Below are 57671 nucleotides of genomic sequence, written 5' to 3'. Positions count from 1 at the left end.
TTGTCCTTTAACTGGCATTTATGGTTTATTTTTTCATTGGAGTCATAAAACAACCACCAATTGGTTTTTTTACCATTTAAAAAATGACCTTCTTTTTCGATAGTGCCACCAATAGTATAAAACTTCCAGTATTTAATTTCTTTGTCTTCTGAAAAATGTCCTTCTTTTTTTAAAGTCCCGTTTTCAAAATAAAATCTCCAGAATGCTGTTTTATGATTATTTTCTATCCAACCTTCAGACTTAATCGTGCCATTTTCAAAATACGTACGTTGGTATTTTTTTTCCGCGAAAGCGTTAAAACTGATTAATACTATTAAAATGGTAATTGCCTTTTTCATTTCTAGTAATTAGCTCTACCATAAAGATTGGGTGAAGTTGCTCAGAAATATAAAGCGGGTTTTATGGATGTGCCCTAGTTTATTTTTTATTTACCAAATCCATTAAATCTACATCATTTCCTAATAATATTTCAGTCGGATTAATACGTCCGTCCATACTATCATTTTCAAGTTTTAAAACACCTCTTGGACAAACAGCAGAACAAATGCCACAACCTACACAACTAGAACGAACAATGTTTTCTCCTTTTTGCGCATAATGTCTAACATCAATTCCCATTTCGCAACTATTAGAGCAGTTACCACAAGAGATACATTGACCACCATTGGTAGTAATTCTAAATTTAGAAAATAAGCGCTGTTGGAAACCTAAAATGGCAGCCATAGGACATCCAAATCGGCACCAAGAACGATTACCTAAAATAGGGTAGAAGCCTGTACCAATTACCCCAGAAAAAATAGAGCCAATATAAAGTCCGTATGCCGACCTAAGTGTAGAGCCTTTTAAAAAGAACACATGCTCTGTTGTACCTGTAAAATGCATGATTAATAAGAGTGTAATAACACTAAAAAAGCCAATAGCACCATATTTTGCATCTTTACCAAGTTCTTTGCTTTTAAATAACATAACAGCAGCAAACACTAGTGTTAGAAAACCAATAACTAATGAGATGAAAAGCCCTCGTGTTAGCCAATAATCATTTTTGTCGTAACCTAAATAGGTGTAAACCATAGCAACCGTCATAACTACAGAAAATACTAAAACGGTATGGATTAGCCAGCGTTCTAATTTCCAAGCCGACATTTTTTTAGATGATAATTGTCTAAAAGAATCTCCAGCAGTTTCCGCTAATCCGCCACAACCACAAACCCACGAGCAATACCAACGTTTACCATATTTATAGGTTAATATGGGGGTAATTACAAAAGTTGAAAGTATGCCAAAAATTATTAATGCTAACCCGATATTACCGTTAGAAAGAAATCCGTTTACAGACCATTCATCAAAAATGTAATAGTTAAGTGGCCATATGCTTTTAAGATCGTAGTATGGTAAATCGTTATTCATAATATACATGAATTCCGGAATTAAAAAGGCAAAACCTAGTTGGAAAAACATAACAGATCCAGTACGTATTTGCTGATAGCGGTTATGGCGGTATTTAAGAATAAATTTGTAACCAAAGGCTAAAATAGCAATAGTATATAGGGTTCCATAAACAAACCATTGACTAGCAGGTCGGCCGCTTAATAGTTTACTTAAGGGGTCGAATAAGTGTATTAATCCGGTGTTTGCTGCACCATCTTTTCCTAAACCTAAATATTGAGGAAAAAAATAAAGAACGATGTAAAATGTCGTAAGGACAACACCTAAAACCCAACCCCAAGCACCATAGGATGAAATAGATTTAAACCAAACACCATCATTTTTAATGCCTTCTAGCTTTGTTAAATAAGCTTCTCTAGAGTAAATGATTACACCTAAAGTAATCATACCTAGTGAAAGTGTTAAGAATAAGCCTTCGTTTGGGAAATTAGTGTTTAAAAGAGCTAATGCCATTATAAATAAGCCAATAAAGCCAATAGCTAGCGCGATTTTTTGTTTTATAGAAATGTCTAAGGCATCTGGTTTTGCTAAAGACATGCTGTGATTTATTTTGTTACTCATGGTTAGGCTATTTGCAGTTGTTTGTTGTAGGTTGAAAGAATATTGGGTTCGTAATGACTATAAAATTCGGGGTCGAAATTAGCCTCGGAAAGATGATTGATAACATAATCGACATCTCTTTTTTCGGTTAGCCAGGTATCAAAAGTTTCATGGCGCATTCTAATCCCGAAGGTGTTAATCCCTAAAAATTCCTTTGTCGTTTTATGGTAGGCTACTGTAATACATTTGGTATCGTCCTCATGTTTCCAATGAAAATGTTTTTCATAATCTGGACAACTTCGTTCACTAAAAACCCAACCATAGGTTTGGTATTCAATATCTAAAAATTTAGCAGAGTTAAACCAATGTCCAGGATTGTATTTTATTTTGTTTCCACAAATGGTTTGTGCTAATGTTTCTCCCATCATACGGCCTGTATACCAAACGGCTTCAATTGCTCGACGACCATTTATACCTTCATGTTGTTCGGCACAATCGCCAATAGCGTAAACATCTTTAATGTTGGTTTCTAAATACGGGTTTACTTTTACACCTCTACCAAGTTCAATATTAGATTCTTTTAAAAAATCTATATTTGGTGTTACTCCGGCAGTTAAGCCTACCACATTACATGCTATTTCTTCACCAGTTTCTTGAATGATAATAGATCTTACTTTTCCGTTTTCATCCGCTTTAATTTCTTTTAAATTATGACCAAGACGTAAATCTATATGATGGTTTTTTATATGCCTGTTAATCATTTCGCTTTCTCCGCTAGGTAAAACACCATTCCAGAAACTATCCTCGCGAACTAAAAAGGTAACAGGAATATTTCTAGAATTAAGCATTTCGGCCAATTCAATACCAATTAAACCACCACCAACAATTACGGCTCTTTGGCATACATCATTATTAGGTGCGTATTTTTCAAGGTTTTCTAAATCTTGTTTATGGTACATGCCCATAACACCTTTTAAATCTTGACCTGGCCATCCAAATTTATTTGGTTTACTTCCTGTGGCAATAATAAGTTTATCGTATTCTAAAGGTTCGCCCTCCGCAAAATGAAGGGTTTTGTTGCTTGTATCTATATTTTTAACGTATCCTTTTTTTAATTCAATTCTGTTTTTCTCCCAAAACCAATTTTCATAAGGTTGCGTGTGTTCAAATTTCATGTGTCCCATGTATATGTACATTAGGGCAGTTCTGGAGAAAAAATATTCTGTTTCTGCAGATATTATGGTAATCCGTTTATCTGATAGTTTTCTAATATGTCGAGCGGCAGTTACTCCAGAAATTCCGTTTCCTATTATAACAATATGTTCTTCCATCTTTTAGTTATTGGGTTGATGTGTTATGATTACCTATGAGACTTTTAGAATAAAACTTGGTTTATTAAAATGTGAAATCAAGAGATAATGGTTGTTCTGTCGAAGTTAAAGGTAATAACTTAACTAAAAGGTTTAATTTAGAACAAGTTTAAATTGCTTGTGTTTTGTAAGGTTTAACCAAGCTACAAGACGCTACTTTTTTTAATTAGTCTTGTAATTATCTCGATTTTAGTGCGACCTAATGGCAGTTGCATAGCAAAATTTAAAATGTATAAAAATGAAAAAACAATTCATATTCGCCTTTCTTGTTTTAATAGCTTTTAAAGGGGTTTCTCAAGATTTAAATTCTTTTTTTAACAAAACGGATGCTTTTTTAAAAGAATATGTATCTGACGGAAGAGTAGCCTATTCAAAAATACAAGCTAACCAAAATGAACTTAACCTGATTTTGAAAATAGCCGAGGGGGTATCCGTTTCAAAAGCTGATGCTAATTACTATCAAGCATTTTGGATTAATGCTTATAATTTAGCTGTAATTAAAGGTATAATAGATAATTATCCAATAAATTCACCTCTAGATAACAAGGGTTTTTTTGACACTACAATTTATAGTTTAGGAGGAAAGCAAATTACATTAAATGCCATAGAAAACGAGCTTTTAAGAGCCCAGTTTCACGATGCCCGGTTCCATTTTGTACTGGTTTGCGGCGCTGTTGGTTGTCCGCCTTTAATTAGTAAAGCATACTTTCCAAATACTTTAAATTCCCAATTGGATAAGCAAACTAAAATAGCATTAAACGGTTCTTTTTTAAAGGTTAATGCTAAAAAGAATGAAGTTGAGGTATCTCAAATTATGGAGTGGTATAAAGAAGATTTTACTAGGAATGGTAAGAATGAAATAGATTTTATAAACACTTACCGAACAGATAAATTAGATAGTAAAATTAAATTGAGTTATTTTCCATATGATTGGAAAGTGAACAAGCAGTAAGCTAAATTTCCATTTAAGGAGTAATAAAAAACTAAAAACAAATTATGAAAAAAACATTAACAATATTAGTGTTTATGGTCATTACATTTAATGGGTATTCACAAGAAGATACAGAAGTAGTTCAAAAGAGTAATATTCAAACGTATACGCCTTCAAAATTGTTGCAGAAAGGTCAATGGGATATTAAATGGTTTAATAATTTATATACTGAAACTCAGAAGAGAGAAAATGGTATTAAAAGTGATAAACTACGTGAAAACTATTTTACAACAAGCTTTGATATTTTTACCGGTGTTTCCGATAGCAATAGATTAAATGTTGGATTATTATTCGATATACGTTCTAACACTATTGGAGGAAGAGATGCTTTTGATGTTTTTTCTTTTGATGGAGAACAAGGTACCGCGCGCTCAGGTTTAACTTCTATAGCGCCAGTAATTAAATTTAACCCACTTAAAAGTGTAAGTAATTTTACTGTGCAAACAGCCTTACATATTCCGCTTATTAGTGAAGAGTCGGATGCTAGTGGTGTTTATCTAGATCAAACAGCATACACATTTCAAAACAGGTTTTTTTATGATTATACATTACCTAGCGGAAATTGGCAGTTATTTACAGAGTTAAATACAGAATATAATTTTGGTGATGAAGATAGTTTTGCAAACAAAACGTATGTTTTAGCTCCAGGTGTATTTATGAGTTATTTCCCAAGCGACAAGTCTACAATTTTAGGTTTTGTACAACATCAGCAACGTTTTGGTGATTTTAATCAAGATTTTACGGCATTAGGTTTTGGTGGAAAGTATCAAATAACAAAAGAATTAAACCTAGAAGTGTTATATAGTAAGTTTGTAAGAGGAGAAAATACAGGACTCGGACAATCTTTTAATTTAGGTTTAAGAGTTTTGTTATAAGAATTACATTAAATTAGAAGTTTAATATTTTATATGAAGGCAATTAAACTCTTATTTCTTTTATCAATTTTAGCTATACAATCTTGTAAAACTCAGACCAATAAAATTAATGGTGTAAGTTTTGTGTCTTCACGACAGCCTATAGATCAAAAACATACGTATCCAGTAGCTAATTTAAATGCCAATTATGCGGCAGTAATGCCTTTTGGTTTTATTAGAGATTTAAGTTTGCCTGAGGTTAAATTTAATGGTGAAAGGCAGTGGTATGGAGAACGAAAAGAAGGCGCAGCACAGTATATTACCGAAATAAAAAAACAGCATATAAAAATTATGCTCAAACCTCAAATTTGGGTCGGGCATGGGAAATTTACTGGTTATATAAAAATGAGTAACGAGGCCGATTGGAAAACACTTGAGGATTCTTACTCAAAGTTTATTCTAGAATATGCAGATTTAGCGGCAAAAATGAATGTTGAAATATTTTGCATAGGTACCGAATTGGAAGGTTTTATAAACAGTAGGCCAGACTATTGGTTTAAACTTATAAAAGATGTTAAAGCTATTTATAAAGGTAAATTAACCTATGCAGCAAATTGGGATGAGTTTAAACGAACCCCGTTTTGGAGCAAACTCGATTTTATAGGTGTCGATGCCTATTTTCCTGTTAGTGATAGTAAAACACCAACTATAACAGAATGTTTATTAGGTTGGGAAAAGCATAAAGCGGATATTTTAAAAGTACAACAAGGGAACAAAAAGCCTATCTTATTTACTGAATATGGCTATAGAAGTGTCGATTTTACAGGAAAAGAACCTTGGTTAAGTGACAGAAGCATGAATCAAGTTAATTTCGAGGCACAAACAAATACAACGCAAGCATTATTTGATACCTTTTGGAAAGAAGATTGGTTTGCTGGAGGGTTTATTTGGAAATGGTTTCATAACCATGAAAAATCCGGTGGAGAAAATGATTCAAGGTTTACGCCACAAAACAAACCGGTAGAAGCTTTAATTCGTCAGCATTATAATGTATATAGATAAATTGAATTAGTATATAAGTCGTTTTTACTCAATATTTTGCATTGTAAAATGGATGTAAGTCTAGTAAATTGGCTAAATTGGGTTGTTCAAAAATTGTTTGTTGCTAAATGAAAAAACAATTAGTCTTATTAATTATTCTTGGTTTTGTTTCCTTTGGGGTATTTGCTCAAGAGTTTTTGGTTAAAGATTTAAAAGTTCAAGGTAATAAAAGATTGAAAACTTCATTTGTAAAAAGTATTTCTACCATAAGGACTGGTGCGATCTTAGATTCCGCTGTTATAAAACAAGATATTATTAGGTTAAAGCGATTGCCTTCTATATCGCATGTGTATTTTCAAGTTTTTCCTACAAAAGACAATCGGTATAATGTATTTTATATTATTGAGGAAAATTTTACACTAATTCCTTCAGCCAATATTTACACGACTAATGATGATGAATTTGCTTATAGACTTGGGTTACATGAATTTAATTTATTAGGTCGAGCCATAATATTTGGAGGGTTTTATCAAAACGATATTTATAGTAGCTATGCTCTAAATTTTAGAGCGCCTTTTTTGTTTTCTACTAAAGTAGGGCTTACTGTTAATCTTCAGGATTTAACAACCCAAGAACCTGTGTTTTTTCAGAATGAAACTGCTAATTATAAATATAGAAATAAATCCATTGAGGCTTTAGGGTTATTTCAATTCAACTTTACTAATAGGCTAGAATTGGGTTTTAGTTTTTTTGTTGAGGATTATAAGTTTAAAGGTGAAAATGAAAATGGAAGACCGGAATTAAATGTGGATAAATGGCTTTTAAAAGGTGTTTATGAATATAATAATTTAGATTATTGCTACCAGTACATCTCTGGTTTTAAGAGTCAGTTTAACTTTCAATATGTCACATCTACCAACGATATGCTAACCGATTTTTTTATAGGTTGGAATGATTTCTTTTTGTTTAAACGTGTGGGAGAAAAAGGGAATTGGGCTAATAGATTACGCATGGGATTAGCAACCAATAATGAGACCCCTTTTGCACCGTTTTCTGTGGATAATAATTTGAATGTTCGCGGTGTTGGAAACACTATCGATAGAGGTACAGGCGTCATTGTTTTAAATACAGAATATAGACAAACACTTATTGAAAAAGGGTGGTTTATTCTGCAGGCCAATGCTTTTGTTGATACTGGTTCATGGCGAAATCCAGGAGGTGATGTTAGCGATTTTGCAAATTCGGATAATGTAAAAGTGTACCCAGGCTTAGGACTTCGATTTATGCATAAAAAAATATATAATGCTATTATTAGGATCGATTATGGTTATGGTATTTCTAAAAATGCAACCCAAGGTTTTGTGTTTGGTATTGGGCAATATTTTTAGAGCTTGCTAAAAACTATTTTTGTTTTCAACAAGCTCTAATAATACTTATAAGATAATATTGTTTTATTTGTTTATTCTAGCACAATAACGAGGTCGTCAGAGTTTACTATATACCCGGTTTTTAAAACAATTTTCTTTACCGTTGCATCTGTTGCAGCTGTAATGGTGGTTTCCATTTTCATGGCTTCTATAATAAATAACGGTTGGTTTTTAACCACCTTTTCACCACGTTTTACTAAAATTGTAGATAGCATACCTTGTAATGGCGCTCCTATTTGGTTGTCGTCTGTTTTATCAGCTTTTACATTTTCAACCTTATCAATCTTAATTGAAGTATCTTTAATTTCTACACTTCTTCCTTGCCCGTTCACTTTAAAATAAACAGTAACCATACCGTCGCTATTCGGTTTTCCAATAGAATCTAAAGTCACTAAAAGGGTTTTACCTTTATCTAATTCCATGATGATTTCCTCGCCTACTTCCATGCCATAAAAGAAATTCTTAGTTGGCAAATTCATTAGGTTATCATACTTTAAATGCTTGTTAAAGGCATCGGTAAATACTTTAGGATATAATTGATAGGATAAGAAATCGGTAAAATCGATAGTTCGACTTAAATCGTGTTCAAATATTTTTTTAAACGCTTTGTATTCTGCATCAATATCCAATGGAGGAATATGTGCATTTGGTCTATCGGTGTAAGGAGCTTGGTCTTTTAAAATAAGTTTTTGTAGTGCTTTAGGGAACCCACCAACTGGTTGACCTAAATCACCTTTAAAGAAATCGACTACCGATTGTGGGAACGAAATACTATCGCCACGTTCAATAACATCTTCAACGGTTAAATTATTACTTACTAAATATTGAGCCATATCCCCAACAACTTTAGAGCTAGGTGTAACTTTAACTATGTCTCCAAAAAGCGCATTGACTTTGCTGTACATGGCAGTAATTTCATGAAAACGATCTTCAAGTCCTAAACCACGTGCTTGAGGTTTTAAGTTTGAATACTGCCCACCAGGGATTTCATGTTTAAAAACGTCACCAGAACCTGATTTTAAACCAGATTCAAAAGGATAATAGTATTCTCTAACGGCTTCCCAATAATTTGAATATTCGTTTAATGAATCGATGTTAATAGTGCTTGCTCGATCTTGAAATTTCATCATCTCTACAACCGAATTAAAATTAGGCTGCGATGTTAATCCAGATAGACCACCAAGCGCCACATCAACCACATCAACACCAGCTTCAATAGCTTTTAAATAGGTTGCCGATTGAATTGATGAGGTATCATGCGTATGTAAATGAATAGGGATTTTTAACTCCGATTTTAAAGCCGTAATAAGCTCGTAAGCGGCATAAGGTTTTAATAAACCTGCCATATCTTTTACACCTAAAATATGTGCACCTGCGCCTTCAATTTCTTTAGCTAGGTTTACGTAATATTTTAAATTATACTTTGTGTTTTCCGGATTTAAAATATCGTTAGTATAACAAATTGAACCCTCGGCTAAACCTCCTGTTCGTGTTCGTACATGCTCAATGCAAGGTCCTAAAGATTTCATCCAGTTTAATGAATCGAAAATTCTAAAAACATCAACGCCGTTTTCCCAAGATTGTTCAACAAACTGGCCAATTAAATTATCTGAATATGCCTTATAGCCCACACCGTTAGAACCACGAATAAGCATTTGTAAAAGCACATTAGGCATGGCTTTACGAAGTAAACGTAGTCTTTCCCACGGGTTTTCTTGTAAAAAACGTAAGCAAACATCAAAAGTAGCGCCTCCCCAAACTTCCATACTAAATATATCTGGGTGGTTTTTTGCATAACCTTCAGCAACTTTAAGCATATCATAAGTACGCATTCTAGTAGCCAATAAACTTTGGTGGGCATCTCGCATTGTGGTGTCGGTAAAATGAACTTTCTTTTCATTTAATAACCATTGCGAAAATTTTTCAGGTCCTAATTTTGTTAGTATATCTTTAGTGCCTTCGGCATATTTAGCGTCGGCATCAAATTTTGGTACTTTAGGCTTTACGAATGTTTTTGATGGATCTATTTTTTTTACATCGGCATTTCCATTTACAATAACATCTCCTAAATACGTAATTAATTTTGTAGCTCTGTTTCTAGGAGCCTTAAAAACGAATAAATCAGGATTAGATTTTATAAAGTTTACTGTAACCTTTCCTTCTCTAAAAGTATTGTGTTTTAAAATATTATCTAGAAAAGGCATATTGGTTTTTACACCTCTAATTCTAAACTCTGCTAATGCACGACGAATTTTTCTACTCGCCCCATCAAGGGTTCTGTCGTGTGCAGTTACCTTTACTAACATAGAATCGAAAAATGGCGAAATTGTAGCGCCTTGATAAATACTACCGGCATCTAATCTAATTCCAAATCCAGAGGCACTTCGGTAGGCTGAAACAGTTCCGTAATCTGGTTTAAAATCATTTTGAGGATCCTCAGTTGTAATACGACATTGTAAAGCAAAACCACTCATTGAAATGGATTGCTGGTTTGGTATTTTAACTTCGTCGTCTGCTAGTTTATAACCACCAGCAATATATAATTGTGTTTTTATTAAATCGATATTGGTAACAACCTCTGTAACCGTATGTTCAACTTGTACTCTTGGGTTTACTTCAATAAAGTAGATAGAATCATCGTCGTCCACTAAAAACTCAACGGTACCAATGTTGTTATAATTTACAGCTTTACATATTTTAATAGCGTAATCGTATAAGTTTTGCTTAGTTTCTTGGCTTAAACCAAAAGAGGGAGCAAACTCAATTACTTTTTGGTATCGTCTTTGCACCGAGCAATCGCGTTCAAATAAATGTACCATATTTCCATGGCTATCTGCAACTATTTGAATCTCTATATGCTTAGGGTTTTCAACAAATTTTTCTAAAAACACCGTATCGTCGCCAAAAGCATTTAAGGCCTCTCGCTTACTTTCATTAAATGCACCTTTTAACTCCTCTTCCTTTCTAATAACTCGCATACCACGACCACCGCCACCAGAAGCTGCCTTAAGCATAATAGGGTAACCAATTTTTTTAGCTTCAGAAATAGCAACCTCAATGTCTGTTAAAGGTTTATCATTGCTTTGTATAATTGGAATATTATTGTCTACAGCCACTTGCTTAGCGGTAATTTTATCGCCTAAAGATTTTAATACGGATACCTTTGGGCCAATAAAAATAATACCATTGTCCTCGCAAGCTTGAGCGAAATCTGCATTTTCCGATAAAAATCCATACCCTGGATGTATCGCATCTACATCATTAGCTAGAGCTACTTTTATGAGCGCGTCAATATTTAAATAGGGCTTTAAAGGTTCATTATCTTCACCTATTTGATATGATTCGTCAGCCTTATATCGATGTAATGAATAACGATCTTCAAAGGTGTAAACTCCTACTGTTTTTATGTTGATTTCTGTGCAAGCTCTAAAAATTCTAATCGCAATTTCCCCTCGATTAGCTACAAGTACTTTTTTAATTTTCAATGTTGTCGTGTTTTTTTAGTTTAAAATAATGGTTCTAAAGATACTTAAAGTCATTCTATATATTGTTGCTCTATTCGTGCAAATAATTGTAAAATAGCATTTTTATGCTAAAAATATAATAATAACACAGTGTTTATAATGGATTCTATTAAATTTGCTAAAAAAAGGTATGCGCACTTTTGCAATTGGAGATATTCATGGCGGATTAAAAGCTTTAATTCAAGTTTTAAATAAAATTGAAGTTAAGGATGAAGATACGTTAATCTTTGTTGGCGATTATGTTGATGGTTGGAGTGAATCGGCACAAGTTATTCAGTTATTATTAGAGCTTTCTCAAAAAATAAAATGCATTTTTATTAAAGGAAATCATGATGTTTGGTGTGAGGAATGGTTGCGAAGTGGCGAGGTTAATCAAACCTGGTATATTCATGGAGGAAAAGAAACTATGGATAGTTACGATGGGTTTTCTAAAGCAGATAAGCAAAAGCATTTAGAGTTATTTGAAGGTATGCCTTTGTATTACTTAGATGAGGAAAACAGGTTGTTTTTACATGCCGGTTTTACATCGATGCATGGCGTAACAAGAGAAGTTTTTAAAAACACCTTTTATTTTGATAGAACCTTATGGGAAATGGCTTTAACCTTGGATAAACGCATTAAGAAAGATTCAAGTATTTATCCAAATAGATTAAAACATTATAAAGAAATATTTATAGGGCACACACCTACCATTAATTTTAATTCTGATGTGCCTATGAATGCTGCTAATGTTTGGAATATAGATACAGGCGCAGCTTTTACTGGGAAAATTTCCGGTATTAATGTTAATACTAAAGAAGTGTTTCAGAGTGATAATTTGCCACAATTGTATCCAAATGAAAAGGGGAGGAATAAGTGAAAATTAACCAACGTTTTTCTTGTAATAGTTATAAATTTCATCGGCATTAGCACCAAGCCATTTTTTTAAATAAATGTTCCAATAGAAATATTGAAGTTTCCAAACTCCATGTTTGCCATACATTCTTGCCGAAGATTTAAGTTTTTTATTAATTACTACAAACTGTTTCCTAGCATACAATTCGTTTATTAAAATATTGTCTTCGTAAATAATATAGTTTTCATTAAAGTATCCAATAGCGTTAAATAAGGTTTTTGTAATAAACTGGCTTTGATCGCCACCTCTACAAACTCGCCAATTAAATTTTGTAAACCAACTCGCCAAGCGTAACCACCAATGTGAGCTATCGAATTGCATCCTGAAACAACCGGCTTCATTACCTTTTTTTACTTCGTTTATAATGTATCTATCAAAATGTTTAGGAGGAAAGGAATCGGCATGTAAAAAGTATAGTATATCTCCCGATGCCATTTTTGCACCTACATTCATCTGTTTTGAACGACCTCTTTCAGAATTTAAAAGCAGAATAGAAGTTCCTGTTTTTTCGCAAGTAATAGGTTTTTTATCTATAACCGAGTTATCAATATAATTAAAAGCCTTTTTGTTTGTAGTGGTTATGAAATTTGAAAAATCTTTAACAATACGTGTTGTATTATCTTGACTGCCACCATCAACAACAATAATTTCTAAGTTGTTTAAATCTGAAGAGTTTGCTAGTAAATGTTCTAACAATTTACCAATTTGGGCTTCTTCATTTAAAGTGGGGATAATAATGCTTATCATAGTAATGCTTACGAAAATAGACTAGAATTAGTTTTATTCATTTAAATCCCAATTATAATCTTTGTAACTTTTTTTCGCTTTCGCGGAAATGGTAATAGCAGAATGGATGTTTAAAAAATCTATTAAACTACCATGTTGTTTAAAATCCTTTGCAAACCACTGAAAAATCTTTGATAGTTTAATATTGTTTTTTGAAATCTCATTTCGGGTTGGGTCGCTTAAAAACGTTTTTGTTGCCGCATTTAATTGACTATTTATAGTTTGACTTGTAAAGGCCTTGTTTTGTAATTTTGGACAAGAGAAAGAGGCACACACAATGGCAAAATGAATTCTAGGGTCGTTCATTTTTCTTAAAATATCATGCTCAATTTCATTTAGATTGTACCATTTGTCGCCTAATTTCCAGTACCGTTGGTCCCAAGGATCTTTTATGTCTTTTATAGTGTTTATTGGATAATGGCGTAGAATTAAATCTACTGTTAATGCATTGTAGGTATTAATCCAATAGGCTAATTTATCTTCTTTCAACCAAGTGTTATCTGGTACATGGTTGCCTAGTTTTGTAATGTAACCTGTAAGTGCTTTTCTATCTGTTTTAAACCCCTTATAATTTACGTTTCCTTGTTGTGAAACATGTTTTTGTAAGAGAGTGTTCCAACTAGTATGATTAAATGTGTTTGAAACTTCATAGGGCGTTTCTGGTTTAACAGTTTCCGTTTGTTCAGGTATCTTGGTAGTTGCAGTAGATTTAGAGTTGGTTTTAGTTTGCGCAGTTTGTTTTGTAACCACCTGTTCTGATTTTTCGGCTACTTGGGGTTCTGTATTTGGTTTTTCGATGATTTCTTTTGTTCCTGAGCATGCTGATAAAAATAGAAAAAGTGTTATTACAAGTAGGTGTTTCATCTAAAATGGGTTAACCATCAGAATTTGATTCTGATTTTTTTGATAATATGGGGTAAAGTTCTTGTTTTATAAAGTCCTTAGGGAAATTTTCATCACCAGGAAATCCAAGCTCAATATCCTTTCCGTTATGCGGGATATAATTTGTTTTAAAAAAATAATCCCAAATACTTAAGGTTAGTCCGTAATTTACACCAAACCTAACATGGTCAGGTAATGATTTTACATGATGCCAAATATGCATTTTCGGATTGTTAAAAATGTATTTAAAAATACCATAGTCCCACCCTAAATTGGCATGGTTTAAATGGCCTATTGTAATGGTGAAAAAGTAAACAATAGCCACATCGTTAGCGTTGTAATTTCCAATAATAGCTAAGGGAATATAGAGTAGAGATTTATAAACAATAGGTTCCATCCAATGGTATCTAAGGTGAGCGGCAAACCCCATTTCTTTAACAGAATGGTGTACTTTATGAAAATTCCATAAAAACGGAAACCTATGTAATAGTCTGTGTGTATTCCATTGTACAAAATCTGAAACTATAAAGAACACGAATAGACCTAGCCATTTAGGTAAGTCATCCACATCAAAAAGCTGGAAATCTATTAGTGTTAAGCCTATGCTTTCTAACAAAGAATTAAAAAAATAAGCAGCAGTATTAGATAGCGCTATTAAAATAATGAGGTTTAAAAGAAAAAAGTTAAAGAACATGTAAAAGGTATCAAGCCAAAAATCTTTCCTAAAAATAGATTGATTTTTTCGCCAGGGAAAAATAATTTCTAATACCCAAACGGCAAGTGATATAATGATTAAGCCGTAAAAATAATTATCCCAATGGTTTAAGTCGACTAACTCGTGTTTGAGATAGTTCCAATACCCTGTATAGGAGTTTTTTATAATGTCAATATATTTATCCATGACTTAAATTAAGTAGACTCTATCGTACCTTTATACCGAGTTGTTCTTTATTAACAACAGCCTCCGCCATCATAATGAAATGTAGATTCTGAAACGTAAATATCGTCTCTATTTAGTGCCAATAAAGCTTCTGCGGTTTTATCGCAAATAGCTAAAGGTTGATTTTTTACTAAAACATGTCCTTTTTTGTCATCAAAATAAGCTTCAGAACCATAATAAATGGCTGCTTTTCCGGTAAAAACACAAGGGCCATCTTCTGGCATTGGGTCTTTTATAGCTGCAACTTCAATGGACTCAATATAAATTAACTCATCAGTAGGATAGTTTTTAGGATCCAAAATTCGGTAGGGTTTACGAGCACGAATTTCAATAGTTCCAAAACCAGCGTCTGTTAGAGCTTTTACATAGTCTTTTATTGGTAAACTCCCGCTTAAGCATAAAGCACGTAAACGTTCGTCGTTACGTAAAGTGTCATTCATTGGCTGTTCGCAAGTAGGGTCGCTCATTACTAATTTACCGTGTGGTTTTAATACGCGGTACATTTCCTCGATAGCTTTCTTTAAATCATCAGCTTTAAAAATATTGAATAAACAATTTTGAGCAGCAACATCAATACTATTATCTTCAACAGGTAAATTCATTGCATCTCCTTTTATTAGATCTACAAATTCGCTTTTAAACCAATCGTTTTCTGCCTCTGCTTTTTTAAAGTTTTTTCTTGAAGCTTCTAGCATTTCATCAACAACATCAATACCAACAACGCCACCTTTTTGACGATTGAAATATGAGAATTGTAAAAGTTCCATGCCTCCGCCAACACCAACATAAAGCATTTTTGGATTATTAGTTAAATCACGAGCATGCACCGTAGAACCACAACCATAATTCATTTCTTGCATAATTTTTGGAATATTTAATCCTGGTAATTCCCAAATAGGATTTGTGGTACAACATAAGCCAACATCTGGTGTTAGTGCTGCTTCCTTATAAAGGTTGTGGGTGGTTTCTAGGTATGTGCTCATTTTATTAGTAATTAGTTATTAGGAGTCAGCACATGTATAATTGGATACTGCTTACTGCCAGTTTTTTTAAATTGTTTTTATTAATTCTTTAAAAAGTGTAACCATATTAGGTTCCGCTTTCCCAGCCATTGCTATTATTTCTGCAATATCTACCGGAGCAAGGTTATCTGGGTCGCATTCGTCTGTTAAAACGGAAACCGCAGCTGCTTTTAAATTTAAATGATTGGCAACTATTATTTCTGGAACCGTACTCATTCCAACAGCATCTGCACCTATAATTTTCAACATGCGATATTCGGCTCTAGTTTCTAATTGTGGGCCAACAACGCTTGCATATACTCCTTCGTGTAATTTTATATTGTTTTGGGCTGCAATAGATTTAAATTTAGAATTTATAGAGGCATCATAAGGCGCACTCATATCCGCAAAACGCTCGCCTAAAAGACCAACACCTTTAAATGCTAAAGGAGAGCTGCCTTGGAGATTTATATGGTCTTCAATAAGCATTAATTCGCCTTTTTTAAAGTTGAGATTTATGGCACCAGAAGCATTTGAAACTAATAAGGTATGAATTCCTAATTTTTCCATAATACGAACCGGGTAGGTAACGTCTTGTAAAGAGTAGCCCTCGTAAAGATGAAAACGGCCTTGCATGACTATTACTTTTTTTCCGCCCATTATGCCGTATATAAGTTTTCCTTTATGAAACTCGACGGTGGCTGTTGGGAAATTAGGAATGTGGTTGTAGCTTACCTCTTTAATTATTTCGACGTCATTAATAAGTTGCCCTAAACCGGTGCCTAAAATAATACCTATTTCTGGTTTATCGAATCCTTTATCTTTTAAGTAGTCTACTGTTTCTTCTATTAGTTTTATCATGTTTAAATTCTTTTAATCATGTAGTTGTTTAATTTTTTCTTGTAATTCTGTATTGGACTGATAAAACTCTGAAGCAATTAAATCTTCAAAATTATCAATGTCATTTAAAGTATCTAAGGTAGTAAATGTAACTTGTTTTTCTTTTATTTCGTAAAGCGTTTCTTCTAGTAAATGGGTTTCGCTCCAAGGTTTATTTTTAAAAACAAATAGGTGTGGTTTGGATAAGCCTACTAAATAGTATCCGCCATCTTCGGCAGGTCCAAAAACAAGATCATGTTGTATTAAGGCCTCTAGACCTTTATTTATGTGTTTTGCTGTAATGTCAGGTAAATCGGAGCCTATTAAAACAATACGATGGTAACCATCTTTAAAGCCTTCTATAAAAGCATTTTTCATGCGTTCGCCTAAATCTGCACCTTCTTGCACAAATTTTTCTTGGGAATTCCATTGGTGTTCAACAATGGATTCGGAAAAATAAATACGCTTATCGGCCTTTAGTTGTTGTGTTGCTTTTTCGGTAACGCCAACCAATTCGGTATAAACATCAAAAGCGCCTTGGTTGCCAATGGTTTTTGCAAGCCTAGTTTTTACCTTGCCTAATTTTATGTTTTTTACAAAAACGATAACTAATTCTTTATTCATAAACTTTTATGCCTTTTTTTAACCATTTGCTCCAAACTTTATTAAAAGTATGAATGCTATCTGTTTCCTTTTCAATGGAATTATAAACCGGAAAGTCATTACTTTTCCATTCAAAAATGCCACCATAAAGATTTTGTACATGTGTGTATCCTGCTTTTTTAAGGCTATCTCCAATAGACTCAGACCGAATTCCGACGGAACAGTACACAACTATTTCTACATTTTTATCAGGTATTATTTCTTTAACTTTATTTATTTCAAAATGGTCGTACCCTACATGAATTGCATTTTTTAAATGGCTGGTTTCATATTCTTTTAATTCTCTAGAATCCAATAAAACAACATTTGTTTTTGGCATTGCTAATTCTTGAGGTGTGATGTAAGGAATGCTATTATCATTATATTTTGCTAATAATTTGTCAATTGATTTTTGAGCAAATACTTGACAACTACATAGTAATACCAAAATTAAAACCGTGATTTTCATGTGTTTTTTAGTCTTAATAGATTTAATAAAATTACAGATTTATTCCGAATCCTTGTAATCCGCTTTCCATGGCTGGTAAAATTTCGTTATTATCCCAAATGCCCGTAACAATGGTTCTAGCATATTCTTTAGGAAGCAAACCGTTTTGCAACAATTTATTTGTTAATCTGTAATTGTAGGTTAATGTATGGTGTTTATATTCAAGATTACCGGTTTTATCGTCTAAAATAGCGTACCAAACGGATTGGTTGCCATCGTTTGCAGGCATACCAATAACGCCAGGGTTTAACCATAGTTTGTTGTTTTTTTCATGGTTAAATGGTAGTCCGCAATGGCCAGCAATAATAACATCATGTTGGTCTATATTAAAATTTATTGCTTTTGTTTTCCATGGTGTCGATTTAAAAATAAATTCGGAAGTATTAAAGTACGAACCATGAACAACCATTACTTTTTTATCGGCGTAATTAAAGGTTAGGTGGTCTGGTAATTTTTTTAAAAAAGCTAAAGCGTCTTGAGATAATAAGCTTTGTGCATACGGATACCATTGTTGTGAAAACCCGTCGCACCTAGAACCTTTTATAAAATCGCATCCACAATCTTCGGCGCCTTCACTTAACTGTATTTCTACATTTCCAGCAATACTATTAGGATTCCAATTTTTGAATAATTGTACTGTTTCTTCTGGTTGTGCGCAATAGCCAACAATATCTCCCGTACAAATACAGTTTTCTGGATTTATATTTTCATATTCTGCAACTTGCTTTAAAGCTTCTAAGGCTTGAAGGTTACTGTAAACACCACCAAATAGTAATATTTTGCCTGAAAGTTGTCCTAGATGTTCTATCTTTTTATCCATTTTGGTGTTAAATATAAAATGATGCAACTTAAAATGCCCCAAGCATTTACCCATAGTAAATCGGCATATTTTCCTTTTGTGAAAATGAGGACTTCAGGGAATAGTTTAAAAACTAAAACAAACCCAAATAGTATGCCGCAAATAATACTTAAATAAAAACTGATTTTAGGCACCTTGATATTCCAAAAAACAAAAACAGGAGTTAAGCCAATAACCATGGTTCCTGAAATTGTAGTAGCCGATAATATTTCGGCATCAAGAAAAATAGGAAGTGTTCCCAATATAGCAATTACAACCATTGAGGCTCTGCCAAAAGTTAGATTTTTACCTAGGTTTAAATCGATAGCCAATAATTTTGAAAAGGATGAAAATGTGGAGTCTAAGGTTGAGGCCGCCGAGGTTATCATAATAAAATTAATAGCTAATAAAATAACTACTCCAAAAGCTTTTCCAACTTCTACGGCAGCTTGTCCTTTCATGCCTTGTGTTTGTGCATAAATACCAATAAAGGAAAAAAGGATAATGCAAATGGCTCCTAACATACTTGCAAGAAGAAAACTTTTTCGGGTGACTTTTGGAGAACTAATAAAAGCTCTATCTGTTAAAACGGGATCGTGAAAAGGATAACTGAAAGACTGAATTAAAGCTGCAAAAAATAAGTTTAGACCAAGGTCGAAATTCCATGTTCCAGAGGTTAAAACATCGTAAGTGCCGAAAGTGTTAACAGAAAAAACTGTGCTTAAAATAATAATTAGTAAGATTGTAAATAATCCCATTTGAATAATGTCGGTAAAAATAGAACTACTTAAACCGCCTTTTATGGCATAAGCTAAAGTTAAGGTTGTAAATAATATAATGGACCAATAATAGGGTTTGCTACCTGTTTCGCCAAAATAACTACCAATAACCATGGTGTTGCTCCAAACCTCGTTAAATAAACGAATAGCAATCAATATAGAGAACAAAGCCATGGCGCCTTTTCCAAATTTGGAAGTTAAAAATTCATGAATGCTTGTAAAGCCCCCTTTAGTGCGTAGTTTATATATTATAACACCTGCAACAGCAAAGGATAAATAGTAGCCCGCGTAGGCGACACCACCAACAATACCGTAATCTAATCCTAAGTTTGCTGCGTTGGTAATACTTTTGGCAAAAATCCAGGAAATTATTAGACTCCCAGTTAAAACTAAGGTGTTGGGAGACTTCTTAACTTTAGTAGCTCTAAAAAATTGATTGGTAGATTTAGCGAATGGCGATATAAAAAATAGTATCAAACTAGATACGATAATTAATAACCATTGAATTGTAATTGTTTCCATTACTATTTTATTAATTCTATCATAGCTAGTCTGTTTATGCTGTATTTGTTAACTAACAGACTCAATATAGTTTGGTGTTTAATGGGGCTTGCATTTTGGGAAAGGTGCCCTTGTCGAAATTCTATAATTTGCTTTGTTTTTAGGGAAAGCGTAATTGTATTGACTTTAATCCATAGAAGGATTAAAACTAAATGTGAAGCGGTAGGGGTGACCCTTTGTTAAATTGAAAATGAATACTGAAGTTTTTTAATGCTAAATATTGGTAAGAAGTAATAGAGTTTACAAAGGGAATTGATTGTAATAAAATAGATTTTATGGTTGTTGATATTGCTTTAAAACTATTTAAAACCATATTGATGTCTGATACTGAATCAATATCTGTTAAAACCTCTAAATAGTAAATATCAATATTTTTTAAAGCCGACAATTTTAAAATGCTTCTGTTTAAACTTGAAGTTTGCCACGGCAGTTTTGAATATGTGTTTTTGTTAAACACTGACTTTTTAATCCCCATTAAATAGAAACCACCATCGGTTGAAGGTCCTAAAACAATAGAGTTTGTTTCAAGCTTTTCTACTGTTTTTAAAAGATGCTTGGTTCTTAAATGTGGTGTGTCGTTGCCTACGGTTATAACTTGCTTGAAACCTTTGTTGAAAACAGATTGAATAGCGTTTGTAAAGCGCTCGCCAAATGAAAATCCAACTTGCTGATGTTCGGAATATACAAAATATGCTAAGCCTGATTTTTTTGCAATTTTTACTGTTTGAGAATTTAAAACCTCGTACAAGTGTTTTGATGAGAAAGGTTTTGAAACAATTTCTTTTTCGGCAGAATTAGCAAAAATTAATATGGCGGTTTTGTTATTCAATACTAAATATGGATTGCTTTTTAAATTATGCTACGACACCTTGGCAACTACTTCCAGCACCAGCGGTACACCCGTAGCAATGTTGAGAAATCACAATGTTTCGTCCTTCTAATAATGCTTCGTTGTATTCTGAAATGTGTTTAGCTTTACTATTTACAGGTAAACCCAACATTTGATTAAAATCACAATCAAATAAATAGCCATCCCAACTAATAGATAGTGTATTGGTACACATAACGTTTTTTACTGCTGAAGGATTATAGGCTTCAACTAACGAATACATATAATCTTCGTAGTTTTCTGAGGCTATTAAATAGTCTAAAAAACGTGCAATAGGTAAATTGGTAATGGCAAAAAGATGGTGAAACCTAATACCAAAATCTTCTAGTAATGCTTTTTTAAAATCTTTTTCCATGGCAGCTTGGTCGCCAGGTAAAAACGCACCTGATGGATTGTAAACTAAATCGAGTTTTAATTTGCTGTCTGGCATACCGTAACCAATGGCATTTAAATCTTGCAGTGCTTTTATAGATTTATCGAAAACACCATTGCCACGTTGTTTATCGGTTTTTCCACGAGTCCAGTGTGGCATAGAACTTACCACATGTACATTGTGTTTTTTAAAAAACTCTGGTAAATCGTAATATTTTTTATTGGCACGAATAATTGTTAGGTTAGAGCGAACAATAAAATCTTTAATACCTGCTTTGGCAGCCTCCTCGACAAACCAACGGAAATCTGGATTCATTTCTGGAGCTCCACCAGTTAAATCTAAAGTGTGTGCACCTGTATTTTTGATAACCTCTAAACATTCACGCATGGTGTCGCGGGTCATAATTTCTTTACGGTCTGGACCAGCATCGACATGGCAGTGGTCGCAGACTTGATTACACATGTAGCCTACGTTTATTTGCAGAATTTCAAGTTTCTTAGCTTTTAAGGGAAACTGATTAGTTTCGGAAATTTTATTTTTAAAGGTTGGTAATTCTCCGTTTTTAAATACACCGTTAGATAGAATATCTAACTGCCTATTGCTATTTGCTAAGTCGCTTTCGCGTTTTTTTAGGGACTTTGTTGTCATTAATACTTTTTATAAATTAAGATGCTGTTTGCTTTTTGAAAACAGCACTTGGCGGATAGTTGCGCTAGGGATTGAACGGTTTGTTTGAGCTCCCCGGCCAACGGAAGGGAGCGAGTAGTGAAAGCCCGACCCTTGTGGTAGCGCCAAAAAAAACTACCCGTCTAATTTGTTTACTTTATTCATCATTTGAACGCCATGTACTAGGGTTGCGCCACTTTTTATGGCTGCGCCTACGTGTATGGCTTCCATCATTTCTTCTTTGGTAACGCCGCGTTGTAAACCGTCTTTAGTATAGGCGTCTATGCAATACGGGCATTGCTCGGTATGGGCTACGGCTAATGCAATAAGCGATTTTTCGCGAGCGGTAAGTGCACCGTCTTCAAAAACTTTACCGTAATATTCGAAAAATTTATTTCCAAGTTCTTCATTCCATTCGGTTATTTTTCCAAATTTTCTGAGGTCTGCGGGGTCGTAGTATGTTTTGCTCATAGTTATTTTTGGCTAAAGATAGAAATCTAATTTATTAAGTCGGAAAGTTTAGGATTACTTAACAAAAATCGCCAAAAAATATGGTTTATATTTTTTGGCGATTTTTAAACGATTTCTGTTTTATGGATGAAATTACTCTTTTATTAGGCTACGAGAAATTACTATTTTTTGAATTTCTGAAGTGCCCTCGTATATCTGTGTGATTTTAGCATCGCGCATAAGGCGTTCTACATGGTACTCTTTTACAAAACCATTACCACCGTGTATTTGTACGGCTTCTACGGTGTGTTCCATAGCGACTTTTGATGCATATAATTTGGCCATGGCGCTAGATTTGTCGTAATTATTACCTTGGTCTTTGTCCCAAGCAGCTTTCATTACCATCATGCGTGCGGCTTCAATATCGGTGTACATATCTGCTAATTTAAAGGCTATGGCTTGGTGGTTACAAATTTCTGTTCCAAAGGCTTTACGCTCTTTTGAATATTTTAGAGCTAACTCGTAAGCACCAGAAGCGATACCTAAGGCTTGTGCTGCTATACCAATACGCCCTCCGGAAAGGGTTTTCATGGCGAATCGGAATCCGGAACCGTTTGCACCAATTCTGTTTTCTTTAGGGACTTTTACATCGTTAAATTGAAGGGTGTGCGTGTCGCTTCCGCGAATTCCTAATTTGTCTTCTTTTGGGCCAATATCGAAACCTTTTGTGCCTTTTTCGACAATAAAAGCATTGATGCCGTGTGAGCCTTTATCTCTATCGGTTTGAGCAATAACCAAGTAAACATCGGCACGACCACCGTTTGTTATCCAATTTTTTGTGCCGTTTAATATATAATGATCGCCTTTATTTATAGCTGTTGTGCGTTGCGAGGTGGCATCGCTTCCTGCTTCGGGTTCGCTTAAACAAAAAGCACCTAAAAACTCGCCGGTTGCTAATTTTGTTAAGTATTTTTCTTTTTGCTCTTCGTTTCCATAAGCTTCTAAGCCATAGCAAACTAAGGAGTTGTTTACCGAAACAATTACAGAGGCCGAGGCATCTACTTTAGATAATTCTTCCATTATAAGGACATAAGAAACAGCATCCATTCCGCTACCGCCGTATTTTGGATCTACCATAATACCTAGAAATCCTAAGTCGCCCATTTTTTTTACGAGTTCTTGAGGGAATTCCTGTTTATTATCGCGATCTATAACTCCAGGGAGTAATTCTGTTTTGGCAAAATCCCGAGCTGCATCGCGAATCATTATGTGTTCCTCTGAAAGACTAAAATCCATATTTCGTAATTAAAGTGTTGTTTTTGTAAGTATTATTTGTAAATATAGTTTTTTTAATATGAATACTTAAAATAATATTAGTTCAATTTCAACTCCTTATTCTTTTTTATATTTATTTAAGATGATTATTTTTACCTTCTATGATAAAGGATGAATATTGTGTTATTGGAGTGATGTCTGGCACATCATTAGATGGTATAGACTTGGTTTATGCTACCTTTAGTTTTACCGACCGTTGGGATTTTAAGATTTTAAACACTGAAACGATAGCATATTCCTCGCATTGGTACGCCATATTGAAAGATTTAATTACGAAGTCTTTAGATGAATTAAAAACCATTGATGTTGATTATACAAAGTATTTGGGTGGTGTAATACAAGAATTTATTAATAAACACCAAATTACAAATATTGATGCTATATGTTCGCATGGTCATACAGCCTTACATCAACCAGAAAATAAATTAACCTATCAAATAGGTAATTTGCCTTTTCTAGCAGATATGCTAAGTGAAACTGTAGTTTGCGATTTTAGAGTGCAAGATGTAGAACTTGGAGGTCAAGGTGCGCCTTTAGTGCCTATTGGAGATCAATTATTATTTTCTGATTATGATTATTGTTTAAATTTAGGTGGCTTTGCAAATATTTCGATGGATTTAAATGAGGCTCGTATTGCTTACGATATTTGTCCGGTTAATATTGTGCTTAATAAATATGCCAAACAATTAGGTTTCGATTATGATGATGGCGGCCAAATTGCAGCCTCAGGAACGCATTTATTAGCATTAGGAAGTCAATTGAATGCTTTGGGGTTTTATAAAGAAAAACCACCAAAATCATTAGGGTTAGAATGGGTCAATAAAAATATATTCCCTCTTTTAGAGGCTTTAAAACTTAAAGAAAAGGATGTTTTAAGAACATTTTCCGACCATATAGCGCAGCAAATAGCTCGAGTTTTACAAAAAGATTCTAAAGTTTTAGTTACCGGTGGTGGTGCTTATAATAGTTATATTATATCAAAAATAAAATCGAATAAACGAGTCGATATTATTATACCAACACCAGAATTAGTAGAATTTAAAGAGGCACTTATTTTTGCGTTTTTGGGTATATTAAAACTTAGAAACGAAGTGAATTGTTTAAGTAGTGTTACGGGAGCTATAAAAAACCATAGTTCGGGTAAAATATTTCTTCCTTAAAATTTATACAAATTTAATCTTAAAGGATTTTTAGTTTTTTATATTTGTTGTAATATTTTTTTAAATCATTTTTTTTTATGACTCAATTATAGCTACTCATAATACACCTTCTAATTTTAAAAACGAAACCTGTATTTATGAATAAGCTTAAGAAATAAATGAAAAAATTACTAAAAAAATACGAAAATAAATCTCCAGAAATAATCTTTAACTGGAAAGATTCTGAAACCGAAGCTGAAGGCTGGGTAGTTATTAATTCACTACGTGGTGGGGCTGCAGGTGGCGGAACACGAATGCGCAAAGGTCTTGATATGAACGAAGTTTTATCTTTAGCAAAAACAATGGAAATCAAATTTACGGTTTCTGGTCCTGCTATTGGTGGCGCAAAATCTGGAATTAATTTTGATCCTAACGACCCAAGAAAAAAGGGGGTTTTAGAGCGTTGGTATGCTGTTGTATCGCCTTTACTTAAAAGTTATTATGGTACAGGTGGCGATTTAAATGTTGATGAAATCCACGAGGTTATCCCAATTACCGAAGCAAGTGGTGTTTGGCATCCGCAAGAAGGTGTTTTTAATGGGCATTTTAAACCAACCGAAGCCGACAAAATAAATAGGATAGGGCAACTTCGCCAAGGCGTTATAAAAGTTATTGAAAATCCGGTGTACTCCCCAAGTGTAGCTAGAAAATATACCGTGGCAGATATGATTACGGGTTTTGGTGTAGCCGAAGCAGTAAAACAATACTATAATATTTACGGTGGATCGGTAAAAGGAAAAAGAGCTGTAATTCAGGGGTTTGGTAATGTAGGAGCAGCAGCCGCATTTTATTTGTCTCAAATGGGGGCTAAAATTGTAGGAATTATAGATATTGAAGGTGGATTAATAAATGAAGAAGGTTTTTCTTTTGAAGAAATAACAGAACTGTTTTTGGCGAAAAAAGGAAATGCTTTGGTTGCCAATAATTTAATTCCTTTTGAGGAGATTAATAAAAAAATATGGTCGTTAAAAACCGAAATATTTGCACCTTGTGCAGCTTCAAGACTTATCACAATTCATCAAATAGACGAAATGATAGATAGTGGATTAGAAGTTATATCTTGTGGCGCAAATGTTCCTTTCGCAGATAGGGAGATTTTCTTCGGACCCATTATGGAACACACCGATTATAAAGTAAGTTTAATTCCAGATTTTATTTCAAACTGTGGTATGGCCAGGGTTTTTGCTTATTTTATGGAGCGTAAAGTACAAATGACAGATGAAGCCATTTTTAATGATACATCAAATAGAATAAAAGAAGCTATACAGAAAGTATATAATAGTAATACATCAAAAACGGAAATTAGTGCTACCGCATTTCAAATTGCACTGAATCAACTAATCTAATTAATTAAAAGTAATATATGGAAGCAGCAATTATCTTAGTATTTGTTATGGGTTATTTAGCCATAACTTTAGAGCACAGTATAAAAATAGACAAACTCATTCCGGCATTAGTCATGATGGCGATTTGTTGGGCGTTAGTTGCTTTAGGAATAGATGGGTTTGCCCAATGGTTCGATTCCGGAAACCATTCCTTAATGGAGAATTTTGGAAGTTTAGCTGGTGAAGAAAAAATGCACCTAATGGAAGAAACATTATTGCATCACTTAGGCAAAACTTCAGAAATTTTGGTCTTTCTTTTAGGAGCCATGACCATTGTTGAAATTATCGATTACTTTGATGGTTTCTCTACAATTAAAGACTTTATAAAAACTAAGAAAAAAAGTAAAATACTTTGGATTTTTGCCATATTAGCCTTCATTTTATCAGCTATTATAGATAACCTTACGGCTACCATTGTATTAATTTCTATTCTTCAAAAAATAGTAAAAGACAGAAGCGTTCGTATTTGGTATGCAGGTTTAATCATTATTGCAGCTAATGCAGGTGGTGCTTGGTCTCCAATTGGAGATGTTACTACAACCATGCTTTGGATTGGTAAAAAAGTAACCACAGGACATTTAATTGGGTATTTATTATTACCATCATTTTTATGTATGGCAGTACCAACCTTTATCGCGTCATTTTTACCAGCGTTTAAAGGCGATTTAGATGTTGAAGAAGTTGTAGAAAAAAAGAAATCAAGATTCAGTGGTAGAATGCTATACTTAGGTTTAGGCGCTATTATTTTTGTTCCAATATTTAAGGTTGTTACACATTTACCTCCTTATGTTGGTATGATGTTATCTTTAGGAGTTGTAGCTATTTTTGCAGAAATTTATAGTAGCTCTAAATTTAGTTTAACCGAATTTGATTCAGAAGAAAGTGATGCACACGCACACCATAGCCCTGTACACTATTCATTATCTAAAATCGAATTACCTAGTATATTATTCTTCTTAGGTATTTTAATGGCTGTTGCTGCTTTAGAATCTTTAGGAATTCTATTCAATTTTGCAGGTTCTTTACAAGATTCTATGCCAATGTTAGGAACAGAGCTACATATGGAAGGTCATACAGGTGTTTCAGATTTAGTGGTTTTATTATTAGGTGTAGGTTCTGCAGTTATCGATAATGTGCCATTAGTAGCAGCAAGTTTAGGGATGTTCCATGAGCCAATAGATAATGAGTTATGGCACTTTATAGCCTATTCTGCAGGTACAGGAGGTAGTATGTTAATTATTGGTTCTGCAGCAGGTGTTGTTGCTATGGGAATGGAGAAAATTGACTTTTTCTGGTATTTAAAAAAGATAGCTTGGTTAGCATTAATAGGGTTCTTAGTAGGTGCAGTAGCATTTATGTTTACAAGAACTTTATTTTAAAATAATAATATTTGGGCGCCTGCCGGCAGGCAGGTTACCAAAAGTGTCGGGCCTGGAGTCCGTCTTGGGCGAATTCGAAAGGTTTAAAGTTCTCGTACCTCAAAAAAAATGAGGTGTTGTAGGCCTTTCATAGCAATTCGTAACGCAAAGCCAACAACAATCAAATCATTAACAAAGTATCATATTAAAAGTTTCTTTATACTTTAATAAGAATCCAAACGTTATACATTTGCAATAAATTAATATTATATGCTAAGTACATTATTACAAAATACTCAAGACGCTTCAGAAGTGGTTACCGATGCGGAGTCTGTTGAAAAAACACTTTCAATTATAGAATTAATAAGTAGCGGTGGTCTAGCAGGACAACTTATAATTGCTATTTTATTTCTATTACTTGTGGCGGCTATTTATATTTACTTCGAACGTATTTTTGCTATAAAAGCGGCAACTCAAGTGGATGCTAATTTTATGAATCAAATTAAAGACCATGTAAGTAATGGTAAAATAGATTCGGCACAAATGCTATGTGTGCAACAAAATACTCCAGTATCTAGATTAATTGGTAAAGGTATTACTAGAATAGGAAAACCATTAGCCGATATTAATACAGCCTTGGAGAATGCAGGTCGTTTAGAGATTTATGGTTTAGAAAAAAATGTAAGTATTCTAGCAACCATTTCAGGTGCAGCACCAATGATTGGTTTTCTTGGTACTGTAGTTGGTATGATATTGGCTATATTCGAATTAGCCAACGCAGGAGGAACCATTCAAATGGATGTTTTAGCAAGTGGTTTATATACGGCAATGACAACAACCGTTGCTGGTTTAATTGTAGGTATTGTAGCGTATATGGCTTACAATCACCTAGTAGTTAAAACAGATAAAGTGGTATACCAAATGGAGGCTAATTCATTAGAGTTTTTAGATCACCTAAACGAACCTACATAGTATGAACTTTAGAGGAAGAAATAAAGTTACTCCAGAATTCAATATGTCGTCTATGACGGATATTGTATTTCTATTACTTATCTTTTTTATGATTGCTTCAACTTTAGTAACTACAAATGCTATCGATATTTTATTACCAAAAGCAAGTGGTAAAACAGAAAATAAAAAGTCTGTTGCAGTTAGTATAAAAAAGGATTTAACCTATTATATAGACCAAAAACGTGTTGGTGAAAGCGTCTTAGAGAACGAGCTTTTAGCAGCTTTATCATCTCAAGACCAGCCAACAATTGTGCTTAGGGCAGAGGAGTCTGTTCCGGTAAAAAATGTGGTTAAAGTAATGGATATAGCTAATAGAAATAAGTTTAAAGTTGTGTTAGCTGTAAAACCATAAATTAAAAAACATGCTTAAAACCAAACATGAAAAGAATTCTGCCAAACTAACCGCTTTAATAGCGATTATAATTGTGTTGTTGCTTTTTGTGGTTGGAACAAAATATATGGATCCGCCAGAAGAGTATGGTGTAGCTGTTAATTTTGGTAATTCATATAGAGGTATGGGCAACGTTCAACCTTTAAAACCTGTAAAGTCTGAGCCTCTAGATATTCCGGAACCACCACAACCCGATGTTTCAAAAGCAGAACCAGAACCTGCAGCTCTAGCAAAAACCTCCGAAATTAAAGAAGAGGTACTTACTCAAGAAAATGCAGAGGATATAGCTATTAAAAAGCAAAAAGAAGCCGATGCAAAAGCTAAAGCCATTGAAGATGCCAAAGCAAAGGCAGAAGCTAAAGCGAAAGCTATTGCAGATGCCAAAGCAAAGGCCGAGGCCGATAGAATAGCAAAAGAAAAACGCGAACAAGAAGAAAAAAAGAAAAAACTTGATGCTTTAATTGGCGGTGTTAGTAAATCGGAAGGATCAGACACGGGAAGTGAAGGCAATGATAATTCACCAGGCGATAAAGGTCAGCTAGATGGAGATCCTTATGCGCCAAGTTACTTTGGCGGTCAAGGTACTGGAAGTGGAGGCGTAGGCTACGGTTTAAATGGTAGGGGTAAAGCATCTTTTCAAAGGTTGCAGCAAGATTGTAATGAATCTGGGATGGTTATAGTTAAAATTATTGTGAATCAAAGTGGGAATGTAGTTTCTGCTGAACCAGGACAAAGAGGTACAACTAATACGGCACCATGTTTATTGGAACCTGCAAAGAAAATAGCTATGTCTCATAAATGGCCTTCAGATCCTAAAGCACCAACGCGTCAAGTTGGTTTTGTAAGTGTTAATTTCAAATTAAGCCAATAGTAAATGACATATCAAGATACACTTAATTGGATGTTTTCGCAACTTCCAATGTATCAACGCCAGGGCAAATCTGCTTATAAAGTAGATTTATCCAATACGGTATTGCTTATAAATCACTTAAAAAATCCGCATCATAATTTTAAGTCCGTTCATGTTGCTGGCACCAACGGAAAGGGGTCCACTAGCCACATGTTAGCATCTGTTCTGCAAGAAGCAGGTTATAAAGTAGGTTTGTATACCTCTCCGCATTTAAAAGACTTTAGAGAGCGTATTAAAATAAATGGTAAAGAAGTTAGCGAGGAGTTTGTAGTTGATTTTATAAAACAGAATAAAACTTTTTTCGAGGCTAATAGTTTATCCTTTTTTGAAATGACTGTAGGTATGGCATTCGATTACTTTTCTCAAGAAAAAGTTGATATTGCTATAGTCGAGGTTGGTTTAGGAGGTCGATTAGATTCAACAAATATAATTACACCCGAGGTTTCGGTAATTACAAACATTGGTTTAGATCATACTCAGTTTTTAGGGAATACACTAGAAGCAATAGCTTTTGAAAAAGGTGGTATTATTAAGAAAAATGTACCTGTGGTAATTGGAGAAACGCAACAAGAAACTGAAAAGGTTTTTAAAGACCTAGCTCGAAAACATAATTCTAAGATAGTATTTGCAGACCAAATGGAAGCTGAGGTTTTAAAATCTGATTTGATTGGGAGTTATCAAGCAAAGAATATTAAAACAGTTATTCAAACTGTTAAGGAGCTTCAAAGCATCGGGTATGATATAACAAATAGAAATTTGAAAGAAGGCTTGCTAAATGTTGTTAATAATACCGGATTACTTGGGCGTTGGCAGATTTTAAATACAAGTCCAAAGGTGGTTTGCGATACTGGGCATAATAAAGAAGGGCTAACTTATGTTGTAGATCAGCTTAAAAATGAAGTTTTTGAGTCGTTACATATCGTTTTTGGAGTGGTAAATGATAAAGATTTAAGTACTATAGTAGACTTATTGCCAAAAAATGCTACATATTATTTTTGCAAACCAAATATTTCTCGAGGATTAAGTGAACAGGTTTTAAAACAGAGTATGGCGGCTTATAATTTGAAGGGGCAGGCTTATGGTTCTGTAAATGAAGCTTATAAGTTTGCTTTAAAAGCTGCCAAAAATGAAGATTTTATTTTTATTGGTGGTAGTACTTTTGTTGTTGCAGAAATAATTTGAAAATTTTTTAAAAAAAGTTTTTGCAATGTTAAAAACTAGTTTATATTTGCACACCGATAACAAAGGCACATAGCTTTTAAGAATAGGGCGCGTAGCTCAGTTGGTTCAGAGCACTTGGTTTACACCCAAGGGGTCAGGGGTTCGAATCCCTTCGCGCCCACAACTATTAAGATTCCGGTTTGATATTTTCAAATCGGAATTTTTTGTTTTATGTCATCTTGAGTTTTTTAATTTTTTATTTATACTTCTAGTTTATTCTGATATGCTGCTTTTTACTCAAATTACCTTATAATAATATAAAACTTTAGTATTCTTATTTTTTTATAAGGTAAATCTTAATTGGTTTTGAAGTTTTTTTTTACTTTTAAAGAAATCTTTCGCCATATGGATACTGTAAATATAAAACATGCATATAAAGAAATATTTAAATCTCACGATAATCCAGCTTTGGAAAAGCATATTGAGAAAATAATAGAACTAGATGTATATTTACCATATAGTTCTACGTTTTTCTGTATTACTAATACTCAAAACTTATCATTCGAGTACATTAGTAAAAATATGAAAGCATGTCTTGGTATAGATAGCAACGATTTAAAATCATTGGGTATGCGGTATTTTTGGAGTAGAATTCATCCTGAAGATTTAAAGGTTTGGCTTAATGCCTTAAATGAGTTGATGAAGTTTACATTAGATAAAATATCTGTTGATGAGAGATCTAGAGCTAGTTATACCTGGAATTATAGATTTAAGGATGCTAATGATAGTTATGTAAATATTATTCAAAACACAACACCTCTAGAGTTTGATAGTGATAATAAGCCTATAATTGGGTTAGCGCACTATACGGTATTATCTAGTCAAATTGAAATGCAGGTAAGCGCCTCGGCAAAATTGTTGAATAGCAAGAATGAATATGAAACTATTTATTTCAATAATTTTTCTCAAAAATTAATTTCAGACCGTATAAGTAATAGAGAGCGAGATATTATAAGACTTTTAATATTGAATTACACAAGTAAAGCCATTAGCGAAAGGCTTGGGATTACTGCAAATACAGTGGATACGCATAGGAGAAATATTTTAAAAAAGTTAAATATTTCTTCAACAGGAGAACTGATAGGGATGCTTAAAATGAATAAAATCCTTATTTAAATCCTGTAATACTCAAATTGAGTATTGTGGAATACTAATTTAATATGCATCTTTACAGTGCTATTAATTAGTTCTTAGGGAGAATTATATTAAAAAAAAGTGTCAGTTTTGGAGTTTTCAAACTGGCACTTTTATTTTATTGCAAAAGTTTTAATGTACGTTCTAAAGCCATACCTCTAGAGCCCTTTATTAAGATTGTTGTATCTTTTATAGAAACTACATCAAAAGCTTCTTTAAAAGCTTTAAAGGATTTAAATTGTATTGCTTTTGGGGTGTTAACTTGAGATTGATAAAAGTTTTCGCCGATAAATATGATTTGATCTATATTTAGCGATTGAGCTAAATTTGCTATAGTTTGATGTTCTTCAATGGCTGAGTCTCCAAGTTCAAACATATCTCCAAGAATAGCCACTTTTTTTCCAATTTGTTTTTCAAAATTTAATAAAGCTGCTTGCATACTTGTAGGGTTAGCATTATAGGCGTCTAAAATAATTTTATTGGAACCTTGTTTTATTATTTGAGAACGATTATTTGCAGGTACATAGTTTTCTATGGCATGTTTTATATCTAAGTCGTCAACCTTAAAAAAACGTCCTATGGTTATAGCAGCTGCTATGTTGTTAGAGTTGTAATCGCCAATAAGTTGACTATTAATTTCTAGGTTGTTATATAAGCCTTTTACAAAAGGCTGTGCTTCAGTAAAATGGGTATAAACGTCGGGTTTGTATGGTTTGTTCCCAAAAGTGTATCGTTTAGTGTTTTGTGTTTTTTCTTTTTGAATAGAATCATTTAGGTTAACAAAAACAGTTTTCTCATTAGTGTTTAAATAATGATACATCTCGCTTTTACCTTCAATGACACCTTGGATACCTCCAAAACCTTCTAGGTGTGCTTTTCCAAAATTTGTTATATAGCCATAATCTGGTTGCGCTATACTGCATAAAAATTCTATTTCTTTTAAATGATTTGCTCCCATTTCTACAATGCCAATTTCGGTATGTGCTGTCATAGATAAGAGTGTTAGCGGTACGCCAATATGGTTGTTTAAGTTACCAATTGTTGCTGTTGTATTATATTTTTTAGATAATACGGCATTAATTAATTCTTTGGTTGTTGTTTTTCCATTACTACCTGTTAATGCTATAATAGGAGTTTTTAAATAGTTTCTATGGTAGGCGGCTAGCTCTTGTAATGTTTTTAATGCGTTTTCAACAAGAATTGTTTTGTTGGATGTTTTGTATTGCTCTTCGTCTATTATAGCATATTTTGCACCACTTTTAATAGCGGTAGCTGCATAACTGTTACCGTTAAAATTATCGCCTTTTAGAGCGAAAAATAAATCATCTAATTTAATTTTTCGGGTATCTGTGCATACGGCGTTGCATTCTAAAAATAGGGTGTGTAAATCTGCTAGTTTCAAAAAAAAGTGTTTTTAATTACCTAAATAAATGTAAATAAAAAAGTCCTAACTAACGCTAGGACTTATCTATTATTTAATAAAACTAAAATTTAGTTTTTCTTTTTCTGTGTTCCTTTACTTTTCGATCCAACTCTAGACATAGCACATCTAAAACCAATGTAATCTGTTGCCATATCTTGTGGGAAGTAACGTCTCTGTGCAGGGTCCAACCAATACTCTCTGTCTTTCCAAGAACCACCTTTGTAAACTCTTACCTCATCATTAATTAAAGATGTTCTGTTGTTTCCTTTGTCGTATTCTCTAACAATATTTCCTAAAGAATCTCGTGTTATAGAATGTTTAGGAGAGTTGTACATTTTTCGAGTTGTAGAAGTTTGTTTGCCATCAGAACCTTCATCATCATTAAAACTTTCAAAGTAACGTGAAGAACGTTTATCTCCATCTCTAAAGTTTATCTCATTACTCTTATCGAAATTGGTACGTAAATATGTTTCGTTTTCATCAACAGGAACTTGTAATATTTCGCCAGGTAAATTTCTGGCAATAACTTTTCCGTTTGATAAAGTATCGTATACTATATTATCAGAAGTAACAATCTTTACTGTTCCGTCTTCATTTAAAGCGTTTTTAGTATAAACGTTACCACGATAGTAGTTAAAGTCGTTAAACTCATCATCTACTATTGGTCTGTATACATCGGCAACCCATTCGGCAACATTACCAGCCATATCGTATAGGCCAAAATCATTCGGCTCATAAGATTTTACTTCATTAGTAATATCTGCTCCATCATCAGACCATCCAGCAATACCGCCGTAATCACCTTTACCTTGTTTAAAGTTAGCCATTTGGTCACCACGAATTTTTCGTTTTCCAGAACGTGTGTATTGTCCATCCCACGGGTACTTTTTACGACCACGGTATAAATTGTAGCTTCTAATTTCACTTAATCCTAAAGCAGCATATTCCCACTCCGTTTCAGTTGGTAGTCTATATTTTGGTGAAATGATACCTGTTTCGCGGGTAGCGTAAATGCCCGTTTGGTTTCCATCTGCATCAGTTCTAGCATTTCTCTTACTTCGGCCATCACCGTTTATAATTTCTTCATTACCACCGTAAGTTAGTGTAGGCGCATTAATGTAAGTGTCGGTACTAAAAGTTTGTTCTGAATCTACATCTGTAATTTTTGCACCACGCTTAATATAGCCAGCTTTTTCTAAGTTGTACTCATTTACACGGTCTGAACGCCAGTTAGCAAACTCAACAGCTTGAATCCAACTCACACCAACAACAGGATACTCACCATAACCAGGATGACGTAAATAATTATCCGTCATGACTTCGTTAAATCCTAAACGGTTTCTCCAAACTAATGTATCGGGTAAAGCACCATGATAGATAGCTCTGAAATTTTCGTCAGATGGTGGGTAAACACGTTTAATCCAGTCTAAGTATTCCATGTACATAGCATTGGTAACCTCAGTTTCATCCATGTAAAATGATTGAACATGCTGTTGATTGGGGCTATTGTTCCAATCATGCATAACATCATCTTGTACTCGACCTTTGGTAAATGTGCCACCTTCAACAAATACTAAACCAGGAGAGGTTTCTTGTTCTTTGAAGTCTGTATTGTATTGGAAACCACCGTCTCTGTCGTTGATGTTCCATCCAGTAGCTCTGGAGCTGTTTTTTGAACTCGAAGATTTTTTGCAACTCGTTGAAGCCACTGTTAGTGCTAAAACTAACAAAATCTTGAATGCTACTACTTTTTTCATATTCATACCTTTAAGTAAGCTAATAATAATTTCGGTGCTGCAATATAAGAATTTAACCTAATAACGCAAGCTGTTTTTTGCATTTTAACCAAAAAACCACGTATTTCGTCCTGTTTTTTGTGTATTATACCGATGATTTAATACAGATTAAACCCCGTTTTGTGTTTTATTAACGCACGATTTACTAATTTATTATTGTATTTTTGAGCGAGTTTTTAAAATTGTTATTTTTTATTGATAATAACAATTGCCTAACGACGTTATTTTAGCAATGAAAAAAACTATTTTATTTTTACTGTTGATGATTTCAACAGTGGTATGTGCACAGCAAAAAAAATATAGTATTACTTGGGGCGGTACCCAAATTCTAACTATAGCAGATTTTACCATGGAAGTGCCTGCGTTTAATGCCGAGTACTTTAATTATGATTTGGATAAAGGCCTTTTGTTTAATCATCAATGGGAAACCAATGTGGCAATAAACGAAACTTCGGTAACTGTTAATAATGTTATTTATGCCTCAATTTCAAAAACAGAATTAATAGATTTAGATGTAGCCAAAATTCCTAATGCCTTAAATTTTAGTTTAAAAAATTCTTCAGCTAGGGATAGAAAATATATTGGTTTTCAATTATCTCCAATAATAAAGGATGAAAACGGAAATTTTAGAAAGGTTATTTCGTTTCAATTAAATTATAAGACGGGAAATAGTTTAAATAGAAACTCTTTTGGAAAATCTAATAGTTCAAAAGTTATTTCTAATTCTGTTTTAAGTTCTGGTGAATGGCATCGATTTTATATCGATACAACTGGAGTATTTAAGTTATCTAAAAGTTTTTTAAAAAGTATAGGTGTTAACGTTAATAGTGTGGACCCTAAAACTATAAAATTATTTGGACATGGTGGAGAAATGATTCCTTATGCGAATTCGGTAGATTATCCTTTTGATGTCCCTGAAAACGCTATAAAATTTGTAGGTGAGGATGATGGCGTTTTTCATGATAGTGATTATATTTTATTCTATGGGCAAGGACCAACCGGCTATGAGTATTTCAGCGAAAAGAGTCATATTAATTGTTACACAGATAAAACTTACTATTATATTAATGTGAGTTCTGGTAATGGTAAACGTATACAACCTTTTAATCAGCCAACCGGAAATGTGGATATGGTTATTGAGTCGTATGATGATTATCAATTTCATGAAGTAGATGACTATAATCTAGTATCATTGGGCAGACGTTGGTTTGGTGATAAATTTGATATTGAAACCAGTAAGGAATTCGAGTTCGATTTTTCAGGTCTAATAACTTCGGAACCTATTAGTTTAAAAGTGCTTGTCGCTACATCTTCTAGTAGTTCTAGTGAAATGAAGGTGAGTGTTAATGGTACTGCTGTAAGTACGTTAGGAATTACGGGTGTTACAACACCAACTTTAGCTAATGGGGCAACTTATTCCGGTAGTTTGAATGTAGATTCGTCTATTATTAAGGTAGGATTAGATTTTAATAATTTTGGTAACCCGAGTGTGGTGGGCTATTTAGATTATATCTCGGTTGAAGGTAAATGTGCATTAAATTTTAATGGCAATCAATTTCTGTTTAAAAATAATGAGGTATCATCTGTTTCAGGAATAGGACAATATAATATTACAAATGCATCAAAACTTTCTGAGGTTTGGGATGTAAGCGATATTTATAATGTATCAAACCATAGCAACCTAAATGGCGATGCGATATTTAGTTTTACTTCAACTTTAGGGACTTTAAAATCTTATGTTGCGGTGCCTTCTTCAAATTATTTTGAGGCAAAAACCGATACGCAGACAACTATTGCTAATCAGAATATAAAAGGGACTATTTTTCAAAATAGTCAAGGTGTTTTTCAGGATATAGATTATATTATTGTAACCCCTAATAATATGTATAGTCAAGCAGAGCGTTTAGCTCAAATTAATAGGAATCAATACGGGTTAAATGTCAAAGTGGTAGGGCTAAATGAAATTTATAATGAGTTTAGTTCTGGAAATCAAGATATTGGCGCTATCAGGAATATGGTTAAATATGTATACGATAACGCAAGTACACCGGAAAACAGGGTAAAATATTTATGCTTGTTTGGTGATGGTTCATATGATTATAAGGATAGGATCTCCAATAATACCAATATTGTACCTTCTTGGTATTCGTACAATAGTTTTAGTTTAGCAACATCGTTTGTGTCTGATGATTTTTATGGAATGATGGATGAAAATGAAGGCACTATGAGCTCTAACGATAAATTGGATATTGCGATTGGTAGAATTTTAGCCGATACGCCACAACGCGCGGTAGAAATGGTAAACAAAGTTGAGTCCTATTATATTAAGGAGGCTTACGGGAGCTGGCGAAATAATTTCGTTGTGGTATCTGATGATAATGATTCTAAGCTAAACGGGACTTTACAAGAAACAACAGATGAAATTGGTGATTTAGTTTCTCAAAAAAAACCATTTGTTAATGTTATTAAAATTCATACAGATGCTTTTAAACAAGAATCATCGGCAGGAGGAGATCGATATCCTGTTGTTACCTCCGAAATAGTTAGCGCCATGGATAATGGGGCTTTAGTGGTAAATTATTTTGGTCATGGGGGTGAGGATGGTTTAGCAGAAGAGCGTATTTTCTTGAAAAACGATATAACAGATCTTCGTAATGTCTGTAAATTAAATTGTTTTGTAACTGTAACGTGCGAGTTTACAAGGTTTGATAACCCTTTAAGGGAAACTGCTGGTGAGTTTACTTTTTGGAATGAGGAAACTGGAGCTGTTGGTTTAATCACTACTACGCGCCAGGTGTTTGTGAATTTTGGTATTACTTTTAATAGAGAGCTAGGTCAGTATCTATATTCTTATAATGATAGCGATATTTACGAAGATTATGAATATCCGCCTATGGCCGAGGCATTAAGGTTGGCAAAGAACGACCCTGTAATTACGGGTAATAGTCAAAAAAGTTTAGTGTTTTTTATTGGTGATCCTGCTATGAAATTAGCATTCCCGAAACCAAATATTAGGCTTACCAAAATTAACGACACACCTATTGCAACAGCTACTGATACACTTAAAGGGTTAAGTTATGTGAAGTTAGCAGGAGAGGTTACCGATATATCAGGAAATTTATTAAGTACCTACAATGGTACATTATCTACTACTATTTATGATAAAGAAGTGAATAGGAAAACCCTAGGTAATGATGGTATTTCTGATAGCAATGGCGTGATAATAATGGATTTTATTACACTTGGGGAAATTATTTTTAGAGGACAAGCATCGGTTACCAATGGCGTGTTTGAATTCGATTTTGTTGTGCCTAAGGATATAGGTATACCTGTGGGTTATGGTAAAGTGAGTTTTTATGCAAAAAATGAAGCTTTAACCGAAGATCAAACAGGAGCAAGTATTAATACTATTAGAATTGGTGGCTTAAACGAAAATGCTCCAGAAGATAATACCGGACCAATAGTAACCTTGTACATGAATGATGAAAATTTTGTTACTGGAGGGATTACAAACGAATCGCCTACTTTACTGGCAAAATTAGAAGATGCTAATGGAATCAATACAGCTAGTGGTATTGGCCATGATATTGTTGGTGTTTTAGATGGCGATGAAACAAATCCCGTAATATTAAACGACTATTATCAAACCGAAGTTGATGATTATACTAAAGGTACTGTAAGTTTTCCTTTTAAAGATTTAGAACCTGGTTTGCATACCCTAACAGTAAAAGCTTGGGATGTTTATAATAACTCTTCTATTTCCGAAATTCAGTTTATGGTTTTCGATAAGGATGAAGGTTTAATTATAGATAAAGTCCTTAATTACCCAAATCCGTTTGTAAATTATACAGAATTTTGGTTTAATCACAATAGTTCGGAACCTTTAGACGTTTCTATACAGATATTCACCGTTACGGGAAAAATTATTAGAACTATTAACGGGCAAACTTCTGGAGGAGTGAAAACAACAAGTTCGTTATCTCGAGATATAGTTTGGGATGGAAGAGATGATTTTGGAGATAAAATAGGTAAAGGTGTTTATATTTATAAACTAAAAGTACATTCTAGTTTATTGAACAAAACGGTTGAAAAAATTGAAAAACTTGTCATATTATAAAAAAAATTATATTTGCTTAATTAAAAAAGATTTCATGAAGAATAGATTATTGCTATTAATAGCCTTTGCTTTTATTTTTAAAGGGTATTCACAAGAAACAACCGTTGTTGTACCGTATGAAAATTCAAGTAGTGTGATTACAACAGGAATTCCATTTCTACTAATAGCATCAGATGCTCGTGCCGCGGGTATGGGAGATATGGGGGTTGCAACCTCTGTTGATGCTTTTTCACAACAATGGAATTCATCAAAATACGCGTTTTCAGAAGCTAAATCAGGAGTAGGTGTTAGTTATACGCCGTACTTAAGTAAATTGGTTAACGACATATTTTTAGGGAATTTTACTTACTTTAATCGTCTTGATGATCGTAGTGCCTTTGCAGCGAGTTTAAGATATTTCTCTTTGGGATCAATAGAGTTTGTTGACGGACCAGATGATACGCCAAGAGAGCAAAAACCAAATGAATTTTCTTTAGATGCATCATATGCATTGCGTCTATCCGATCAGTTTTCCATGTCGGTACTTATGCGTTATTTACGTTCAGATTTAAGAATTCAAGGCGTAGGCGGAGATATTACACCCGCAAGTACATTTGGAGTTGATCTTTCTGGATATTATCAAAGTGAAGAGGAAGCTTATTCGGATTTTAACGGACGTTGGAGAGCAGGTTTTGCTATTCAGAATATTGGGCCAAAATTCAAATATGATGAAGGCGGAGAAGAAAATTTTCAGCCTACAAATTTACGTTTAGGAACTGGCTTCGATTTTATTTTCGATGATTATAATAAAATTTCAGTAACTGCGGAAATTGCTAAATTATTAGTGCCTACGCCACCTCATTTAGGAACTGAAATAGTTTTTGAAGATCTTAATGATAATGGTACGTTTGAAGAAGATGAAGATAATTTAATAAGCGAAACAGAGAATGTTATTTATAAAGGGAAATCTCAAGATGTGAACTTTTTATCAGGAATGTTTCAATCTTTTGGTGATGCACCTGGTGGATTCAGCGAAGAGTTAAAAGAGTTTACATGGGCTTTAGGAGCAGAGTATGTATACCAAGATTCGTTTGCATTTAGAACAGGTTATTTTAATGAAAGTGAAGAAAAAGGAGCTAGAAAATTTTTAGCTTTAGGTGCAGGATTTAAAGCAAACGTTGTAAATATTGATTTATCTTACTTGTTCTCCGCTTCAAAAGTACAAAGTCCATTAGAAAACACATTACGTTTCTCTTTAACCTTTAATTTTGGTGCTGGAGAATATATGGAGTACTAATAGTCTACAAAACAAAATTAAATTTTAAAAACTATTGCTTAATGGCAATAGTTTTTTGTTTCTAAAGGGCATCTTAATTACATTTGATTATGAAGGAAATAAAAATAGAATCTACAGTATACGTTTTTGATAACCTATCAGAACTTCCAAAAGAGGTGTCATCGCTTATGGAAAAGGCAGTTCTGGCAAGAGAAAAAGCGTATGCGCCATATTCCAATTTTAATGTAGGTGCCGCCATACTTTTAGATAATAACGAGGTCGTGTTGGGTAATAATCAAGAAAATGCTTCATATCCTTCAGGTTTATGTGCGGAACGTACGGCTATTTATTATGCAGGTTCGCAATTTCCAGAAGCAAAAATAGTTCGAATGGCAATAACGGCAGGATCTAAAACTAATAAAACTACAAGGCCTATTCCACCATGTGGTGCATGTAGGCAAGCTATAGCAGAATATGAAATAAAACAAGAAGCTCCTATAGAGATCTATTTTATGGGAGAAACAGGGGCTATCGCCAAATCAAACTCACTCGCAAATTTACTGCCTTTAATGTTTGATAAATCAGTACTGTAACCCATTTAAAATACGGATATTTTAGTTTTTATTAAGAAATTATAATAATTAGTAAAACTAAATTAGCTTACAATCCTATTTTTTCATTTTTTTTGTATTTTAGTCATATTGTGTTTTTGCAATACGGCACAAAGTGTTACTTTTGTGTTCCGCTAATTATAATAATAGTACTCAAAAAGTATTCAATGAAAAAAATCACAAAAGAGGTTTACCTAAAATGGTACGAAGAGATGTTATTCTGGAGAAAGTTTGAAGATAAACTTGCCGCAGTTTACATTCAACAAAAAGTAAGAGGATTTCTTCATTTGTATAATGGTCAAGAAGCTGTTTTAGCTGGTGCTTTACACGCTATGGACTTGACAAAAGATAAAATGATTACCGCTTACCGTAACCACGTACAACCAATAGGTATGGGAGTTGATCCTAAACGTGTTATGGCAGAATTATTTGGAAAAGTAACAGGGACATCTCAAGGTATGGGAGGTTCTATGCATATTTTCTCTAAAGAATTTAGATTTTATGGTGGTCATGGTATTGTTGGAGGTCAAATTCCTTTGGGTGCTGGTATTGCTTTTGGTGATAAATATCACGGTGTTGATGGAGTAACAATTTGTTGCTTTGGTGACGGTGCTGCGCGTCAAGGTTCACTACACGAAACGTTTAACTTAGCTATGCTATGGAATTTACCAGTAGTTTTTGTTTGTGAAAACAATGGATATGCTATGGGGACTTCAGTAGAAAGAACTGCTAATCATTCAGAGATATGGAAATTAGGTTTAGGGTATGATATGCCTTGTGGACCTGTAGATGGAATGAATCCTATCAAAGTTGCCGAGGCTTTCGATGAAGCTATTACAAGAGCACGTAAAGGTGGCGGACCAACATTTTTAGAGTTAAAAACATACCGTTATAGAGGACACTCTATGTCTGATGCACAGCATTACAGAACGAAAGATGAAGTTGAGGAGTACAAGAAAATAGATCCTATTACGCAAGTTAAGGATGTTATTCTTAAAAAGAAATATGCTTCAGAAGACGATATTAAAGAAATTGATAAGCGCGTAAAATCACGTGTTGCAGAATGTGAGAAATTCGCAGAAGAATCTCCATTTCCTGAAAAGCAACAACTATACGATATGGTTTACGAGCAAGAAGATTATCCATTCATTCAACACAAAATATAAGATATGGCAATAGTTGTAAATATGCCCCGTTTAAGCGATACCATGGAAGAAGGTACCGTTGCTACTTGGTTAAAAAAAGTAGGAGATAAGATAGAAGAAGGTGATATTTTAGCTGAAATCGAAACCGATAAAGCGACCATGGAATTCGAATCTTTTAACGAAGGTACACTACTTCATATTGGTGTTCAAGAAGGTGAAACTACTAAAGTAGATGAGCTTTTAGCTATAATTGGTGATGAAGGTGAAGATATCTCAGGCCTTTTAAATGGTGGTGGTAACGCTTCCGCGGAAGCAAAAGAAGAAACAGTGGAAGCTGAATCTACTGAAGAAGTTCCAGCTGAAACAGCTGCGGCTCCTGCTGTAAGTGCCGCATTACCTGAAGGTGTTATAGTCGTAACTATGCCACGTTTAAGTGATACTATGGAAGAAGGAACTGTGGCAACATGGTTAAAGAAAGTGGGAGATACAGTTGAAGAAGGTGATATTTTAGCTGAAATTGAAACAGATAAAGCAACCATGGAATTTGAATCTTTCCAATCAGGTACTTTATTAGAAATAGGATTACAAGAGGGAGAATCTGCAAAAGTAGATGCTTTATTAGCAATAATAGGTCCTGCTGGAACAGATGTTTCTGGTGTGGCTTCTAGTTTTTCAGCATCGGCAGCTTCTGCAAAAGAAGCTCCAAAAGCTGAAGCTAAAAAGGAAGCTCCAAAAGCAGCGCCTGCAACAGCATCGGCTCCTAAAAAAGCAAGTGCTCCTGCACCAACACCGGTAACAGAACATGGTCGTGTGTTTGTGTCTCCATTAGCTAAGAAATTAGCGGAAGATAAAGGTATTAACTTAACTAAAGTTCAAGGTTCAGGAGAAAATGGACGTATCGTTAAACGCGATATCGAAAATTACGAACCTGCAGCTGCAGCACCAGCTAGTTCTGCTGCTGTTACAAGTTTTGCTGTAGCAGGAGAAGAAAAAACAGAAGAAGTTAAAAATTCTTCTATGCGTAAGGCTATTGCGAAAGCTTTAGGGTCATCTAAGTTTACAGCACCGCATTTCTACTTAAATATAGAGGTCGATATGGATAATGCTATGGCTTCTCGTAAAATAATTAATGCCATTCCAGATACAAAAGTGTCATTTAATGATATGGTTGTAAAAGCTTGTGCTATGGCTTTATTAAAACACCCACAAGTAAACACAACTTGGAGTGATAATGTAACTAAAATACATAGTCATATTCATGTTGGTGTGGCAGTAGCTGTAGATGATGGTTTGGTTGTACCAGTAATTAAGCATACTAATGCTTTAAGTTTAACACAAATTGGTTCTTCAGTAAGAGATTTAGCAGGTAAAGCTAGAAACAAAAAAATTAAGCCAGATGAAATGTCTGGAAGTACATTTACGGTTTCTAACTTAGGGATGTTTGGTATTCAGAGTTTTACATCAATAATTAACCAGCCAAATTCTGCAATTTTATCTGTAGGAGCTATTGTACAAAAACCAGTAGTTAAAGATGGTCAAATAGTAGTTGGTAACACTATGATGCTTACATTGGCATGCGATCACAGAACAGTAGATGGAGCTGTGGGTGCACAATTTTTACAAACATTAAAAACGTTTATTGAAAACCCAGTAACTATGATAGCATAGATATAAAGTTTTTAATTTATAATATAAGAACCTGTATCATTAGTTTGATACAGGTTTTTTTTATCTTTAAATTTTAATAAAAACACCAATGAAAAAAGTATTTAGTTTTTTAGTTCTAGGGCTTATTTTAAGTTGCGGCGGACAAAAAAATATTATTGCAACCAATGCGGATGCTATTAAACAAATAGCTGAAACTTCAGAGGAATCTGTGAGTAAATCGGTTTCAAGCTCCAGGAGTGTGGCTTCAAATCCTATTCTTTTAGAAACTATAAAATCGAGCTTAGAATATTTAGCTTCAGATGAACTGGAAGGAAGAAATACAGGGTCTAAAGGCATTGAGAAAGCAGCAGTTTTTATTGAAAATCAATTCAAAGCAAATCAGATTAAACCTTATTTTGAAACCTATCGCGATAGTTTTAATGTTGAAAAAATAATAGGTTATAACGTGGTTGGTTTTTTGGAAGGTAATGACCCAAAACTTAAAAATGAATTTGTAATTCTAGGAGCGCATTACGATCATATTGGAACAGCAAAGGAGGTAAATGGCGATGTTATTGCTAATGGTGCTAACGATGATGCTTCCGGAACCGTGGCTGTTTTAGAATGGGCAAAACATTTTTCTAAAACCAAAAGTAATAAACGTAGTGTTTTATTCACTTTGTATGCAGCGGAGGAAATGGGACTTAAGGGGTCAGAACATTTAGCGGAGCGCCTTAAAAAAGAAAATATAGATTTATATACCATGATTAATTTTGAAATGATTGGTGTCCCAAGGGCAAAAACTGAAATTATGGCCTATTTGTCTGGGTACGGAAAATCTAACTTGGCTAAGCAACTAAATGTTTATGCCGGAGGGGAAATTATAGGTTTCTTTCCAAAAGCTAAAGAATTTAATTTATTCCAACGCTCGGATAATTACCCATTTTATAACGCGTTTAAAGTGCCTGCACATGCTATTTCTACCTTCGATTTTACTAATTTTGAATACTACCATCATGTAGATGATGAAGCCGATAAATTGGATTTTAATCACATGACAAGTTTTATTAATAAAATGGTTCCGGCTTTAGAAGGTATGATAAACGCTCCATCCAAAGTAATAAAAATGAATAATGAGTAAACATATAATTATAACAGGAACAAGCCGTGGTATTGGTTTTGAGTTGGTAAAACTATTTGCAAAAGCAGGACATAAAGTTTTAGCGCTTTCGCGGAACGAGAAGCCGGTTCAAAATTTAGATTTAGAAAATGTAACCGCATTTTCGTTCAATTTGAATGATGCTAGTGCCTATGGTCGCGTTGAGGAATTTATAACCAAAGAATGGAAACATGTAGATGTTTTAATAAATAACGCTGGTGCTTTACTAAATAAACCGTTTTCAGAAATTACTATGGTCGAGTTTGAGGCTGTCTATAAAACCAATGTTTTTGGCGTAGCAGAAATAACAAGAAAAGTAATTCCGTTTATGGCCAATAGTAGTCATGTTGTTACCATTAGCTCTATGGGCGGTGTACAAGGCAGTGTGAAATTCCCAGGATTAGCGGCCTATAGTTCTAGTAAAGCTGCGGTAATTACTTTAACCGAGTTACTGGCAGAAGAGTATAAAGAATCTGGAATAACATTTAATGTTTTAGCATTAGGTGCTGTCCAAACCGAAATGTTGGAAGAGGCTTTTCCTGGGTATCAAGCTCCTACTTCAGCTTTAGAAATGGCAGAATATATTTTTGATTTTTCACTAACCGGAAACAAGTATTATAATGGTAAACTGTTACAGGTTTCTAATTCTACGCCTTAATTCATGAGTAAATACAAATGCGTAATTTTTGACTGCGACGGGGTTTTAATTGATAGCGAACCCATTGCAATTGGTGTTTTAGTTGAAATGGCTAATTATTTAGGTGCTAACATGGATTTTGAAAGGTCAATGGTTGCTTTAAAAGGGAAATCTTTTCAATACTGCTCTAATTATATTTCTAAACGGATTAAGAAACCAATGCCAATTCATTTTGAACAAGATTATCGCATAAATACGTTTGAATCATTCCGAAAAAATATTCAACCTATAAAAGGTATAAGTAACGTTCTTAAAAATATAAATCTACCATTTTGCGTGGCATCTAGCGGGCCAGAAAATAAAATTCGTTTAAACTTAGACCTTACGGGTTTACTTCCTTTTTTTGAGGCACATATTTTTAGTTGCTACGCCATTCAAAAATGGAAACCGGAGCCCGATGTGTTTCTTTGGGCAGCGGAAACTATGGGATATGAACCTGAAGACTGCTTGGTGGTTGAAGATAGTTTATCGGGAGTTAGAGCGGCAAAAGCTGGTGGTTTTGATGTTTTTGGATATACAGAGCACGATTATAACAGTGAGCTAAATAATGAAGCTACAAAGACATTCAGTAGTATGGATAAGCTTTTAAAAATGTTATAACTAGTTTTATAAGTGAAACGCTCTTTAATTTTCTAGATATTCGTCAACTTTATGGTGCATATATTATGGTTTCTATAATTGTAAAAGCTTTAAGTGCTCTTAATTACTAAAATTTGACTTTTTCTGTAAAAGTCTAGCTTGCCAAGTGTATCTTTTAAAGAATTCCTTTATTTTAGCTGTAATGCAAAATGAGCTCCAAAAATATATTCCTGCAAATGCCGTTTCGTCAGTTTTAAAGCTTTTAGAACAGGACGATTTGTTGGTTCAAGTTAAGAATGAGCGCAAGACAAGGCATGGGGATTATAGGGAATTTCCAGATGGGAAACATCAAATAACAATAAATTCAAATTTAAATAATTATCGTTTTTTAATAACACTTATCCATGAAATAGCCCATTTGGAGGCCTATAAAGCTTATGGTAAATTTATAAAGCCGCATGGTTTGGAGTGGAAACGTACATTCCAACATTTAATGCTGCCATTTTTAAATCCAGAAATATTTCCGGATTCGTTGTTGCCGCTTTTGGCAAAACATTTTAAAAATCCTAAAGCATCGAGCGATACAGATGCGTCATTGGCCTTAGCTTTAAAGCGATATGACGAACCCAGTAATAAAACCTTTATTTTTGAATTACCTTTGGGTGTCAGTTTTAAACTGTATAATGGTAAGGTTTTTAGAAAGGGTAAAAAACGTGTTAAACGTTATGAATGCATCGAAATTAAAACAGGTCGATTATACCTTTTTAATCCAAATGCAGAAGTAGAATTAATAAAATAAAATTATGAATAAAAACTATTACGCCATATTAATGGCCGGAGGAGTGGGATCAAGATTTTGGCCAATAAGCACACAGGATTTTCCTAAGCAGTTCCATGATATGCTTGGAACAGGAGATACGCTTATCCAGAAAACCTTCCATCGTTTGGCAAACTTAATTCCTAAGGAAAATATTTTTATTTTAACCAACGAGCGCTATAACGATTTGGTTTTAGAGCAATTGCCTGAAGTTGAGCAACGTCAAGTCGTTTTAGAACCTGCAATGCGTAATACAGCACCTTGTATTTTATATGCTTCATTAAAAATTCAGAAAGAAAATCCAGACGCAGTTATGATTGTGGCACCAAGTGATCATTGGATTGAAGACGAAAAAACATTTGCAAGTAATGTACAACAGGCCTTCGATTATTGTACAGAGAATGATGCTTTAATGACTTTAGGAATACAGCCGACCTTTCCTAACACGGGTTACGGTTATATTGAGTTTGATAAGTCTTCCACGAAAGCGATAAAATCTGTTAATCAATTTAGAGAAAAACCAGATTATGAAACGGCCAAAGAATTTATTTCTCAAGGTAATTTTTTATGGAACGCAGGTATTTTTATGTGGAGCGCAAAGAGTGTAGTTAAAGCCTTTAAAAGTAATCAGCCAGAATTATTTGAGTTATTTGAAAATGGAATAGCGGTTTTCAATACGGATTTAGAAGAGGACTTTATTCGTGATAATTATCCTAAAGCAGAAAACATTTCGGTCGATTATGCTCTTATGGAAAAATCAACTAATGTTTTTGTTATTGCAGCCGAATTTGATTGGAACGATTTAGGGACCTGGGGAAGCTTATATGATAAGTTAGATAAGGATGAGTCAAATAACGCTGTTGTAAACGCTAGAACTTTAGCCGAAGATGCATCAGGCAATATGATAAGAACAAAAGAGGATAAAATTGTGGTTATTGATGGCTTACAAGATTATATTGTTGTTGATAAAGAGGAAGTTTTGCTTATCTTTCCTAAGTCTAAAGAACAGGACATAAAGAAAACACTCCAACAAGTTAAAGATAAGTTTGGAGAGCAATATGGTTAATTATGAGCGAAGAGAGTAAGTTTAATTTCTCTGAAGAAGAGGAGAAGGCAGAAGCTTTGAACAAGGAACATAACGTTGAAAAGTCTAAAGAGAATGTAAAAAAAGACGCTCAAGGACTTTTTACAAGCATCTCAAAATTTTTAACTGAGCTTTTAGATTTTAGAGACGAAACCGATAGAGATGCTACTATTCAAGCTATAAAAGGCGATATTCCATTTAAAGGCGCTACGGCTTGGATTTTAATTTGTTCGATATTTGTTGCTTCTATAGGATTAAACGCAAACTCTACTGCAGTAGTAATTGGAGCCATGTTAATTTCGCCTTTAATGGGGCCTATTTTAGGGATAGGCTTGTCTATTGCCATTAACGACATTGATACGCTTAAAAAATCGCTTATAAACTTAGTAACAATGATTGTTTTAAGTTTAATGACGGCTTTTCTTTTTTTTAAGTTTTTTCCTACAGCGGATATTATGACGACCGAGCTTTTTGGGCGTACCCAACCCGATGTTCGCGATGTATTAATTGCCTTTTTTGGTGGTGCCGCATTAATAATTGCACGAACTAAAAAAGGAACTATTGCTTCGGTAATTTTTGGTGTCGCTATTGCTACAGCCTTAATGCCACCATTATGTACCGCAGGTTACGGTTTAGCTCACAATTGGGACTACTTTATTGGAGCCATGTATTTATTTACTATAAATACTATTTTTATTGCATTAGCAACGTTTTTAGTACTGAAAATATTAAGGTTCCCAATGTTAAGGTACGCTAATTCTAAAAAAAGAAAAAGAATTGCTCAATTGGCTTCTTTAATAGCTATTTTAGTTATGGCACCTGCTATTTGGACCTTTGTGAATTTTATTACGCAATCTGGTTTAGAAAGTGATTATAATAATTTTATGGAAACGGAGGTTAAATCTAACCATGAGTTATGGCTGCAAAAAGGTATACCAAATTGGGAAGACAAAACAATTAGTCTGTATTTTAATGGTGAAATTCCCGATGCTACCATTGCAGATTTGAAAAATGAAATTAAAAGTTACGATAAAATAAAAGATTTTAGTTTAGATATAAAAGGTAATAAAAACAGAAGTATTGATAAGATTTCTGAGGCCTATGATCGAGCAATAAAAGACTTAGATCAAAAAGATTTAATAATTAACGGTCTTCAAAATCAAATAGAAGGATTGCAGATTAATATTACCAATTTAAATAAACAGTTAGAATCAAGAACTATATCGAGTGATATTCCGTTTTCTAGTTTGTCTCGTGAGGCTAAAGTAAGATTTGAAGATTTAGAATATTTTGGGTACTCTAAAATGTTAGAATCTAAAGATTTTATAAATATAGATACGGTTTCAGTAGTACGCTTAAAATGGAATACAAGTATAGCAGATAGTGTTCAAGTTAAAAAAGAGGAAGAATTAAAAACTTGGATAAGCTCACAATTAAAGACTCCTAATATTTTAATTTTAAAATAAACCTAGACCAGATAATTTTTTAATTCATAAAGTCTCTTTTAAGAAATGGAATTATTACTTAAGGTTTTATTCATTTTCTTCAATGTACATTTTACGTACTTTTTTAAATAGGTTTGAAGAATAAACAAAATCGGTAACAACCTCATTATCTGTTTTAAAAATAGTTTTATTCGATCCTTCCCATGCTTTTAACCCATTTCTTAAGAAAATAATTTTTTCTCCAATTTCCATAACCGAGTTCATATCATGCGAATTTATTACCGTAGTAATTTGATATTCGTCTGTAATTTCCTGAATAAGATTATCAATCACTATAGCCGTTTTTGGATCTAAACCCGAGTTAGGCTCATCACAAAATAAATACTTAGGGTTGTTCACAATCGCACGTGCAATAGCTACACGTTTTTGCATTCCCCCAGAAGCTTCACTAGGCATTTTATTATGAGCGTTATCAAGATTAACACGTTTTAAAACAAAATTAACGCGGTCTTCCATTTCGCTTTTACTTTGTTTAGTAAACATTTTAAGTGGAAACATGACATTTTGTGCAATAGTCATAGAATCGAATAATGCACTACCTTGAAAAACCATGCCTATTTCTGCACGTATATTTCGCTTTTCATCTTCTGTTAGTTTTGCGAATATCTTACCATCATACGCTATTGATCCTTCTTCATAGTCAAATAATCCTAATAAGCATTTTAAAAACACGGTTTTACCAGAACCACTTTGCCCAATAATTAAATTTGTTTTACCTTTTTCAAAAGTTGTGCTAATACCTTTTAAAACTTTAACATCTCCAAACGACTTATGTAAATTAGTAACTTCTATCATTAGCTTAATAGCATTTGGGTTAGGAAATAGTTTAAAATAATAATAACAACACTTGTCCATACAAAAGATGTTGTACTTGCTTTACCAACTTCTAAAGCACCGCCTTTCATATAATAACCATGAAATGATGGAATGGTTGCTAAAATAAATGCAAATACAATAGTTTTTATAAAAGCGTAAATAACATGGAAGGTTTCAAAATCGGTTTGAATACCTACATTGTAATCTTCTAAAGAACTAAATCCCCCATAAACACATGCCGCCATACCTCCCAAAATACCTAAAAACATAGCTATTGATATAATAAAAGGATATAGAAGTAAGGCAATAAATTTAGGGAAAACCAAATAGTTAAGTGAGTTAATACCCATCACTTCTAAGGCGTCAATTTGCTCGGTAACACGCATAGTTCCTATGCTAGAGGTTATAAAAGAACCTACTTTTCCAGCCATAATTATAGACATAAATGTTGGCGCAAATTCTAATATAATAGATTGTCTGGTTGCAAAACCAACAAGGTATTTTGGTATTAATGGGCTGTCAATATTTAATGCAGTCTGAATGGTTACAACACCTCCAACAAAAAAGGAAATAAACGCAACAATACCCAAAGAACCAATTATTAAATCGTCTATATCTTTAAGTATTAATTGTTTCATAACCGTCCATTTGGTGGGTTTACGAAACATTTCTACTATCATTAAAAAGTAAGCACCTATGTTATGCAGATAAGTCATATACAAATTTGTAATTGCTAAAGTAAAAAAAAAGTTAGGGGTATTTAACTTTAATTTAAAATAATGATGGATTAATTATGTGTATTTTTGGGTTCACAAATTTAATTTTAGAATGAAATATATTTTATCCCTTTTTTTAGTCTTTGCGATGAGCTTACCTGCGGTAGCGCAAAACAATAATCCTAAATTGGTTGTCGGTATTGTTGTAGACCAGATGCGTTACGATTACCTAACTCGGTTTTATAATAAATATGGCGACGGTGGGTTTAAACGCATGATGGAAGAAGGGTTTAATTGTAAAAATAATCATTATAATTATGTGCCAACGTACACAGCACCAGGGCATGCATCGATTTACACGGGTACAACACCAAAATATCATGGTATTATAGGTAATAATTTTTATGATCGGGAAATTAAAAAAATGGTGTACTGTGCAGGTGATGAAAATGTACAACCTATAGGCACAGATAGTAAGGCAGGTAAAATGTCTCCACACCGGATGAAAACTACAACTTTTGCTGATGAAAACAGATTATTTACACAAATGCGAGGTAAAACTATTGGTATTTCCATAAAAGATAGAGGGGCTATTTTGCCTGCTGGTCATACTGCCAATGCAGCGTATTGGTTTAATGGAAGTAATGAAGGGCACTTTATTAGTAGCTCTTTTTATATGAATAGTTTACCTGATTGGGTTGAAAACTTTAATGACTCTAATATTGCCGAATCGTATTTAAAACCTTGGAACACCCTATATGATATTTCTACTTATACTGAAAGTGGTGCCGATTTAAATGATTTTGAGGGTACTTTTAAAGGAAAAGAAACAGCAACGTTTCCATATGATTTGAATGTTTTAAAGGATAAAAATGGAAATTTCGATATTATAAAAGGCACACCTTACGGAAATAGTATTGTTGCTGATTTTGCTATTGCTGCTATAAGCGGTGAAGCTCTAGGAGAAGATAATATTACCGATGTTTTAACTGTTAGCTTTTCAAGTACAGATTATGTTGGGCATAAATTTGGTGTAAACTCAAAAGAAGTTGAGGACACTTATATTCGTTTAGATAAGGATTTACAACGATTATTCAAGGCATTAGATAAAGAGGTAGGCAAAGGAGAGTACACTGTTTTTTTAACAGCAGATCACGCCGCAATAGATGTGCCTTCTTATTTACAATCGGTAAAAATTCCTGCTGGATATGTCAATAACGACGCACGTAAAAAACAGTTTAATGCGTTTTTAAAAGAAACATATGGTACAACAGAGGTTTTAGAGAATATAAGCAACGATCAAATTTTCTTAAATAGAGAAAAAATTAAAGCCTTAAATTTAGATTTAAAGGATGTTCAAGAAGCTATAGTAAACGAGCAAATGACTTACAAAAATATATATAAAGCCTATACAGCAACAAGCATGGGGTCTGTAAATTTTGTTGAGGGTATTGAATCGCTTATGCAAAAAGGGTTTAATCAAAAAAGATCTGGAGATGTCTTGTTGTTAAACGATCCTGCTTATATTTCTTATGGTAGAAAAGGCTCTACACATGGTAGTGGTTTAAATTATGATACACATGTGCCATTATTGTTTTTTGGAAAAGGTATAAAGAAAGGGGCAACCTTTACAAAAACAGAAATTACAGATATAGCTCCAACAATGTCTGCGCTTTTAGGAACTAGCTTCCCAAACTTTGCAATTGGACAACCATTAGAATTTGTTTTAGATTAATGAATAAACGCACCTTATCTTACCTAGTTGTTTTGGTTATTGTAATAGCGGTTTATGGCTATGAGTATTTTTTAGGTGAAGAAGAAAAAGCCGAAATAATTATAGAAGGTCAAACAGCTAAAAGTGATACTAACGAGTATTTTTTACCAACTTCGACAACAGGACAAATAGTGCATCATAATGGGTACTCATTATCTTATTATGAGAAACATGAACAAGCTGAATGGGTAGCCTACGAGTTAAAAAAATCACACCTTTCGAACACCAATCATAAACGACCTTATTTTGAAATTGATATGGCCGTTAACACAGGAGCTGCAAGTTGGAGAAATTATAAAAACTCTGGTTACGATCGCGGACACCTTTGTCCTGCAGGAGATAGGCATTATACTAAAGCGGCGCATGATGAAACTTTTTTAACGAGTAATATTAGTCCGCAAGAACATCAATTTAATGCCGGAATTTGGAATAGTTTAGAGCAAAAAGTACGGTATTGGGCAAGTAAATACGATGGCGTTTTTGTAGTTACAGGGGGTGTTTTAAAAGGTAGTATGAAGTCTATAGGGACAGAGCATGTTTCTGTGCCAAATCAGTTTTACAAGGTGTTAATTGATACCAATTCAGGAACCACTAAAATGATTGCGTTTTTAATACCACACGAGGCATCTAAAAAACCTTTATACGATTTTGTAGTACCTGTTGATGAGGTTGAATCCTTAACAGGAATAGACTTTTTTCCTGAGTTGGAAGATTCTATCGAAAATAAATTAGAAGCTTCAAATAGTTATAAGGGGTGGAGTTTCAACTAGGATATTCCATCGTAAAAGGCAGTCTTATTTTTGGTTTTCTTGAAGCTTGGCAAGTTCAAGCATATAATAAGCGCGTCCTTTAATATAGGAACAGCTATGCGGCTGATTACTATTAGCGCCATTTGGAACTACACAATTTTTATTAGCCGATGTATTATTTATATTAATAACCTTGGGTTTGGGGTTCATTTTGGTTAAAAAGAACAAACCAATAGCAAAAAGTATTATGAGAACAAAAATTTTCATTTGTTATTTGAATTTATTTAGCATGCCTTTCCATCGTAAATTTCTAATAAATACACCTTCTTGCTTGTTAACTAAATAGGCTGTTTTTTCGTTTTTAGCTTTAAAAAATCCTTTCATATAATCTTTAAATAATAAAAAGCTTCCTTTTTTGTAAGCCAATTTCAAAGCGGAAATAAAGGTTATTACAAAGCCATATCTCATTTTATACATGGCTTCACCTTGTAAATACTTCGATGCTTTATTATAACTAACGCCAGTTGGCTTTAAATGTTTTACATGCAATGCATCATCAGTTAAAATGGCCCAGCTGTAATATTTAGCTAATAGCTCATCAACGGTATCCCAACCCATTGACCGTTTAAGTTTTCCTATTTCAAGAAAACAATCCTTTCTGTAAGCCTTTAAAGCTCCTCGAATATGGTCTTTTCTAGTTAGGTTTTCTAAAACCCATTGGTTGTTTTTTTCGATGTAACAAAACCCTGAAGCCATTCCTAATTTAGGATTACTTTTAAAATGAAAGGCTAATTTTTCGAGGTAGTTTTCTGGGAAAATTAAATCGGCATCAAATTTACATAGTATATCATAAGCATGATCTAGGGTTTCGTAGCCTTTGTAAAATGCATTTATAATTTTGGAACCTGGTAAATGTTGGTTTGACGATTTATTATTTACCATTGAGATATAAGAATGCTTTTCAATAAAACCATCTATAACCGATTGTGTGGCATCAGTGGAGTTATCATTAACAACCACAATTTGCTTTGGTTTTAAAGTTTGATTAACCAAAGAATGAAGCGTAAGACCAATGGAATCAGCTTCGTTGTGAGCGGGAATGATTATATAAAAATCCATGTGGTAAATGTCAATATTTAAATTCCAAATCGCAATTTTTCTAGTAGTAATGTTTTTTGGAATTTAGTTTTTGGCTATTGGAAATTTAAATTCTTTCGGCGTAAACTATATAGTATCTAGGTGTAAACCATCTTAAAATAGGACGAATACCAATTTTTTTAGTTGGGTTAGTCCATTTTTTTCTATCAATAATTTTCCACCCTGCTTTTTCTAACAGCCAATCAAACTGCCAATCTTCAAATTCATGATAATGTCTATCTAACATATCCGTTTTGCTTCTGTAGGCTGAAGAAAACCATAGTTTAAGCGGGATACTAGCTACTAACTTGTCTGATTGTATAGATTTTAAAACCGTAAAAGGGGAGAGTAGGTGCTCGAAAATTTCGAATGCAGTAACCACATCCGCTTCAGAATTTTCAATGGTTGATGTATCTAAATCTAAATCTTCACCCTTGGTATTTTCAACCGAAAATCCATGTTCTTGCATGATTTTAGAAAACGGATTTACAACACCCAAATCTAAAATAGTTTGGGTGTTGTTTACATGTTTTTCTAAAAACTCAATAGTGTGTTTAAAACGTTTATTAGGAAAAGTTTTCTCGTACATAAATTTATTTTATTTTTCATTTCCGCCTTTCGTTTTCACCCGTGATAAACTTCAACAGAAATTACAAAATAAACAATTAAAACATTACTGCTTATAAACGATAGCATTAATATTCATTCCGGCTCCTACACTTGCAAAAAGGATAACATCCCCTTTGTTAATCTCTTGGTTTTCCAAATTTCCTTTTAAAATTATATCGTAAAGCGTAGGTACTGTTGCTACGCTAGAATTCCCTAGTTTACCAATGCTCATAGGCATTATACCTCTTGGCATTTCCATGTTATAGAGTTCGTAAAAACGCTTTACTATGGCTTCGTCCATTTTTTCATTAGCCTGGTGAATCAATATTTTTTTTACTTGTGTAATATCAATTCCACTTTTATCTAAGCATGATTTCATGGCTACTGGGACGTTTGTTAATGCGAATTCGTAAATTTTACGACCGTACATTTTTATATAACGACGTTGATCATTAGAATTTTGATTATTGGTTTCGCCGAAGAAAATATAATGCGCTTCGTCCAAAGCAAAAGTAGCCGAATCGTGAGTAATAATTCCACCCTCATCGTTGGTGTTCTCAATAACTACAGCTCCAGCTCCATCGCTATAAATCATGGAATCTCTATCATGCGGATCTAAAATACGCGATAAGGTTTCGGCGCCAATTACCAAACATTTATTCGCAATCCCTGCTTTAATAAAGGCTTGAGCTTGGATAACACCTTGTACCCAACCTGGACAGCCAAATAGCAAATCGTAAGCTACACATTTAGGGTTTTTTATTTGCAATAAATGCTTTACTCTAGAAGCAATACTCGGTACTGTGTCACTTTGAATGCTATCATGTCTAACATCACCATAATTATGAGCAACTATAATGTAATCTAACTCTTCTCGATTAATTTTAGCACTTTCAATGGCTTTTTCGGCAGCAAAAGATGCGAGGTCTGATGTGTTTAAATGATTCTTAGCATAACGGCGCTCATCTATTCCCGTTATGGCTTTAAATTTTTTAACAATTACCTCATTTGGTGCTTTAATAGAAGTGCCATCGGTATTTAAAAATTCGTGATTATGAAAGGTTTCATTGGTTGCTATTTTGGAAGGAATATAGCTTCCTGTGCCAGTTATTTTAATATTCATAAAATAGAAATTTACTATTGTGTTATGCGCGCATACTAAATTATGCGATTTTCAGTTAATAGCTATTCAATATTATTTAAAATTACGATGTTCAACATGTTAATTTAGGCTTCGGCGTAAGCTTCAATTGGAGCACAAGAACAAATTAAGTTTCTATCGCCATAAGCATCATCAACACGTCTTACACTTGGCCAAAATTTATTGTTTCTTACATAGTCTAATGGGAAGGCTGCTGCTTCACGAGAATATGGGAAATTCCAATCGTTTGCAGTAATCATATTTAGAGTATGTGGAGCATTCTTTAATACGTTGTTTGCATCGCTTTTGGTTACACTGTCTATTTCTTTTTTTATTGAAATCATAGCATCACAAAATCGATCTATTTCTGCTTTACTTTCACTTTCTGTAGGTTCAATCATTAAGGTTCCAGCTACCGGAAAAGATACTGTTGGTGCATGAAAACCATAATCCATTAAACGTTTTGCGATATCTGTAACTTCAATACCGTTTGCTTTAAAAGGACGACAGTCCACGATCATTTCATGAGCTGCACGACCACGTTCACCAGAATATAAAGTATCAAAATTACCTTGTAGGCGTTGTTTAATATAATTGGCATTTAAAATAGCAATTTTTGTAGATTCTGTTAAGCCATTTGCGCCAAGCATTTTTATGTAGCCATAGGA

At 33.7% G+C, this 57671-nt stretch carries 52 protein-coding genes and 1 tRNA gene (2 of these 53 cut by a window edge); 27 read left to right on the top strand and 26 right to left on the bottom strand.

Annotation, left to right across the window (positions count from 1 at the left end; all coding sequences use genetic code 11):
- From ABJM36_RS10430 to ABJM36_RS10420, 3 genes are all read right to left on the bottom strand, one after another.
- Window positions 1-338, bottom strand: the 5' portion of a protein-coding gene (locus ABJM36_RS10430; RefSeq protein ID WP_348451386.1) for a hypothetical protein. Its footprint begins 139 nt before the window's first position; 338 of the gene's 477 nt are visible here — the first part of the coding sequence; it begins with the start codon at window positions 336-338; the stop codon falls past the left edge of the window.
- A gap of 79 nt (window positions 339-417) precedes the next feature.
- A complete protein-coding gene (locus ABJM36_RS10425) occupies window positions 418-2007 on the bottom strand; it encodes a 4Fe-4S dicluster domain-containing protein (RefSeq protein WP_348451385.1) in 1590 nt (529 codons plus the stop codon).
- A 2-nt stretch (window positions 2008-2009) separates the two neighbouring features.
- Complete coding sequence (locus ABJM36_RS10420) at window positions 2010-3317, bottom strand: FAD/NAD(P)-binding oxidoreductase (RefSeq protein ID WP_348451384.1); 1308 nt, start codon at window positions 3315-3317, stop codon at window positions 2010-2012.
- A 277-nt stretch (window positions 3318-3594) separates the two neighbouring features.
- On the opposite strand from ABJM36_RS10420, the gene ABJM36_RS10415 reads away from it, so the two are divergent.
- From ABJM36_RS10415 to ABJM36_RS10400, 4 genes are all read left to right on the top strand, one after another.
- Complete coding sequence (locus ABJM36_RS10415; protein ID WP_348451383.1) at window positions 3595-4308, top strand: DUF547 domain-containing protein; 714 nt, start codon at window positions 3595-3597, stop codon at window positions 4306-4308.
- 44 nt (window positions 4309-4352) lie between these two features.
- Window positions 4353-5222, top strand: a complete 870-nt coding sequence (locus ABJM36_RS10410; protein ID WP_348451382.1) for a hypothetical protein — start codon at window positions 4353-4355, stop codon at window positions 5220-5222.
- A 33-nt stretch (window positions 5223-5255) separates the two neighbouring features.
- Window positions 5256-6263, top strand: coding sequence for a glycoside hydrolase TIM-barrel-like domain-containing protein (locus ABJM36_RS10405; protein ID WP_348451381.1), 1008 nt, complete (start codon window positions 5256-5258; stop codon window positions 6261-6263).
- Between the two features lie 107 nt (window positions 6264-6370).
- A complete protein-coding gene (locus ABJM36_RS10400; protein WP_348451380.1) occupies window positions 6371-7630 on the top strand; it encodes an outer membrane protein assembly factor in 1260 nt (419 codons plus the stop codon).
- Window positions 7631-7701: 71 nt separating this feature from the next.
- Here ABJM36_RS10400 and ABJM36_RS10395 read toward each other — a convergent pair whose 3' ends face one another.
- Window positions 7702-11154 (bottom strand): pyruvate carboxylase, encoded by a 3453-nt coding sequence (locus ABJM36_RS10395; protein WP_348451379.1) that lies wholly within the window; start codon window positions 11152-11154, stop codon window positions 7702-7704.
- A gap of 169 nt (window positions 11155-11323) precedes the next feature.
- Between ABJM36_RS10395 and ABJM36_RS10390 the strand changes: the two genes are divergently transcribed.
- Complete coding sequence (locus ABJM36_RS10390) at window positions 11324-12052, top strand: metallophosphoesterase family protein (protein WP_348451378.1); 729 nt, start codon at window positions 11324-11326, stop codon at window positions 12050-12052.
- A gap of 3 nt (window positions 12053-12055) precedes the next feature.
- On the opposite strand, the gene ABJM36_RS10385 is transcribed toward ABJM36_RS10390, so the two are convergent.
- The 13 genes from ABJM36_RS10385 to ABJM36_RS10325 form a co-directional block, all read right to left on the bottom strand.
- Window positions 12056-12835 carry a TIGR04283 family arsenosugar biosynthesis glycosyltransferase gene (locus ABJM36_RS10385; protein WP_348451377.1) on the bottom strand — a complete coding sequence of 260 codons (780 nt, stop codon included), beginning with the start codon at window positions 12833-12835 and terminating at the stop codon, window positions 12056-12058.
- Between the two features lie 33 nt (window positions 12836-12868).
- The gene (locus ABJM36_RS10380) at window positions 12869-13738 is read right to left on the bottom strand and encodes a DUF547 domain-containing protein (protein ID WP_348451376.1); all 870 of its coding nucleotides are present in this window, start codon (window positions 13736-13738) and stop codon (window positions 12869-12871) included.
- 10 nt (window positions 13739-13748) lie between these two features.
- The gene (locus ABJM36_RS10375; protein WP_348451375.1) at window positions 13749-14657 is read right to left on the bottom strand and encodes a sterol desaturase family protein; all 909 of its coding nucleotides are present in this window, start codon (window positions 14655-14657) and stop codon (window positions 13749-13751) included.
- 50 nt (window positions 14658-14707) lie between these two features.
- Window positions 14708-15679, bottom strand: a complete 972-nt coding sequence (gene arsM / locus ABJM36_RS10370) for an arsenosugar biosynthesis arsenite methyltransferase ArsM (RefSeq protein ID WP_348451374.1) — start codon at window positions 15677-15679, stop codon at window positions 14708-14710.
- 66 nt (window positions 15680-15745) lie between these two features.
- Complete coding sequence (locus ABJM36_RS10365) at window positions 15746-16558, bottom strand: purine-nucleoside phosphorylase (protein WP_348451373.1); 813 nt, start codon at window positions 16556-16558, stop codon at window positions 15746-15748.
- A 12-nt stretch (window positions 16559-16570) separates the two neighbouring features.
- A complete protein-coding gene (locus ABJM36_RS10360) occupies window positions 16571-17200 on the bottom strand; it encodes a TIGR04282 family arsenosugar biosynthesis glycosyltransferase (RefSeq protein ID WP_348451372.1) in 630 nt (209 codons plus the stop codon).
- Complete coding sequence (locus ABJM36_RS10355; protein WP_348451371.1) at window positions 17193-17687, bottom strand: rhodanese-like domain-containing protein; 495 nt, start codon at window positions 17685-17687, stop codon at window positions 17193-17195. Before ABJM36_RS10355 ends, ABJM36_RS10360 begins: the two co-directional genes overlap by 8 nt.
- A gap of 31 nt (window positions 17688-17718) precedes the next feature.
- The gene (locus tag ABJM36_RS10350; RefSeq protein WP_348451370.1) at window positions 17719-18546 is read right to left on the bottom strand and encodes a metallophosphoesterase family protein; all 828 of its coding nucleotides are present in this window, start codon (window positions 18544-18546) and stop codon (window positions 17719-17721) included.
- Complete coding sequence (locus ABJM36_RS10345) at window positions 18531-19865, bottom strand: sodium:solute symporter (RefSeq protein ID WP_348451369.1); 1335 nt, start codon at window positions 19863-19865, stop codon at window positions 18531-18533. Before ABJM36_RS10345 ends, ABJM36_RS10350 begins: the two co-directional genes overlap by 16 nt.
- A gap of 187 nt (window positions 19866-20052) precedes the next feature.
- Window positions 20053-20733: a DUF2064 domain-containing protein gene (locus ABJM36_RS10340; RefSeq protein ID WP_348451368.1), complete on the bottom strand. Its 681-nt coding sequence runs from the start codon at window positions 20731-20733 to the stop codon at window positions 20053-20055.
- Window positions 20734-20758: 25 nt separating this feature from the next.
- The gene (gene arsS / locus ABJM36_RS10335) at window positions 20759-21814 is read right to left on the bottom strand and encodes an arsenosugar biosynthesis radical SAM (seleno)protein ArsS (RefSeq protein WP_348451367.1); all 1056 of its coding nucleotides are present in this window, start codon (window positions 21812-21814) and stop codon (window positions 20759-20761) included.
- Between the two features lie 153 nt (window positions 21815-21967).
- Window positions 21968-22303, bottom strand: coding sequence for an arsenosugar biosynthesis-associated peroxidase-like protein (locus ABJM36_RS10330; RefSeq protein ID WP_092847926.1), 336 nt, complete (start codon window positions 22301-22303; stop codon window positions 21968-21970).
- 132 nt (window positions 22304-22435) lie between these two features.
- Window positions 22436-23578, bottom strand: coding sequence for an acyl-CoA dehydrogenase (locus ABJM36_RS10325; RefSeq protein WP_348451366.1), 1143 nt, complete (start codon window positions 23576-23578; stop codon window positions 22436-22438).
- A gap of 140 nt (window positions 23579-23718) precedes the next feature.
- Between ABJM36_RS10325 and ABJM36_RS10320 the strand changes: the two genes are divergently transcribed.
- The 9 genes from ABJM36_RS10320 to ABJM36_RS10280 all read left to right on the top strand — a co-directional run bounded on the left by ABJM36_RS10320 (window position 23719) and on the right by ABJM36_RS10280 (window position 32208).
- Window positions 23719-24777, top strand: a complete 1059-nt coding sequence (locus ABJM36_RS10320) for an anhydro-N-acetylmuramic acid kinase (protein WP_348451365.1) — start codon at window positions 23719-23721, stop codon at window positions 24775-24777.
- Between the two features lie 158 nt (window positions 24778-24935).
- The gene (locus ABJM36_RS10315; RefSeq protein WP_348451364.1) at window positions 24936-26162 is read left to right on the top strand and encodes a Glu/Leu/Phe/Val dehydrogenase dimerization domain-containing protein; all 1227 of its coding nucleotides are present in this window, start codon (window positions 24936-24938) and stop codon (window positions 26160-26162) included.
- 17 nt (window positions 26163-26179) lie between these two features.
- The gene (nhaD, locus tag ABJM36_RS10310; protein WP_348451363.1) at window positions 26180-27580 is read left to right on the top strand and encodes a sodium:proton antiporter NhaD; all 1401 of its coding nucleotides are present in this window, start codon (window positions 26180-26182) and stop codon (window positions 27578-27580) included.
- A gap of 249 nt (window positions 27581-27829) precedes the next feature.
- Complete coding sequence (locus ABJM36_RS10305; RefSeq protein ID WP_348451362.1) at window positions 27830-28531, top strand: MotA/TolQ/ExbB proton channel family protein; 702 nt, start codon at window positions 27830-27832, stop codon at window positions 28529-28531.
- A 1-nt stretch (window position 28532) separates the two neighbouring features.
- On the top strand, window positions 28533-28922 hold the full coding sequence (locus ABJM36_RS10300) for a biopolymer transporter ExbD (RefSeq protein ID WP_144115442.1): 390 nt from the start codon (window positions 28533-28535) through the stop codon (window positions 28920-28922).
- A gap of 10 nt (window positions 28923-28932) precedes the next feature.
- Window positions 28933-29832, top strand: a complete 900-nt coding sequence (locus ABJM36_RS10295) for an energy transducer TonB (RefSeq protein WP_348451361.1) — start codon at window positions 28933-28935, stop codon at window positions 29830-29832.
- 3 nt (window positions 29833-29835) lie between these two features.
- Window positions 29836-31053 (top strand): folylpolyglutamate synthase/dihydrofolate synthase family protein, encoded by a 1218-nt coding sequence (locus ABJM36_RS10290; protein ID WP_348451360.1) that lies wholly within the window; start codon window positions 29836-29838, stop codon window positions 31051-31053.
- Between the two features lie 85 nt (window positions 31054-31138).
- Window positions 31139-31213 (top strand) — tRNA-Val (locus ABJM36_RS10285).
- Between the two features lie 224 nt (window positions 31214-31437).
- Window positions 31438-32208, top strand: coding sequence for a LuxR C-terminal-related transcriptional regulator (locus ABJM36_RS10280; protein WP_348451359.1), 771 nt, complete (start codon window positions 31438-31440; stop codon window positions 32206-32208).
- Between the two features lie 136 nt (window positions 32209-32344).
- On the opposite strand, the gene murF is transcribed toward ABJM36_RS10280, so the two are convergent.
- Together murF and gldJ are read right to left on the bottom strand one after the other, a co-directional pair.
- Window positions 32345-33628, bottom strand: a complete 1284-nt coding sequence (gene murF, locus ABJM36_RS10275; RefSeq protein WP_348451358.1) for a UDP-N-acetylmuramoyl-tripeptide--D-alanyl-D-alanine ligase — start codon at window positions 33626-33628, stop codon at window positions 32345-32347.
- Between the two features lie 89 nt (window positions 33629-33717).
- On the bottom strand, window positions 33718-35412 hold the full coding sequence (gene gldJ, locus ABJM36_RS10270; protein WP_348451357.1) for a gliding motility lipoprotein GldJ: 1695 nt from the start codon (window positions 35410-35412) through the stop codon (window positions 33718-33720).
- 265 nt (window positions 35413-35677) lie between these two features.
- Between gldJ and porU the strand changes: the two genes are divergently transcribed.
- The 11 genes from porU (at window position 35678) to ABJM36_RS10215 (ending at window position 50022) form a co-directional block, all read left to right on the top strand.
- Complete coding sequence (gene porU / locus ABJM36_RS10265; protein ID WP_348451356.1) at window positions 35678-39562, top strand: type IX secretion system sortase PorU; 3885 nt, start codon at window positions 35678-35680, stop codon at window positions 39560-39562.
- 34 nt (window positions 39563-39596) lie between these two features.
- The gene (porV, locus tag ABJM36_RS10260) at window positions 39597-40838 is read left to right on the top strand and encodes a type IX secretion system outer membrane channel protein PorV (protein WP_348451355.1); all 1242 of its coding nucleotides are present in this window, start codon (window positions 39597-39599) and stop codon (window positions 40836-40838) included.
- An 89-nt stretch (window positions 40839-40927) separates the two neighbouring features.
- Window positions 40928-41410, top strand: coding sequence for a cytidine deaminase (cdd, locus tag ABJM36_RS10255; RefSeq protein ID WP_348451354.1), 483 nt, complete (start codon window positions 40928-40930; stop codon window positions 41408-41410).
- Between the two features lie 185 nt (window positions 41411-41595).
- Complete coding sequence (gene pdhA, locus ABJM36_RS10250; protein ID WP_348451353.1) at window positions 41596-42594, top strand: pyruvate dehydrogenase (acetyl-transferring) E1 component subunit alpha; 999 nt, start codon at window positions 41596-41598, stop codon at window positions 42592-42594.
- A gap of 3 nt (window positions 42595-42597) precedes the next feature.
- Window positions 42598-44241, top strand: coding sequence for a 2-oxo acid dehydrogenase subunit E2 (locus ABJM36_RS10245; protein WP_348451352.1), 1644 nt, complete (start codon window positions 42598-42600; stop codon window positions 44239-44241).
- A gap of 88 nt (window positions 44242-44329) precedes the next feature.
- Window positions 44330-45361 carry a M20/M25/M40 family metallo-hydrolase gene (locus tag ABJM36_RS10240; RefSeq protein ID WP_348451351.1) on the top strand — a complete coding sequence of 344 codons (1032 nt, stop codon included), beginning with the start codon at window positions 44330-44332 and terminating at the stop codon, window positions 45359-45361.
- Complete coding sequence (locus ABJM36_RS10235) at window positions 45354-46037, top strand: SDR family oxidoreductase (protein ID WP_348451350.1); 684 nt, start codon at window positions 45354-45356, stop codon at window positions 46035-46037. Before ABJM36_RS10240 ends, ABJM36_RS10235 begins: the two co-directional genes overlap by 8 nt.
- 3 nt (window positions 46038-46040) lie before the next feature.
- Window positions 46041-46676 carry an HAD family hydrolase gene (locus tag ABJM36_RS10230; RefSeq protein WP_348451349.1) on the top strand — a complete coding sequence of 212 codons (636 nt, stop codon included), beginning with the start codon at window positions 46041-46043 and terminating at the stop codon, window positions 46674-46676.
- Between the two features lie 181 nt (window positions 46677-46857).
- Window positions 46858-47454, top strand: coding sequence for a SprT-like domain-containing protein (locus ABJM36_RS10225; protein WP_348451348.1), 597 nt, complete (start codon window positions 46858-46860; stop codon window positions 47452-47454).
- A 4-nt stretch (window positions 47455-47458) separates the two neighbouring features.
- Window positions 47459-48538, top strand: coding sequence for a mannose-1-phosphate guanylyltransferase (locus tag ABJM36_RS10220; RefSeq protein ID WP_348451347.1), 1080 nt, complete (start codon window positions 47459-47461; stop codon window positions 48536-48538).
- A gap of 2 nt (window positions 48539-48540) precedes the next feature.
- Window positions 48541-50022 (top strand): DUF389 domain-containing protein, encoded by a 1482-nt coding sequence (locus ABJM36_RS10215; protein WP_348451346.1) that lies wholly within the window; start codon window positions 48541-48543, stop codon window positions 50020-50022.
- Window positions 50023-50088: 66 nt separating this feature from the next.
- Here the strand turns inward: ABJM36_RS10215 and ABJM36_RS10210 are convergent, their stop codons facing one another.
- A complete protein-coding gene (locus tag ABJM36_RS10210; protein WP_348451345.1) occupies window positions 50089-50856 on the bottom strand; it encodes an ATP-binding cassette domain-containing protein in 768 nt (255 codons plus the stop codon).
- Window positions 50856-51593: an ABC transporter permease gene (locus tag ABJM36_RS10205; RefSeq protein WP_348451344.1), complete on the bottom strand. Its 738-nt coding sequence runs from the start codon at window positions 51591-51593 to the stop codon at window positions 50856-50858. Before ABJM36_RS10205 ends, ABJM36_RS10210 begins: the two co-directional genes overlap by 1 nt.
- Window positions 51594-51705: 112 nt before the next feature.
- On the opposite strand from ABJM36_RS10205, the gene pafA reads away from it, so the two are divergent.
- Both pafA and ABJM36_RS10195 read left to right on the top strand, forming a co-directional pair.
- On the top strand, window positions 51706-53328 hold the full coding sequence (gene pafA, locus ABJM36_RS10200; RefSeq protein ID WP_348451343.1) for an alkaline phosphatase PafA: 1623 nt from the start codon (window positions 51706-51708) through the stop codon (window positions 53326-53328).
- Window positions 53328-54137, top strand: a complete 810-nt coding sequence (locus ABJM36_RS10195; protein WP_348451342.1) for a DNA/RNA non-specific endonuclease — start codon at window positions 53328-53330, stop codon at window positions 54135-54137. The genes pafA and ABJM36_RS10195 overlap by 1 nt, the downstream gene beginning before the upstream one ends.
- 24 nt (window positions 54138-54161) lie before the next feature.
- On the opposite strand, the gene ABJM36_RS10190 is transcribed toward ABJM36_RS10195, so the two are convergent.
- From ABJM36_RS10190 to gcvP, 5 genes are all read right to left on the bottom strand, one after another.
- The gene (locus tag ABJM36_RS10190; RefSeq protein WP_348451341.1) at window positions 54162-54383 is read right to left on the bottom strand and encodes a hypothetical protein; all 222 of its coding nucleotides are present in this window, start codon (window positions 54381-54383) and stop codon (window positions 54162-54164) included.
- Between the two features lie 3 nt (window positions 54384-54386).
- Entirely contained in the window at window positions 54387-55235 is an 849-nt protein-coding gene (locus ABJM36_RS10185) for a glycosyltransferase family 2 protein (RefSeq protein WP_348451340.1), read from the bottom strand.
- A gap of 85 nt (window positions 55236-55320) precedes the next feature.
- Entirely contained in the window at window positions 55321-55842 is a 522-nt protein-coding gene (locus tag ABJM36_RS10180; protein WP_348451339.1) for a methyltransferase, read from the bottom strand.
- A gap of 84 nt (window positions 55843-55926) precedes the next feature.
- Window positions 55927-56985, bottom strand: a complete 1059-nt coding sequence (locus ABJM36_RS10175; RefSeq protein WP_348451338.1) for a ketoacyl-ACP synthase III — start codon at window positions 56983-56985, stop codon at window positions 55927-55929.
- 104 nt (window positions 56986-57089) lie between these two features.
- On the bottom strand, window positions 57090-57671 hold the 3' end of the coding sequence (gcvP, locus tag ABJM36_RS10170) for an aminomethyl-transferring glycine dehydrogenase (protein ID WP_348451337.1). Its footprint extends 2268 nt past the window's final position; 582 of the gene's 2850 nt are visible here — the last part of the coding sequence; its start codon lies beyond the right edge, outside the window; its stop codon occupies window positions 57090-57092.

The sequence above is a fragment of the Algibacter sp. genome (assembly GCF_039977455.1).
Lineage (GTDB): Bacteria > Bacteroidota > Bacteroidia > Flavobacteriales > Flavobacteriaceae > Algibacter_B.
The sequence above is the reverse complement of the archived record's forward strand: the minus strand, read 5'-3'. Positions and strand labels throughout refer to the sequence as shown.

Excerpts from the sequence above, each read along its gene's own strand:
- ABJM36_RS10425 (WP_348451385.1), bottom strand. The coding sequence starts at position 2,007 with ATGAGTAACAAAATAAATCACAGCATGTCTTTAGCAAAACCAGATGCC.
- ABJM36_RS10420 (WP_348451384.1), bottom strand. The coding sequence starts at position 3,317 with ATGGAAGAACATATTGTTATAATAGGAAACGGAATTTCTGGAGTAACT.
- ABJM36_RS10415 (WP_348451383.1), top strand. The coding sequence starts at position 3,595 with ATGAAAAAACAATTCATATTCGCCTTTCTTGTTTTAATAGCTTTTAAA.
- ABJM36_RS10410 (WP_348451382.1), top strand. The coding sequence starts at position 4,353 with ATGAAAAAAACATTAACAATATTAGTGTTTATGGTCATTACATTTAAT.
- ABJM36_RS10405 (WP_348451381.1), top strand. The coding sequence starts at position 5,256 with ATGAAGGCAATTAAACTCTTATTTCTTTTATCAATTTTAGCTATACAA.
- ABJM36_RS10400 (WP_348451380.1), top strand. The coding sequence starts at position 6,371 with ATGAAAAAACAATTAGTCTTATTAATTATTCTTGGTTTTGTTTCCTTT.
- ABJM36_RS10390 (WP_348451378.1), top strand. The coding sequence starts at position 11,324 with ATGCGCACTTTTGCAATTGGAGATATTCATGGCGGATTAAAAGCTTTA.
- ABJM36_RS10385 (WP_348451377.1), bottom strand. The coding sequence starts at position 12,835 with ATGATAAGCATTATTATCCCCACTTTAAATGAAGAAGCCCAAATTGGT.
- ABJM36_RS10380 (WP_348451376.1), bottom strand. The coding sequence starts at position 13,738 with ATGAAACACCTACTTGTAATAACACTTTTTCTATTTTTATCAGCATGC.
- ABJM36_RS10375 (WP_348451375.1), bottom strand. The coding sequence starts at position 14,657 with ATGGATAAATATATTGACATTATAAAAAACTCCTATACAGGGTATTGG.
- arsM (WP_348451374.1), bottom strand. The coding sequence starts at position 15,679 with ATGAGCACATACCTAGAAACCACCCACAACCTTTATAAGGAAGCAGCA.
- ABJM36_RS10365 (WP_348451373.1), bottom strand. The coding sequence starts at position 16,558 with ATGATAAAACTAATAGAAGAAACAGTAGACTACTTAAAAGATAAAGGA.
- ABJM36_RS10360 (WP_348451372.1), bottom strand. The coding sequence starts at position 17,200 with ATGAATAAAGAATTAGTTATCGTTTTTGTAAAAAACATAAAATTAGGC.
- ABJM36_RS10355 (WP_348451371.1), bottom strand. The coding sequence starts at position 17,687 with ATGAAAATCACGGTTTTAATTTTGGTATTACTATGTAGTTGTCAAGTA.
- ABJM36_RS10350 (WP_348451370.1), bottom strand. The coding sequence starts at position 18,546 with ATGGATAAAAAGATAGAACATCTAGGACAACTTTCAGGCAAAATATTA.
- ABJM36_RS10345 (WP_348451369.1), bottom strand. The coding sequence starts at position 19,865 with ATGGAAACAATTACAATTCAATGGTTATTAATTATCGTATCTAGTTTG.
- arsS (WP_348451367.1), bottom strand. The coding sequence starts at position 21,814 with ATGACAACAAAGTCCCTAAAAAAACGCGAAAGCGACTTAGCAAATAGC.
- ABJM36_RS10330 (WP_092847926.1), bottom strand. The coding sequence starts at position 22,303 with ATGAGCAAAACATACTACGACCCCGCAGACCTCAGAAAATTTGGAAAA.
- ABJM36_RS10325 (WP_348451366.1), bottom strand. The coding sequence starts at position 23,578 with ATGGATTTTAGTCTTTCAGAGGAACACATAATGATTCGCGATGCAGCT.
- ABJM36_RS10320 (WP_348451365.1), top strand. The coding sequence starts at position 23,719 with ATGATAAAGGATGAATATTGTGTTATTGGAGTGATGTCTGGCACATCA.
- ABJM36_RS10315 (WP_348451364.1), top strand. The coding sequence starts at position 24,936 with ATGAAAAAATTACTAAAAAAATACGAAAATAAATCTCCAGAAATAATC.
- nhaD (WP_348451363.1), top strand. The coding sequence starts at position 26,180 with ATGGAAGCAGCAATTATCTTAGTATTTGTTATGGGTTATTTAGCCATA.
- ABJM36_RS10305 (WP_348451362.1), top strand. The coding sequence starts at position 27,830 with ATGCTAAGTACATTATTACAAAATACTCAAGACGCTTCAGAAGTGGTT.
- ABJM36_RS10300 (WP_144115442.1), top strand. The coding sequence starts at position 28,533 with ATGAACTTTAGAGGAAGAAATAAAGTTACTCCAGAATTCAATATGTCG.
- ABJM36_RS10295 (WP_348451361.1), top strand. The coding sequence starts at position 28,933 with ATGCTTAAAACCAAACATGAAAAGAATTCTGCCAAACTAACCGCTTTA.
- ABJM36_RS10290 (WP_348451360.1), top strand. The coding sequence starts at position 29,836 with ATGACATATCAAGATACACTTAATTGGATGTTTTCGCAACTTCCAATG.
- ABJM36_RS10280 (WP_348451359.1), top strand. The coding sequence starts at position 31,438 with ATGGATACTGTAAATATAAAACATGCATATAAAGAAATATTTAAATCT.
- gldJ (WP_348451357.1), bottom strand. The coding sequence starts at position 35,412 with ATGAATATGAAAAAAGTAGTAGCATTCAAGATTTTGTTAGTTTTAGCA.
- porU (WP_348451356.1), top strand. The coding sequence starts at position 35,678 with ATGAAAAAAACTATTTTATTTTTACTGTTGATGATTTCAACAGTGGTA.
- porV (WP_348451355.1), top strand. The coding sequence starts at position 39,597 with ATGAAGAATAGATTATTGCTATTAATAGCCTTTGCTTTTATTTTTAAA.
- cdd (WP_348451354.1), top strand. The coding sequence starts at position 40,928 with ATGAAGGAAATAAAAATAGAATCTACAGTATACGTTTTTGATAACCTA.
- pdhA (WP_348451353.1), top strand. The coding sequence starts at position 41,596 with ATGAAAAAAATCACAAAAGAGGTTTACCTAAAATGGTACGAAGAGATG.
- ABJM36_RS10245 (WP_348451352.1), top strand. The coding sequence starts at position 42,598 with ATGGCAATAGTTGTAAATATGCCCCGTTTAAGCGATACCATGGAAGAA.
- ABJM36_RS10240 (WP_348451351.1), top strand. The coding sequence starts at position 44,330 with ATGAAAAAAGTATTTAGTTTTTTAGTTCTAGGGCTTATTTTAAGTTGC.
- ABJM36_RS10235 (WP_348451350.1), top strand. The coding sequence starts at position 45,354 with ATGAGTAAACATATAATTATAACAGGAACAAGCCGTGGTATTGGTTTT.
- ABJM36_RS10230 (WP_348451349.1), top strand. The coding sequence starts at position 46,041 with ATGAGTAAATACAAATGCGTAATTTTTGACTGCGACGGGGTTTTAATT.
- ABJM36_RS10225 (WP_348451348.1), top strand. The coding sequence starts at position 46,858 with ATGCAAAATGAGCTCCAAAAATATATTCCTGCAAATGCCGTTTCGTCA.
- ABJM36_RS10220 (WP_348451347.1), top strand. The coding sequence starts at position 47,459 with ATGAATAAAAACTATTACGCCATATTAATGGCCGGAGGAGTGGGATCA.
- ABJM36_RS10215 (WP_348451346.1), top strand. The coding sequence starts at position 48,541 with ATGAGCGAAGAGAGTAAGTTTAATTTCTCTGAAGAAGAGGAGAAGGCA.
- ABJM36_RS10210 (WP_348451345.1), bottom strand. The coding sequence starts at position 50,856 with ATGATAGAAGTTACTAATTTACATAAGTCGTTTGGAGATGTTAAAGTT.
- ABJM36_RS10205 (WP_348451344.1), bottom strand. The coding sequence starts at position 51,593 with ATGACTTATCTGCATAACATAGGTGCTTACTTTTTAATGATAGTAGAA.
- pafA (WP_348451343.1), top strand. The coding sequence starts at position 51,706 with ATGAAATATATTTTATCCCTTTTTTTAGTCTTTGCGATGAGCTTACCT.
- ABJM36_RS10195 (WP_348451342.1), top strand. The coding sequence starts at position 53,328 with ATGAATAAACGCACCTTATCTTACCTAGTTGTTTTGGTTATTGTAATA.
- ABJM36_RS10190 (WP_348451341.1), bottom strand. The coding sequence starts at position 54,383 with ATGAAAATTTTTGTTCTCATAATACTTTTTGCTATTGGTTTGTTCTTT.
- ABJM36_RS10185 (WP_348451340.1), bottom strand. The coding sequence starts at position 55,235 with ATGGATTTTTATATAATCATTCCCGCTCACAACGAAGCTGATTCCATT.
- ABJM36_RS10180 (WP_348451339.1), bottom strand. The coding sequence starts at position 55,842 with ATGTACGAGAAAACTTTTCCTAATAAACGTTTTAAACACACTATTGAG.
- ABJM36_RS10175 (WP_348451338.1), bottom strand. The coding sequence starts at position 56,985 with ATGAATATTAAAATAACTGGCACAGGAAGCTATATTCCTTCCAAAATA.